This window comes from Streptomyces sp. NPDC050504 (assembly GCF_044458065.1).
Classification (GTDB): Bacteria; Actinomycetota; Actinomycetes; order Streptomycetales; family Streptomycetaceae; genus Streptomyces.
The window spans coordinates 802,342-860,012 of record NZ_JBITHO010000003.1 but is presented as its reverse complement, the minus strand read 5'-3'; the positions used below and the strand labels follow the sequence as shown (position 1 = coordinate 860,012).

The window sequence follows — 57,671 nt, the reverse complement described above, 5'->3', positions numbered from 1 at the left end:
CCAGCGAGTACGCGTTGATCATCCACTGGATGTCGGAGCCCGACGCGTCCAGTTCCTCGGTGAGGGAGGGGATCGCGACGTTCAGGACGGTGTTGTCGAGCAGCACGGTGAGCTGGGCGAGGCAGATGACACCGAGGATCAGCCAGCGCTGCGGGTGACCTTGCGGGGTGAGGTCGTTCTTCTCGGCGGTCGTCGCCGTCATGCTGCGGTCTCCAGATCTCTTCTACGGTGTACGGGAACGTGCGTCGTACACCGTAGAAGAGACTCTCGTACGCTGTAAAGGACTTTTCCGCTACGCCTTCGGGGCCGTCAGGTCGTAGAACGTGGCGCCGTCCACGGTGAGTGCGGTGAAGTGCTCGGCGACCCAGCTGGAGATGGCCCCGGAGGTGCCGCCACCGGGGCCTCCGGGCCCGCCTTGGGGACCGGTCTCGCGGCCGCCGCCGCCCGAGCCGATGAAGTAGTGGATGCGGCCCTCGGCGACGTACTCCTTGAACCGCGCGAGCGTCGGGGACGGGTCGCTCCCGTTGAAGCCGCCGATCGCCATCACCGGCTCCCCGGTCGCGAGCTGGTAGCTCGCGGCGTTCTGCGCGCCGACGGTCGCCGCCGCCCAGGTGTACGCGTCCGCGTCCGCCGCGATCCTGGCGCGGGCCCCGTCGCCCACGGCCGCGCCGCCGAGGAGGCCGCCCAGGCCGCCGATGCCCGTGGTGTACGTGCTCGGGCCGCGCGCTCCGGAAGGCGCGCCGACGCCTCCGGGACGACCGCCCTGCCCGCCGGGACCGCCGCCCGGGAAGCCCTGCCCGCCGGGACCGCCCTGCGGCGGCCGCTGCCCCCGGCCTGCGCCTCCGCCGCCGCCCGGCCCGCCGTCACCACCGTCACCGCCGTCCCCGGTGAACCGCACCACGCGCATCCCCCCGGGTCCCCCGCCCGCCGCACGCGGCCCCGCCGTCACGATCGACCCCGCGTGCCCCTCGTCCACCGTGTACGCCACGTACGCGACCGGTCCCGCCAGCGACGCCGCCAGTCCGAGCCCCGCGGCGCCCAGCGCCAGCCGCCGGTCGACGCGCCCCGCGAACAGCAGCCCGAGCGCCGCCGCACCGCCCGCGACCAGCACGGCCCACCGCAGCCACGGCACGAAGTCCGGGGTGCGGCCCAGCAGTTCGTACGCCCACACCGCGCTCACCGCGACCGCGCCCGCCAGAGCGGCCGAGGCCGCCCACGTCCTGCGCTCCTCCCAGAGGACTGTGGCGCCCGTGCCGACCAGCGCCGCGATCGGCGGGGCCAGCGCGACCGTGTAGTACTCGTGGAAGATCCCGGCCATGAAGCTGAAGACCGCGAGGGTCGTCAGCAGCACGCCGCCCCACACCAGGAACGCGGCGCGCGCGGTGTCCGTGCGCGCCGCGCGGCGGGTCACCACCAGCCCCGCGACCAGCAGGAGCAGCGCGGCGGGCAGCAGCCAGGAGATCTGGCCGCCGACGCTGTCGTCGAACATCCGCCCGACGCCGGTCTCGCCCCAGCCGCCACCGCGACCGCCACCGCCACCGCCCTGGAAGACCTGGCCCTCGGCCCCGGCGGGCGGCTCGGGCATCCCGGCGCCGCCGCGCCCGCCGCCGCCCACGCTGCCCGTCTCGTCGCCGTTGAGCCGCCCCAGGCCGTTGTAGCCGAAGGTCAGCTCAAGGAAGGAGTTGTGCTGCGAGCCGCCGACGTACGGGCGCGAGGACTTCGGCCACAGCTCGACGGCCGCCACCCACCAGCCGCCCGCCACGACCATCGCGCCCGTGCCCGCCGCGAGCCGGCCGAGCCTCCCGCGCAGCGTGGTCGGCCCGCACACCGCGTACACCAGCGCCAGCGGCGGCAGCACCACGAACGCCTGGAGCGTCTTGGCCAGGAACGCGAGGCCCAGCACGGCCCCCGCCCCCACCAGCCACTTCGTCCGCGCGTCGGCGAGCGCCCGCAGCACGAAGTACACGGCCGCGGTCAGCAGCAGCGTGAGCAGCGCGTCCGGGTTGTTGAAGCGGAACATCAGCGCGGCGACCGGCGTCAGCGCGAGCACCGCGCCCGCGAGCAGCCCGGCGGCGGCCGAGAAGCGGAGCCGTACCGCCGCGTACAGCACCGCGACCGTGGCCGTGCCCATCAGCGCCTGCGGCACCAGGATCTGCCAGGAGCCGAGCCCGAAGAGCCGTACGGACAGGGCCATCGGCCACAGCGCGGCGGGCGGCTTGTCGACGGTGATGGCGTTGGCCGGGTCGAGCGAGCCGAAGAAGAATGCCTTCCAGCTCTGGCCGCCCGCCTGCGCGGCGGCGGAGTAGAAGGAGTTGGCGTAGCCGGACGCGCCCAGGTCGTAGAGGTAGAGCAGCCCGGTCGCGGCGAGGAGCGCGAGCAGCGCGGGCCTGACCCAGGGGGCGTCGTCGGGCCTGCCGCGCCAGAGGGCGGCGGCGCGGCGGGCGACGCGGCGGGCGACGCGGTGGCGGGCGGCCCGGCCGGGGCCCGGGGCCGCGGCGGTGGTGGTGAGCGTGATCATCGGGCGTCGGTCCCGTCGTGGGTGGCGGAGGGCGCGGCGGGGGCTGTGGGCGCGGCGGGCGCGGGCGGCTCCGCGGGGGCGGAGGAGCGGGCCGCGGGGGCGGAGGAGCGGGCCGCGGGGGCTGAGAGGCGCGCCGCGGGGGCGCTCGCGCGGCGGTCGGGAAAGACCCAGGCCCGCAGCAGCAGGAAGCGCAGCACCGTCGCCGCGAGGTTCGCCGCGATCAGCACCGCGAGCTCCACGGAGTGCGCGGGCTCGGCGGACGCCCGTTCCAGCGCGGCGAGCGAGCCGCTGGTGAGCGCGAGGCCGATCGCGAAGACCAGCAGCCCCTGCGCCTGGTGGCGCAGCGCGCGCTCCCTGCCCCGCACCCCGAAGGTGAGGCGCCGGTTGGCCGCCGTGTTCGCGAGGGCCGACACCAGCAGGGCGGCGGCGTTGGCGGCCTGGGCGCCCGTACCCGTACGGAAGAGCGAGTACAGCAGCAGGTAGAACAGCGTCGAGAACGCGCCGACCGCGCAGAAGCCCAGCAGTTGGCGGGCCAGTCCGCGCGGCACTCCGGTCAGGACCCGGTCGCGCGGGTCGTCGCCGAAGGGGCGCGCGAGGCGGTCGAGCGGCAGCGCGCCCACCGCGAGCGCCCGGCCCACCCGCCACACGCCCCTGAGGTCCTCCAGCGCGGTGCGCACGATGCGGACGTGGCTGTTCGGGTCGTCGATCCAGTCGACGGGCACCTCGTGGATGCGCAGGCCCGCCCGCTCGGCGAGGACCAGCAGCTCGGTGTCGAAGAACCAGCCGGTGTCCTCGACCAGCGGCAGCAGCCGCTCGGCCACGTCCCGCCTGATCGCCTTGAACCCGCACTGCGCGTCGCTGAACCCGGCGGCCAGCGAGGAGCGCAGGATCAGTGCGTAGGCCCGGGAGACGAACTCGCGCTTGGGCCCGCGCACCACGCGCGACGTGCGCTTGAGCCGGGAGCCGATCGCCAGGTCGGAGTGGCCGGAGAGCAGCGGGGCGACCAGCGGGAGCAGGGCGTTGAGGTCGGTCGAGAGGTCGACGTCCATGTAGGCGAGGACGGGCGCGTCGGACGCGGACCAGGCGGCGCGCAGGGCCCGGCCGCGCCCCTTCTCCGCCAGCCGGACCGACCGCACGCCGTCGAGCGTCGCGGCGAGGCGGGCGGCGATCTCCGGGGTGCCGTCGGTGGACGCGTTGTCGGCGACGGTGATGCGGAAGGGGTACGGGAAGGTGCGCGTGAGGTGGTCGTGGAGCCGCAGCACGCCGGGCTCCAGGTCCTTCTCCTCGTTGTAGACGGGGAGGACGACGTCCAGGACGGGGGCCGGGGCCGCGGTCACGGGGACGGGGGCCCGGCTGGGAAGGGTGGGCGACGCGGTACCCGTACCGGCCTCGCCGTCGGTCTCGGTTGGCATGGGGCCGACACTCGTCAACCGGCCTGTCACGGCCGTGTGGTGAGCCTGTCCGTCGGCTGTGAAACGGGATGCGCGGGCAGTCGTACGGTGAACACCGCGCCGCCGCGCGGCTCGGAGCGCGCCTCGGCCCGCCCGCCGTGGGCGGTGGCCAGCGCCTGCACGATGGCGAGCCCGAGACCCGTGGAATGGGCGGTGCCCCACGAGTCCGCCCTGCGCGCCGCGTCCGCCCTGCGCGTGCGCGAGGCGTCGCCGCGCGCGAACCGCTCGAAGACGTGCGGCAGCAGCTCGGCCGGGATGCCGGGGCCGTCGTCGGCGACCTCCAGGACGATCAGGCCGCCCTCGCGCCGCACGCGCGTGGTGACGGTCGTACCGGGCGGGGTGTGCGTACGGGCGTTGGCCAGCAGGTTCACCAGGATCTGCTGGAGGCGGCGCGGGTGGCCGCGTACGGTCGCCGGCTCGTCCGGCAGGTCGAGGCGCCAGTGGCGGCCCTCGCCCCGCCCGCGTTCCGCCGCGCGGGCGTCGCTCACGGAGTCGACGACGAGGGGCGAGAGATCGGTGCTCTCGTACGAGAGCGGGGGCCGCGCGGCCCCCGCCACCCCACCGGCCCACGCCACCCCACCGGCCCCCGGCACCCCATCTGCGCCTCCGCCCCCACCCCCGCCTGCTGCCCCCGCGTCGAGCCGGGCGAGCAGCAGCAGGTCCTCGACGAGCCCGGTCATCCTGATCGCCTCGGACTCGATCCGCCCGACGGCGTGCCGGGTGTCGGGGCCCACGGGCTCGTCGCCGCGCCGGGTCAGTTCGGCGTAGCCGCGGATCGAGGCGAGCGGCGTGCGCAGTTCGTGGCTGGCGTCCGCGACGAAGCGGCGCACCCGGGTCTCGCTCTCCTGCCGGGCCGCGAGCGCCGAACCGACGTGGTCCAGCATGCGGTTGAGCGCGGCGCCGACCTGCCCGACCTCGGTCCTGCCGTCCGCCTCGGTGTCGGGGACGCGCTCCAGCGGGGCCACCTCGCCGCTGTGCAGCGGGAGTTCGGCGACCCTGGTGGCCGTCGCGGCGACCCGGCGCAGCGGCCGCAGCGCCACCCCGATGATCGCCCAGCCCGCGAGCCCGGCGGCCACCAGCCCGGCGGCGGTGACGCACACCTCGACGACGACCAGCGTGGAGAGCGCGCCGCGCGCCTCGGCCGCCGGCATGCCCACGACGGCGGTGCCTCCCTCGAACAGCTCGACGGAGGTCACCCGGTAGGCGCCGAGCCCCGGCAGGTCCATGCCGCGCACCGACGTGTCGCCGACCGCCGTCACGGCCACCCGCAGCTGCTCGTCGGTCAGCGGGAGCGCGGTGCGCACGACGCGCGAGGTACCGTCGCCCGTCTCGTCCACGATCTTGGAGGTGACGGCCCGCCCGTCGCGCACCAGCACGCCGAAGGTGGCGAGCGGCTGCCCGCCGCCGCCGACGAACCGCAGCGGATCGAGGGGCTCGGGCAGCCCAGGCGGCACGGACCCCGGCGGCACGGGCCCCGGCGGGCGCCGGCCCCGCTCGGCCACGGCCCGCAGCTGGTCGTCCAGCTTCCCGTACAGATAGCTCCGGTACGCGATGGCGGTGACCGAGCCGATCACCCCGGCGACGATGCCGATCAGCAGCACGGCGGAGAGCACCAGCCGGGCGCGCAGCGACCACCGCCGCCGCCCGCCTGCGCCCGTGCCGGTCCCGCGCACCCGGGCGCCCGTACGGGCCCTACTCACCGGGTTTGATCAGGTACCCGGCCCCGCGCCGGGTGTGGATCATGGGGCTGCGGCCCGCGTCGATCTTCTTGCGCAGGTACGACACGTACAGCTCGACGACGTTGGCCTGGCCGCCGAAGTCGTACGACCAGACCCGGTCGAGGATCTGCGCCTTGCTCAGCACCCGGCGCGGATTGCGCATCAGGAACCGCAGCAGCTCGAACTCGGTCGCGGTGAGGTGGATGTGTCGGCCGTCCCTGCTGACCTCGTGGCTGTCCTCGTCGAGCACCAGGTCGCCGACGGCCAGCCGCGACCCGCTCGCGCGCGGGCCCGCGCCGCCCGAGCGCCTGATGAGCCCGCGCAGCCGTGCGACGACCTCCTCCAGGCTGAACGGCTTGGTGACGTAGTCGTCGCCGCCCGCGGTGAGCCCGGCGATGCGGTCCTCGACCGCGTCCTTCGCGGTGAGGAACAGCACCGGCACCCCGGCGTCGTCCGCGCGCAGCCTGCCCAGGACGGAGAGCCCGTCCATGTCGGGCAGCATCACGTCCAGGACGACCGCGTCGGGCCTGAAGTCCCGCGCGGCCCTGACGGCCCCCGCGCCGTCGCGCGCGCTGCGGACCTGCCAGCCCTCGTAACGCAGGGCCATGGACAGCAGCTCGGAGAGCGGCGCCTCGTCGTCCACGACGAGGACCCGGACGGGGCTGCCGTCGGGCCTGTGCAGTTCGGTACGCGTCGTAGGCATGGGGAAACGGTCCCGGGGGCACCTGAAACGCCTCTTACGGCTCCCTGTGAATTCCCTGAGAAAACGGTCCCCCGCCGCCCGGTCCGACCTCCCGACCCTCCGGTCCGACCTCCCGACCCTCCAGTCCGGCCTCCCGGTCGTCCAGTCCGAACTCCCGCACCGCGTTCCCGTGGCAGACCCCGCGCAACCACTCATCGCCCAGCTCCAGCCGTTCGAGACAGTGGAGTTGGTGCGCGTACGGGTAGGGGATGTTCGGGAAGTCGGTGCCGAGCAGCACCCGCTCCCCCAGGTCCTTCAGCCGCCCGAGCTCGCGCCGGTCGAAGGGCGCCGTCTCCTCGCTGAAGTCCGTGAACGCCATGGTCGTGTCGAGCAGCACGCCCTCGTACCGCTCCGCGAGCGTCAGGAACTCCGCGTACTCCGGCATCCCCATGTGCGCCACGACCACCCGCAGCCGCGGGTGGCGGGCGAGCAGCCGCGCCATGGGCGCGGGCCCGGTGAACCGGCCCGGCACGGGGCCCGAGCCGCAGTGCACCACCACCGGCACCCCCGCGTCGGCCAGCACGCCCCAGGCCTCGTCGAGCAGCGGGTCGCCCGGGTCGTAGTCGCCGACCTGGGGGTGCGCCTTGAAGATCCGCGCGCCGGACGCGACGGCCGCCTTCACGTACGCGGCGGCGCCGTCCTCCGGGTAGAGCGTGGCGGTGCGCAGGCACTCGGGCACCCGGGCCGCGAACCGGGCCGCCCACGCGTTGAGCCAGTCGGCCATGCCGGGCTTGTGCGGGTAGATCATGGAAGTGAAGGCGATGACCCCGAACTCCCTGAGGATCCGTACCCGTTCGTCCTCGTCGTGCCGGTAGGCGATGGGCCAGGAGCGCCCGACGAGCGGCCCCTCGGAGTCGAAGTAGGCCCACACCTTGCGCAGCACGCGCTCGGGCATGAAGTGCGTGTGGACGTCGACGATCCCGGGCAGCCCGAGGGCGGCCCAGAACCCCCGTGCGTCCGCGGCCCCGCTCACGTCACGCCCCGTGCTCGAAGCTGTGGCTCCGCTCCACCTTGGCGACGTGCAGCGAGTAGCTCCCGTACCACTGCTTGATGCCCCGCCGCTGCGCCGCCTGGTGCTCGACGTCGCGGCGCCACGCCTCGATGGACGCCTCGTCCTTGAAGTAACCCACGGTGATCCCGAGGCCGTTGGCGCCGCGCGCGGACTCGTAGCCGAGGAAGCCGGGGATCTCCTTCACCAGCTCGGCCATCCGCTCGGCGGTCGGCCCGTACTCCTCGAATTCCTCGGCGTCCTCCCGCATGACGGAGGTGAAGACCACGGTGTAGTAGGGCGGTTCGAAGGCGGGAACAGGTCGAATGCTCATGACGGACAGCCTCCGCCGAAGATCGACTGGCTGTCCACCCTCATGGGTGTAAGGGATCCAAGCCTTGACCTTCCGGTCAGAAAAGCCCCTCCTGGGCCCCGGGCGCCTCCCGCTCGCCCCTGGGCTCCCGTACGGGCACGGTCGTCCCGCCCTCCCCGCCGTCCGCGACCAGCTGCCACCCGACGAGCAGCCGCGTGTCGACGACGAGCGACCCCAGGTGCAGATCGGGCCCCGCGGCGGCGACGACCCGCCCCGCCACGACCCCGCCGTCCACCAGCTGCTCCACGACGCCCCGCACCCCGGCCTCCCGCACCCGCTCCAGGCCGAACGGCTCCGAGTGGTCGACGGCCGCGAACTCCAGCGGCTCCAGCGTCTCCGCCCAGCCGTCCAGCGCCACGGCCCGCCCGTGCAGCGCGGCGAGCTCGGCGGCGCGCTCGGGCCAGGGCGGCAGGGCGCCGCGCGCGACGCGCTTCTTCTCGTACGGGACGCGGTCCGGCACTCCGAGCGCGGCGCGCAGCAGTTCCTCCGTGCGCCGCGCGGCCATCAACGGCCCGCGCCCCAGCCAGCCGTACGCCACGGCCCCCTGCTCAAGCAGCCGGACGGCGCCGCGCTCCTCGGCGGTGATCCCGACCTTGACCAGGCCGGGCCCGAACCAGGCGAGGTACACCCGGTACGTACGGGGGTCGTCGGGCACTCCGTCGGCCGCGACGGAGAACGCCCGATCGAGCCGCGCGCACTCCGGGCACCGAGCCTGCGAAGCCCGCCCCGCCACAACGGCCCCGCGCGGCCCGCCGTCCCCCGGCGCCCCGCCGTGCGGACAGGGATTCCCCCGCGCCCCGACGCACCGCCGCTCCCCGACGACCCGAAAGGCGAGCGGCTTCCCGTAGGCGAGGGAACTCACCCGCCCCCCGCGCCACCGCAGCACGGCCCGCCCGTCGATCCACCCGCCCCCCGCACACCACCACTCCACGCCCACACCTTCCCCGCGGACCACCCCGGCCCCCGACACCATCCACCTTGAGCCCACGAACCCGCACACCGCCCCCGGAGAGCCGGGAGGGCCGGGAGAACCGAGAGAACCGGGAGAGCCGGGAAGACCACGGAGAACGCGTAGACACACGAAAACGCCAGAGGCCCCGGATTTCTCCGGGGCCTCTTGGCTGCTGTGCACTCGGCAGGATTCGAACCTGCAACCTTCTGATCCGTAGTCAGATGCTCTATCCGTTAAGCTACGAGTGCTTGTGCTTCCGGGGTTTTTTCTGCCCCGTCGGCGTTGCGAGAACAACATTACATGACCTGCGCCGTGACGCGAAATCCATTAGCCGGAACGGCTCTGACCTGCGGAAACGCCATCTCTGCCGCCGTCCGGGCCTGGTTCCGCCGTTCACTCGCGGGGCGGAGAAGGTCCAGGTCGGGGGCCTGCGGGCCGTCCCGCGTGGACTCGCTCGCCCCAAACGCATCGGAGCCCCGGTCCGTGTGGACCGGGGCTCCGATGTCGTAAGCGGAGGCGGAGGGATTTGAACCCTCGATGGGCTTTAAGACCCAAACCGCATTAGCAGTGCGGCGCCATAGACCGGACTAGGCGACGCCTCCAACTCGTACACCCCCCACGCGCGAACGCGAGTGGTGCGTGCAGATGATGACACAGCCATGTGCGCTGTCACCAATCGCCTCCCACGGTACTAGGCAGGCGGCCGCGAGGGCAAAGCATTCTCCGGGCGGGGCGGCGGGGGTGCCGGGAGTGCGGCCGCCCGGACGCGGGCGGGTCCGCACACCGGTGCGGCGGCGGCAGCGCGCAACGCCTCGGGCTCTGCGGCGTTAGAGATCCCGGGGCGTCACCCTGCCCCCCGGTCGATCACCCTCCAGGAGTACCCACCATGCTGCGCCGTCTCCTCCTCGCCACCACCGCGACCGCCGCCGCCATCGGCGCGGCCGCCGTGCCCGCCGCCGCCCTGCCCGGCGCGGGTCTGCCGGGGAACGCCCCCGCACGGGCCGCGTCCGTGCTCCCGGGCCCCGACCTGACCGGGCCCACCCTGTCCGACGCCGATCTGTCCCGCACGGGGCTGTCCCGCACGGGCCTGTCCGACACGGGGCTGTCCGGTACCGACCTGGTCAGGCCCAATCCGTCCCGGCCCGACCTTCCCGGGCCCGTCCTGACCCGCCCCGCCCCGATCGGCACCCTGCCCGTCGGCACCGTCCCGGCCGACCTGCTGCCGGCCGACGTGCCCCCGATCGACACCCCTCCGGTCGACGAGACCCCCGTCGACCCCTACCCGCCGTCCTTCCCGCCCCCCGGCGACCACCTCACCGTCACCGTCGCCCATGCCGCCGACCCCGGGCTCAACGGGACGTACGAGCTCCTGTGCCACCCCGCGGGCGGCGACCACCCCAGCCCGCAGGCCGCCTGCGACGGGCTGGACGAGGTGACCGTCTGGGGCACCGACCCCTTCGCGCCCGTCCCGCCGAACACGATGTGCACCATGCAGTACGGCGGTCCCGCCACCGCCCACGTCGAGGGCGTCTGGGCCGGGCGGCCCGTCGACGCGGACTTCCGCCGGGTCGACGGATGCGAGATCGCGCGCTGGAAGAAGCTCACCCCGCTGCTCCCGGCCGACGGAATCTGATCCTCCACGGCGCCCCGGCCCCGGCCCGACGGACGACCCGCGTGGGACCGGGGCGTACGCCCTGGTCACAGAGGATCGATGAGAGCTCCCCCTCATCCGCCGTCGCGCGCGCAACTCCTGCCTTTAGACTCCTTGGGTGACAGTGTCCGGCCCGTACGGCCCGAGGGGCGGTTCATCGGGGCCGGGACGGACTGTCGGCAAGGTGCGGTAACCAGGGAGGAAGCGTCGTCGTGAGCAGGCAGCCATCCCGAGGCGCTGCTCGCCTCGCGGCCATACTTGACGCCCTCCCTGACGGGCTGCTGCTCGTCAACTGCAACGGCACGGTCGTCAACGCCAACACCATCGCCCTGGAGATGTTCGAGTCCCCGGGCACCGGCCTCGTCGGGCGCGGGCTGCTCGACCTGCTGCCGGAATTCGACTCCCGGCTGATCCCCGGATCGATGCGGCGGCCCGAGAACGCCGACGAGCGGGGCCGCACCAAGCCGACCCGGATGATCGCCCGGCGCACCGACCGCAGCGAGTACCCGGTCGAGGTTACCAGCGCCAACCTCGCGGACGGCCGAGACGCCTACGCCTCCCAGGGCGGCGGCCACTTCACCGGCGACGAGCTGTTGATGCTGGTCGTGCGCGACCTCTCGGGGACCGTCGACACCGAGGCCGAGCTGGCCCGCTCGCAGCGGCAGACCGAGATGATCCTGCGGGCCGCCGCCGAGGGCGTCGTCGGCACCGACACGGACGGCCGCGTCGTCCTCGTGAACCCGGCCGCCGCCCAGATCCTCGGCTACCGCGCCAGCGACCTCGGCGGCCAGGAGCTGCACCCGCTGGTGCTGCACTCGCGCGGCGACGGCGAGCCCTTCTCGTACGACGAGTCGCCGCTCGCCGACACGCTGCGCTCCGGCCGCAAGCACCGGGTGCGCGGGCAGGTGCTGTGGTCCAAGAGCGGCAAGCCGGTGCCGGTCGACCTGACGACGGCTCCGGTCCGGGACGGGGACCAACTGGTCGGCGCGGTGATGACGTTCACCGACCGCCGCCCGTACGAGGAACTGGTCGCGCGGCAGAAGACCGAGGCGGCCGAGCGGGACGAGCGGCACGCGGCCGAGCTCGCCGAGCGGGACGAGCGGCACGCCGCCGAACTGGCCGACCGCAGCGAGCGCTACAGCGCCGAGATCGAGGAGCGGGACGAGCGGCTCGCCCGGCTCACCGCCCAGCACACCCAGCTGACGGCCGTGCTCGGCGACGCGCTGCGCGGACCCATGGTCGAGCTCTACGGCGAGCTGCGGAAGCTCGCGGACGACCCGGCGGGGCAGCTGTGGCCCGAGGCCAACCAGATGCTGCACCACCTGGCCGCCGGATACGCGCGGATGAGCACGCTGGTGGACAGCGTCCTCGGCTACCAGCGGCTCGACAGCGGGCACGAGGCGCTCGCCAAGGAGAAGGTGCTGGTCGACGCGGTCGTCGCGGCGGGCATCGACGCCGCGGTCGAGCTGATCGGCCCCGGCCGGGTGCAGTTCGCGGTGCACACGCCGCCCATAGAGGCCGAGATCGACTCGGTGCGGTTCGCGACCGCGCTCGCCCACCTCATCGCGGACGTGGCCGGGGTCGACTCGACCGGCCGGGCCCGTCTGGTGCCCGGCGGCGGCTACGTCGACTCGACCGTGGTGGTGGCGTCGGCGCAGCGCGGCGATGTCGTACGGATCGAGGTGCGCGGGCCGTTCGCCGGGGGCGACCCGGTGCACGAGCCGATCGTGCGGGGCATCGTGCGGGCGCACGGCGGTGTGCTCCAGACGCACGAGGTGCCCGGCATGAGCGGCAGCGCGTACGTGGTGGAGCTGCCGCTCGGCGCGGGAGCGGGCGCGGTGACCGCGGACCCGGTGGGAATGGAAGCCGGCCCGGGAGCCGGTACGGACTCCGGTGCGGGTGCGGCCGGTCCTGACGACACGCTGGGCGGGGCGTCCTCCGGCCCGGGTGTCGCCTCGCTGCCCGCGCAGCAGGACGGCACGTCGGGCGGCGGACGGCGGCGTGCCAGGCGTGCCGCTTCGCCCAACTCCACGGACTCCTTCCTGGACCCCGTGGGCGCGGCCGAGGCCGTACGGGACACCGAGCGGCCGCCGACCGGGCGCCGCCGGGGCAGGCCGAGCCCGGCGGAGCAGGGTCCGGAGCGCGAGGCCCTGGCGCTGCCCGCGCCGAGCAGGCCCGCCGAGGGGTCCGTGGTGACCGCGGCCGAGCACGGGTCCGGGCGCCCCGCGCTCGGTGAGACGGTGCCGCCGCAGGGCGTGCCCGCCGACTCCCCGGTGCCCGCCGCCGGTACCGCCGCGCTGCCCGGCGGTGCGCTGCCCGCGCAGGCCACGGGGACGGGGCGCAGGGCCCGGCGGGCGCTGGCGTCCGCTCCGACCGAAGCGGCGCAGGGCACGGGTGACGGCGGTGCGCGGAGCGCGTTCGCGCTGCCGCCCGCCGACGCCGACCGCGCCCCGTCCGACGCGGTGCAGGGGCGCCACGACGCGGTGCGGACCGACCCGACCGCCGACCACACCCCGCCGCTGCCGCATCCGCTGCCCACGGGCCGCAGGCGCGCCCAGGCGGCACCCGCGCCGAACGCGCCGGACGCACCGAACGCCGGGCAGAGCCCGCAGGGCGGTCAGGGACCGGACGGTGCGCAGGGCGTGCAGAGTTCGGCCGAGCGCGCGGCGACGGCTCGGGCTTCCGCGCAGGCCCAGTCCGCGCTCGCCAACATCACGAACAGCAACGCGGGCCCCGCGGGGGCCGCCGACGCACAGCCCGCGCCCGGTGCCACGCTCGCGCCGCCCGCGCCCACGGAGGCGCCGGAGCCCGTACGGAGCGGTGACACCGGTTCCGTACCGCTGCCGCCCGCTGCCGCGCAGGCTCCCCTGCCCACGGCCCCGCCCGTGGATCCCGCCACGGCGACGGCCGGCCGTCAGCCGCTGCCGCCCGCCGAGCCGATGCCCGCGGACTCCACTCAGGGGCGGGCCTTCAGCGTGCGCACGCTGGGCCAGGGCGTGCCCTTCGCCCAGCACCTCGCGCCGCAGCAGAACCAGCCGCCCGGCGCCGCCGCCCCCGGCGGTCGTCGTCGCAAGCTCTCGACGCCCCAGGAGAGCGAGCGCCCCGAGCCCGGCGCCCCCGCCGTACCGCCGAACTCCGCGCAGCCCGTACCGCCGCAGCCCGCGCCGCCCGCCGCGGCGACCCAGCAGCACTCCGGGCTGCTCTCGCCCCCGGCGGGACGGCTTCCCGAAGGGCGTGCGTACTCGATAGACGCACCCGACGAGAACGCCGCCGAGGGCCCCGAGCCGCTCGACGGCCCCGGTGGCGCGGTCGAGGTGGCCAACCAGCCGCAGCCGCGGCCCGTCGACGACGAACTGCCCCCCGAGCCGCTGGACAACCCGCGCAGGCTGCTGGTGTGGCCCGCGCCCGACGTCTCCACCCAGCAGGCGCTGAGCGACCGCGGCTACCGCCCGGTGATCGTGAACTCCCGCGAGGAGGTCGACGCGCAGATCGCCGCGTTCCCCGCCGCGCTCTTCGTCGATCCGCTGACCGGGCCGATCACCAAGACCGCCCTCCAGTCGCTGCGCCAGGCGGCGGTGGCCGCCGACGTGCCGGTGCTGGTGACGGCGGGCCTCGGGCAGGCGACGCGGGAGGCGGCGTACGGCGCCGACCCCGCCGTGCTCCTCAAGGCGCTCGCGCCGCGCGACAGCGAGCAGCACCCCGCCCGGGTCCTGCTGATCGAGGAGCACGAGGAGATCGCCTTCGCGCTGACCGCGACGCTGGAGCGGCGCGGCATGCAGGTGGAGCGGGCGGCCAGCGACAGCGAAGCGGTGACGATCGCCGCGCAGCTGCGGCCGAACCTCGTGGTGATGGACCTGCTCCAGGTGCGCCGCCGCCGGGCCGGGATCATCGACTGGCTGCGCGCGAACGGGCAGTTGAACCACACGCCGCTGGTCGTCTACACCTCCGCGGGCATCAACCAGGCGGAGCTGCCGAAGCTCACCTCGGGCGAGACGGTGCTGTTCCTGGCCGAACGCTCGACCAGCAGCGAGGTGCAGTCGCGGATCGTCGATCTGCTCGCCAAGATCGGCACCAACTGACGGCCCGCCAACTGTCGTACGCGGGACGATGTTTCACGTGAAACACGAGGGCGGCCGTTTCACGTGAAACATCGTGGAACGGCCGCCCCCGTACGGCTCGTCAGAGCTGGGTGACGTCCAGCTCCCCGTCCGCGTACTGCCTGCGGATCACCTTCTTGTCGAACTTGCCGACGCTCGTCTTCGGCACCGCGGGAACCAGCGCCCAGCGCTCGGGCAGCTGCCACTTGGCGATCGTCCCGGCGAGGAAGTCCCTGAGCGCCGTGTAGTCGGCCGTGGCGCCCTCCTTGAGGACCACGGTCGCCAGCGGGCGCTCACCCCACTTCTCGTCGGGGACGGCGACGACCGCGGCCTCCGCGACCTCGGGGTGCGCCATCAGCGCGTTCTCCAGCTCGACCGAGGAGATCCACTCGCCGCCGGACTTGATGACGTCCTTGGCGCGGTCGGTGAGGGTCAGGAAGCCCTCCACGTTGATCACGCCGACGTCGCCGGTCTTCAGCCAGCCGTCCGCGCTGAACTTGTCCTCGGGCCGCAGCGGCTCGCTGTCCGAGCCGCCGTAGTAGGCGGCCGCGATCCACGGGCCGCGCACCTCCAGCTCACCGGCAGACGCGCCGTCCCAGGGGAGGTGCTCGCCGGACGGGCCGACGAGACGGGCCTCCACGCCCGCGGGGAACCGGCCCTGGGAGATCCGGTAGGGCCACTCCTCCTCGGCACTCAGCCCGGCGGGCGGGTGCGCCATGGTGCCGAGCGGGGAGGTCTCGGTCATGCCCCAGGCGTGGCAGAGCCGGACGCCGAGCCGGTCGTACGCCTCCATGAGCGCGGGCGGACAGGCGGCGCCGCCGATGGTGACGCGGGCCATCGAGGAGATGTCCCGGGGGCGGGCGGTGACCTCGGCGAGGAGACCCTGCCAGATGGTGGGGACGGCCGCCGCGTGGGTGGGCTTCTCGCGCTCGACCATCTCGGCGAGCGGCGCGGGCTGGAGGAAGCGGTCCGGCATCAGCATGTTGACGCCCGACATGAACGCGGCGTGCGGCAGGCCCCAGGCGTTCACGTGGAACTGCGGGACGACCACGAGGCTGGTGTCCCGGTCGGTGAGGCCCATCGACTGCGCCATGTTGATCTGCATGGAGTGCAGATAGATCGAACGGTGCGAGTAGACGACGCCCTTGGGGTCGCCGGTGGTGCCGGAGGTGTAGCACATGGCGGCGGCCCGGCGTTCGTCCAGCTCGGGCCAGTCGAAGGTGGTGGGCCGGTCCGCGAGCAGCGCCTCGTACTCGTGCACCTGGACCTCGGCCCCGGCCTCGTCGAGCAGGGAGCGGTCGCCGGGGCCCGCCACGACGACGTGCTCGATCGTCGGGAGGTGGGGCAGGATCGGCGCGAGGAGCGGGAGCAGCGAGCCGTTGGCGATGATCACGCGGTCGGCCGCGTGGTTGACGACCCAGATCAGCTGCTCGGCCGGGAGGCGGAGGTTGAGCGTGTGCAGGACCGCGCCCATGGCGGGGACCGCGAGGTAGGCCTCGACGTGGGCGCTGTTGTTCCACATGAGGGTGCCGACCCGTTCGTCGGCCTCGACGCCCAGCTCGTCGCGGAGTGCGTTCGCGAGCTGCGTGGCGCGGGCGCCGATCTCGGCGTAGGAGCGCCGCTCCGGCTCGGCCTCACCGGTCCACGTCGTGACGTGCGACGTCCCGTGGACGGTCATCCCGTGGCGCAGGATGCGGGTCACTGTCAGTGGTACGTCCTGCATGGTGCTGAGCACGGCGTCCTCCCGGTGGGCGCTACGCGGCAGTAAGGTGCTCGATTCTGCGCACGTACCAGGAGGCATGTCACTACCCGGGAGTAGAAATCAGCGTACGGGCGACAGCTCCGGGTCCTCCCGCAGTTTGCCGAGCGCCCGGGACACCGCGCTCTTGACCGTGCCTATCGACACTCCGAGCACTTCGGCGGTCTGGGCCTCGCTGAGGTCCTCGTAGTACCGCAGGACGACCATGGCCCGCTGGCGGTCCGGGAGCTTCATCACCGCGCGCCACATCGCGTCGTGCAGCACCTGCCGCTCCGCCGGGTCGGGCTCGGGCACGACGTCCGGCTCCGGCAGTTCCTCGCAGGAGAACTCGTCGACCTTGCGCTTGCGCCACTGCGAGGTGCGGGTGTTGAGCAGGGCCCGGCGGACGTAGCCGTCCAGCGCCCGGTGGTCCTCGATGCGGTCCCAGGCGACGTACGTCTTGGTCAGCGCCGTCTGCAGCAGGTCTTCCGCGTCGCTCGGGTTGGCCGTGAGCGAGCGCGCGGTGCGCAGCAGGACCGGGCCCCGAGCGCGCACGTAGCTGGAGAACGACGGGTACGCGTGCGGTGCTCGCTGGGCGCGGGTCGCGTACGCGGCCGGCGTGGCGGCGCTCGTGCAGACAGGCGTGGTCATGGGTCCACGCTAGGAGCGGGTCGTACCATCGCGGATCGGCCCCAGGTCCCGAAGCGGGATCCGCCTCAGGTTGTAGGGGTGGGGCTGGCCTCACCTCCTACAGGTGGAGACCATGTCAGGGTCACCCTCATCCGCTTCCCCATCTTTCGTCGTTCAGCGCCCCACGCGGGCCACGATGGCGTCCACCCTGTTCCGGTCGATGACGAGCCTGCGCCCGCCGTGCCTCTCCGCGACGTTGCCCGCGTACTGGTGGATGCGGCGGCGCGGCTGCCAGGCCGTCGGGTGCAGGGCGGGCTCGCGGTGCACCGAGGGGCCGATGTGCCAGCGCGCGAACCACATCACCGTCGGCAGGTCGGCGATCCGCGCCTTGCGGGCCCGCTCCATGTGCCGCACGCCCGACTCGGCGCTGCTGTAGTAGCCGGGCTCGAAGCCGAGGGCGCGCAGCTCGCGGTTCCAGCCCCGGACGTAGCGCAGGGTCTCGGTGGCGCAGCGGGCGTTGCGGTGCTCGTACGCCTCGATGTCCAGGTAGAGCGCGCTGCCCCGGCCGAGGCCGAGCGCACGGGCCTCGCGCACGGCGTGCCGCGCCTCCCGCTCGCCCTGGCTCCAGGGGCGGGGGCCGACGCGGGCGCCGCGCTTGTGCCGGGCGTAGACGCAGGGCGACTGCGACCCGACGTAGACCGGGATGATCCGCCACCCCATCCGGTGCACGGCCTTCACCCAGCGCCGGTCGAGGTGCCGCTGCACGGGGCAGCCCCGGCCGCGGCCCGCGTAGTAGACGCCGACGGCCCGGTACTTGGACGCGCGCCAGGCCCGCATGGTCGCGAGTGGCGGGGTCTCGCAGGTGTCGAAGGCCCAGCCCCTGAAGTGCACGCGCGGCGGCCCGGCCCCCAGGGAGGCCCCTGCCGAAGGACCCGGCGCGGCGGCACCGGCACGGGAAGCACCAGTACGGGCGGCGTCCGTACGGGCTGCGTCGGTACGGGTGGGAGCGGCGTCCGTACGGGTCGGGGCCGCGCCGGGGGCCGTGCCGAGCAGCGCCCCCGCCAGGACGGCGACGAAAGCGACGCGGAAGGCACGTGTGGTGCGGGCGACCCGGACAGCGCGGGCAGGACGTTCCATACGGTGAGTGAAAGGGCCCGCCCCCGGCCCGTCCGCGCACCATGCCGACGCCTCAGCCGTCCGCGCCCAGGATCAACCCTGACGTAGGAACGCCCGTGCCCGCCGTGACCAGCGCCCGCGCCGCCCCCGGCACCTGGTTCACCGAGGTCCCCCGCACCTGCCGCACCGCCTCGGCTATCCCGTTCATCCCGTGCAGGTACGCCTCGCCGAGCTGCCCTCCGTGGGTGTTCAGCGGCAGCGCGTCCTCCGCCACGAACCCGGCCGCCTCGCCCCTCCCGCAGAAGCCGAACTCCTCCAGCTGCATCAGGACGAACGGCGTGAAGTGGTCGTACAGGATCCCCACGTCGATGTCCGCGGGCGCCAGCCCCGACGTCCGCCACAGCTGTCGCGCGACCACCCCCGTCTCGGGCAGCCCGGTCAGGTCGTCGCGGTAGAAGCTGGTCATCGCCTCCTGGTCGCGCCCCGCGCCCTGCGCCGCCGCGACGATCACCGCGGGCGGTTTCGCCAGGTCCCTGGCGCGCTCGGCGCTGGTCACCACCACCGCCTGGCCCCCGTCGGTCTCCTGGCAGCAGTCGAGCAGCCGCAGCGGCTCCACGATCCAGCGGGACGCGGCGTGGTCGGCGAGGGTGATCGGCCTGCCGTAGAAGTACGCGGCGGGGTTGCGGGCCGCGTGGCGGCGGTCGGTGACGGCCACGTGCCCGAACGCGTCGGGCGTCAGGCCGTACGCGTGGAGGTACCGCTGGGCCGCCATCGCCACCCACGAGGCGGGCGTGAGCAGTCCGAACGGCAGCGCCCAGCCCAGTGCGACCCCCTCGGCCGACGGCTCCCTGCGCTGCACCCCCGAGCCGAACCTGCGCCCTGACCGCTCGTTGAACGCCCGGTAGCAGACGACGACTTCGGCGACTCCCGCGGCGACGGCGAGCGCCGCCTGCTGCACGGTCGCGCACGCCGCGCCGCCCCCGTAGTGGATCCGCGAGAAGAAGGAGAGCTCGCCGATCCCGGCCGCCTGGGCGACGGTGATCTCCGGGCTCGTGTCCATGCTGAAGGTGACCATGCCGTCCACGTCGGCCGGGGCGAGCCCGGCGTCGTCGAGCGCGGCCCCGACCGCCTCGACGGCCAGCTTCAGCTCGCTGCGCCCCGAGTCCTTGGAGAACTCCGTCGCGCCGATCCCCACGACGGCCGCCCGGCCGCCGAGCGCGTCCCGCCTCCGTACGCTCACGCCTCCGCCCCCCTTCCCGTTCCCGCAGACTCTCCCGTCGGCCCTCCCGCGGGCCCTCCCGCCGGCCCTCCCGCCCGCTCGACGACGACCGTCCCCGTGACGTGCCTGCCGATCCCGTTGGCGCCGACCACCCGCACCTCCGCCGCGTCGCCCTCCACCGCGACCACCTCGCCGGTCAACACCATCGTGTCCCCCGGATAGTTGGGTGCCCCGAGCCGTATCGCCACCTTCCGCAGCGCCCAGCCGGGACCGAAGTGGTCGGTGACGTACCTGCCGACCAGGCCGTTGGTCGTCAGGATGTTCATGAAGACGTCGGGGGAGCCCTTCTCCCGCGCCAGCTCCGCGTCGTGGTGCACGTCCTGGTAGTCGCGCGACGCGATGGCGCCCGCCACGATCAGCGTCCTGGTCACCGGGACCTCCAGCGCGGGAAGCGCCTCGCCGACCCTCATACCGCCTCCTCCTCGGCCAGCAACCCGCCCAGTTCCTCCAGCACTTCGCTCCCGCACCCCAGGTAGGCGTCCAGCTGCCGCCCCCACAGGAAGTGCCGGTGCACCGGATGCCCGACGTCCGCGCCCGCACCTCCGTGCAGGTGCTGTCCCGCGTGCACCACGCGCTTGCCCGCCTCCGACGCCCACCAGGCGGCCGTCAGCGCGTGCGTGGCGTACGGCAGCCCCTGGTCGCGGCGCCACGCCGCCTCGTAGCCCGTCACCCGTATCGCCTCGACGTCCATGTGCGCCTCGGCCGCCCGCAGCAGCACCGCCTGCTTGGCGGAGAGCGGCCGCCCGAACTGCTCCCGTACGGTGGTGTGTTCCACGGCCCTGTCCAGCGAGCCCGCGCACACCCCTGCCTGCACCCCGGCGAACGCGATCCGCGCGGCCGCCAGCACCGCCCCGTACGCCCCCGGGCCTCCGAGACGCTCCCCGGGCGCCCCGTCGAGCACCAGCCGCCCCGCCGACCAGGGAGCGGTCAGCTCGACCGGCTCGACGGACACCCCGGGTACGTCCGTCCGTACGAGCCACAGCGCCCGGTCCTCGTCCGGCACCAGCACGTGGGTCGCGTCCCGCAGCCAGGGCACCCAGGCCACCACCCCGCTCAACCCACCCCTGCCCGAGCCGTCCCTGACCGCACCGCCCTCGCCCCGTACGCCCCAGCCCCGTACGCCCCCGCTCCGCCCCGGGAACGCCCCCGTGGCGACGGACGTCCCGTCCCGCAGCCCCGGCAGCAGCCGCTCCCGCTGCTCGTCCGTGCCGTGCTCGGCGACCGCCAGCACCCCGTACACACAGCTCGCCGCGAACGGCACCTGCGCCGTCCTCCGTCCCTGCTCCTCCAGCAGCAGGACCAGGCCCAGCAGCCCCAGCTCCTCGACCGCCGCCGCCAGCCCCGAGCCGCCCAGCGCCTTCCACAGCTCGCCGTCCGTCTCCCGGCCCGCCGCCGCCAGCCGCTCCGGCGTCGACAGGTCGCCGAAGATCCGCGCGGCGAGGTCCCGCGCCGCCGTCTGCTCGTCCGTGGGCGTGAAGTCCATGGCTCAGCCCTCGCTCCCCCGGAAGACCGGTATCTCCAGCTCCCCGTCCACCCGCAGGAACTCCAGCCGCACCGCCATCCCGATCCGCACCTTCTCGGGCTCGACCCCCACGACGTTGCTGACGATCCGCACGCCCTCCGCCAGCTCGATCAGCCCCACCGCGTAGGGCGGATCGAAGGCGGGGAAGGGCGGGTGGTGCATCACCACGTACGAGAAGACCGTGCCCTCGCCACTCGCCTCGACGGCCTCCCACGCGTCGGAACCGCACGCGTTGCACCCCGGCAGCCAGGGGAAGCGCGGCGTCCCGCACCCGCCGCACCTCTGGATCAGCAGCCGGTGCTCCGCGACGCCCTCCCAGAAACCGGCGTTGTCCCGGTTGACCACCGGCCGGGGCCGCACCGCACGGGCCGCGCCCTTCTCCGCGTCCGCGCTCTTCCCCGCGTCCGCGTCCCTCTCCGCGCCCCCGCCCCTCCGCGCCCCTACCGGCGCGTACTTGAGGATCCTGAAGCGGTGCGTGCCCGCCGGCTCCCCGTTCGCGCGCACGTCCATCCGCGTCGTGACGAAGTGCCCCGTCCCCAGCTTCGTCGTCTTGCGCTCCGATATCCCCTCGATCACCGCGTCGAAGGTGATCCGGTCCCCGGGGCGCAGCGGGCGCAGGTACTCCTGCTCGCAGTCGGTCGCGACCACCGAGGTGTACCCCGCGCCGTCGAGCAGCGCGAACAGCTCCTCGTACGCGCCGGACCTGTCCGTGTGCCCGGAGAGCCCGCCCATCGTCCACGCCTGGAGCATCGTCGGCGGGGCGATCGCGTCCGGCCCGGCGTACGCCGGGTTGGCGTCCCCCATCGCCTCGCACCAGTGCCTGATCATCGCCTCGTTGACCAGGTCCTTCCCGACGCCCGCCGAGGCGGCGGCCCGCCCCTCGAACGTCTTCAGCCGCTCCTGGAACCCCACCGGGTCCCCGGCCCCGCTCACGGCCGCCCCCCGTGCCGCGACGTGCGCGGCATGCCCAGTCGCATCGTCGCGACGATCTCCTTCTGCACTTCGCTCACCCCTCCCCCGAAGGTGTTGATCTGTGCCGCGCGGTTCATCCGCTCCAGCTCGCCGAACCGCCCCTCGCGCATCAGCCCCGCGTCCCCGACGACCTGCTGGCACATTCGATACACCTCGACCGCCGATTCGGTTCCCATGAACTTCACGCCGCTCGCGTCGCCCGGCGCCAGCGAGCCCGCCCCCACGGCCCCCACCAAACGCCAGTTGAGCAGGCGCGTTGCCGCCAGCAGCGCATGCGCCTCGGCCAGCCTGGAGCGCACCCAAGCCGAGTCAATCGGACGCCGCCCCGTCACCGGATCGGGTGTACGGGCGTGGTCGAGGGCCGCCGCGTAGAAGTCCTCGGCCTGCATGCCGATCGCGGCCAGCGCCACCCGCTCGTGGTTCAGCTGGTTGGTGATCAGGCCCCAGCCGCCGTCCTCCTCGCCGACGAGGTTGCCCGCGGGCACCGTGACGTCGTCGAAGTACGTCGCGGTCGTGATCTGCCCGCCGACGGTCTCGATCGGGGTCCAGGAGAAGCCGGGCGCGTCCGTCGGCACGAGCAGGATCGAGATGCCGCGGTGCTTCGGCGCCCCGGGGTCCGTACGGCAGGCGAGCCAGATCCAGTCGGCGTGCTGGGCGTTGCTGGTGAAGACCTTCTGGCCGTTGACCACCCAGCGGCCCGCCGCGTCGCGCACCGCGCGGGTGCGCAGCGACGCCAGGTCGGTCCCCGCGTCGGGCTCGCTGTAGCCGATGGCGAAGACGGCGTCCCCGCTGAGGATCTTCGGCAGGAAAGCGCGCTTCTGCTCGTCGGTGCCGTACTTCATCAGCGTCGGCCCGACCGTGTTGAGCGTGACCATCGAGACGGGCGCGCCCGCGCGGTACGCCTCGTCGAAGAACACGAACTGTTCGTCGGCCCCGCGCCCCTGGCCGCCGTACTCCACGGGCCAGCCGAGCCCGAGCATGCCGTCCGCGCCGATGCGGCGCAGCAGCCGACGCTGGGCGGCGGGGTCCTCGCGATCGCTTGGCGACCCGCCCTCCGGGGCCATCACCTCACGGAAGTAAGAGCGGAGTTCGGCGCGCAGCTCACGCTGCCGTTCGGTGGGGGCGAGGTGCACAGCGGACGGCCTTCCGTGCGTACGGGACCACCTGACAGGGGTTTCTGACTGTCCGTCAGATACCTGGACCTGTCAAGAACACCGGCAACGCACAACGGGCGACGAGCGCCCGCGCATACGCGAACTGCCTGCGCGTCGGCGTCGAAACACCGTCGCGCAGGCAGCCGGTCACCCCATGAACCGGACCCCCGTCGGGCCGCGTCCTACCAGAGCTGGGAGAAGTTCACCGTGGTATTGACGTTGGCCTGATCGATCACCGTGAAGGCAGAGCCGTTCACCTGCGCGGTGTTGCTCTGGTTCGAGGCGCCGGAGCCGACGGCCTGCTGCTGCGTCGTGGCCGAGTTGCCGAAGTTGTCCCCGCCGACGCCGCTGCCGCTGATCGTCGCCACCCCGGCGTTCGATCCGTTGCCCGCGAAGGCGCCGTTGTCGGCCGCGGCAACTCCCGTGAACAGGGCGGCGGCCAGCGGGAGCGCGGAGACGGCGGCGATGACGCGGGCGGTACGGATGCTTGCCATGTCTATTCCTCCAGGAACCAGAAGTACGGCTTGTTCCAAGGCAGTTGGCCGACCGCCCCGGTCGTTTTGTCGACGTCGCGACTCCAGATTTGCCCACCGAATCCCCGGCGAACCACCCCGGAGTCCCTTATTCCCCCGCAAGTATGAGTAACCCAGGCCAAACCCCGAACGGCCCCCGAACATCCCCGGGAAGCCCCCAGTTCACGGCCGTTTCCGCCCGCCAACCCCCACCCCACAAGAGGAAAAGCGTTACGGCACATTTTCCGCCAATCCTTCCCGCACCTCCGCCCCTCCCCGTCCCCTCCCGCTTCCCTTTCTCGAACATTCGTACGAACATGGAGGCATGGCCACCTCCGACCGGCACACCGCCACCCTGGCCCTCGCCCATGCGCTCTCCGCCGCCGAGCGCGGGCTCCCCGTGATTCCGCTGTCCCCCACCAAGCTCCCCGCGCTGCGCTCCCCGCACCACGACAGCCGTGAACCGGCCCTGTGCCGGGGCGAGTGCGGGCTGCCCGGACACGGCGTGCACGACGCCACGACCGATCCCGCGGCGGTACGCGCCCTGTTCGCCGCGGCGCCCTGGGCCACCGGCTACGGCATCGCCTGCGGCCGTCCGCCGCACCACCTGATCGGCATCGACCTCGACACCAAGCCCGGTACGGACGCCTCGGCCGCCCTCCAGCACCTGGCGTTCCAGCACCTGTTCACGATCCCGGAGACGGTCACGGTGCTGACCCCGAGCGGCGGCCGCCACCTCTGGCTGGCCGGCCCTTCCACCGTCGTGGTCCCCAACTCCGCGAGCCGCATCGCCCCCGGCATCGACGTCAGGGGCGCGGGCGGCTATCTGGTCGGGCCCGGCTCGGTCACCGGCCACGGCGCGTACCGCCTGGCGCCCGGTACGGCCGAGCTGGCCCCGGCGCCCTGCCCTCGCGCGCTCCTGCGCCTCATCGCACCACCCCCGCGCGCCCCGCATCCGGGCCACGGCACGGCCCGGCACGCCTCCGGGAACCCTTCAGGGCACCCGTCCGAGCACCCCGACAAGGGTCAGGGCCTGGTCCACTTCGTCCTCGCCGCGCACGAGGGGCAGCGCAACACGCGCCTGTTCTGGGCGGCCTGCCGCGCGTACGAGAACGGCATCGGCGAGGCCCTGGCGGACGCCCTCACCGAGGCGGCGCGCCACACGGGCCTGACGGAGCACGAGGCCCGCACGACGATCGCCTCGGCGGCCCGCCTCACTGGCGGCCGCCGCTGACGGGGGTCACGGCGTCGGGGTTACGGAGCCTGGGTTACGGAACCTGGGTCACGGCGTCGGGGTTACGGGGGCGCCGTGCCCCGCACCGCCCTCCCGGTACTCCCGCTCGCCCTCCCGGTACTCCCGCTCGCCCTCCCGGTACTCCCGCTCGCCCTCCCGGTACTCCCGCTCGCGCTGCCGGTACTGCTCGGGCCGTTCGGCGGGCACCGGCACCCCCGACCCGACCCCGAGGTCCTTGCGCATGGCCGCCTGCATGGTCGTGATCACGTCCCAGATGCGCATCACCCGGTCGTACAGCTCCTCCCACGCCTCCTCACTCCCACCACTCCCACCACTCCCACCACTCGCACCCGCACCCACCCCCGCACCGCCTGCCCCGCCCTCCCCGAGGAGATCGAGCCGCTTGCGCGCGTCGGCCAGCGCGATGCGCACGCGCGTGGCCGCGTCGAGGACGTCGTCCGGAACGAGCATCTGGGCCTGCGCGAAGTCGCCGTGAAATGCGCTGCGCGCCTCCTCCGTCGCCTGCGCGTGGCCGCTGCCCCCGGCCCGCAGGGCCCGTACGTCCTCCATCAGCAGGATCCGCCACAGCCTGGCGCTGCTGTTCAGCGCGAGGTACGCCTGCCGTCTGCGCTCCAGATCGGCGGCCAGGGCCTCCTCCTGCCGCCGCGCCGCCTCGACCCGCTGCTGAAGCTCGAACTCCTGAAGCCGACTTCGCGCGCCGACCCACGCGGTGGTGAGCGGCGCGAGCAGGGTCCCCGCCACCCCCACCGCGGCCACCAACAACGCAACCATCCCCGTGCTCAAGGCCCCTCCCCAGGCAACCCGGACGCCACCCCGACACCCAGAGCCTGGACCAACCCCGCGCCCCTGCACAGCCCTGCCGCACAGCCCAGCCAATCCATCTCGACCGACCAGGCCGGATCACTCGACCGACCAGGCCGGATCAGTCGTCGATCGCCTGGTAGAGGGTGGTCCAGAAGTCCTGCATGGCCCGTGCCGAGTCCGGAGTCGACATTCCGGTCTGGGTGAGCAGGATGCCGACGAGCCGGTTCTCCGGGTCGGCGTAGGCCGTGGTGCCGGCTCCGCCGTCCCAGCCGAACTGGCCGATGGGCGCGTAGTCGCCCCGGTAGGTGCGCACCATCATCCCGAAACCCCAGCCGCCGGTCTGCCCCTGACCGTGCGACAGGTGCACGACGCTGCGCGCCCAGGCCTGCAGGGCGGCCGTCTGATCGGGCGTGAGTCGGTTGGTGGTCATCAGCTCGACGGCCCGCCTGGACAGAATCCGTTCGCCGCCGTGCTTCCCGTGGTCGAGCAGCATCCGGAAGTACGCGTGGTAGTCGTCGACGGTGGAGTCGAGTCCGCCGCCGCCCGACTGGAACGCCGGAGGCTTGCTGTGCTGCCCTCCTTCGGCGGGGTCCGCCACGGCGAACTCCCCGGTCTGCGGATCGGGGGCGTACAGCGGCGGCAGCCGGTCCGCCTTGTGGGCGGGCACGTGGAATCCGGTGTCCTTCATCCCCAGCGGGTCGAAGATGCGCTCGCGCAGGAACGCCTCGAAGGACCGGCCGGTGACCCTGGCCACCAGCACCCCGAGCACGTCGTCGCTGACGTTGTACAGCCACCGCTCGCCGGGCTGGTGCATCAGCGGAAGCGTGCCCAGGCGGCGCATCCATTCGTCCGGCTCCACCGCCGGCAGCATCCAGCCGTTCTCGCCGTAGACCTTCTGTTCGAAGTACGCGCTCATCATCGGGGAGCCGATCGCGGAACTCGCGTACGGCCGGTGCGGTGGCGTGCGGTTCGAGATAGCCGCTGAACTTCTTCAGGCGTACGTGCGCCCGGCCCGAGCGGACCTTGCTCTCCAGCAGCGCCAGGCCGACGTTCGCGGCGTCCAGGGCGCCGTCAAGGTCACGTGCCGCCTGAACCACGCCCGCCGCACAGAGGCGTGGGTCGACGGCGGACGGGATGGGAGCTGAGCTAGGTGGCGGGCCGGGGCGAGTGGTGATGGCTTAGCGTGCCGGCATGGATGAACCAAAGATCAAGGTGTACGGCTCCGGCGCCGAGATCACCGTCGCAGCGAATGCCGCCGGTCTGCGAGACCTGGCCGAGCGGCTCGTAAGCCTCTCCGATCCCGAGCTCCGGGACGGCTACCACGAGCACCTTGAGGGCGGCATCAACCTCGAAGACGGCTCGATCAGTCTGATCCTGGAACGCGACGACAACCTGTAAAGCCCCTCAGCGCCAGCGCGCGAACGGGCGCAAGCCGAACCCGAGCCCCGTCGGAGCCGCGCCCTGTCCGTGCCCGTTGAACGGGGCACGCACGGGGAACCACGGCCACGGACGGGCACCGCGCACACCGAAGGCCCCCGACCGATGTTGCTGGTCAGGGGCCTTCAACCACCTCGGTGGGTGTGGGATTTGAACCCACGGTGACTCGCGCCACGACGGTTTTCAAGAGGGTGCTGCGGAAAGCATCCCTACCGTGGCTGACCTGCGCGTCCCCCGCTCCCCGGCCCTCTCGCGATGCCCTCCGGTCCACATCTGGTCCACTGACGGCGACTTGCGGCGTCAGGCGGCGTCAGGCGGCAACAGGGAGAGCCCGGAGCCGGTCGCGGAACTCGTGTACGGCCGGTGCGGTGGCGTGCGGTTCGAGGTGGCCGCTGAACTTCTTCAGGCGTACGTGCGCCCGGTCCGACCGCACCTTGCTCTCCAGCAGCGCCAGGCCGACGTTCGCGGCGTCCAGGGCGCCGTCGAGGTCACGTGCTGCCAGACGCGCGGTCGCAAGGCGTCCGGACCGTACGGCACGGTCGCGGGGAACAGCCTGCTCGACTGCCACGGCCAGAGCGCTAGTCGCTTTCTCCGGGTAGCCGGAGCGCAGCATGATCTTTCCCTCGGTGGACTTGAGCTGCGCTTCGCCGTACCAGCCGAGCCAGTCGGGGCAGTCTCCCTCGCGGTGCGTGCTCCAGAGGTCGTAGGCCTGGTTCAACGCCTTGCCCGCCGCCTCGTGCTGACCGTCTCGCGACAGCGCTTCGGCCTGATGCAGGTAGAGGTACGAAGACGCACCCGGCGGCATGGCGGCCGGCGCGTTGTCGATCGCCGTGCCGATGAGCTTCACGCGTGTCGCGGTGTCGCCGATGTCGGAGACGTGGACGCCCATCTCGGCCAGCACGAAGGCGCCGAAGCCGTCGTCCTTCCCGGTGCGCGCGCTGCGCAAGGCGCCCACGTAGTAGCGCTGTCCCAGGGAACGAAGCCCCTTGTCGTAGGCCATCCAGCCAGCGAGGTACGAGACCCTCGCCGCCGTTCCGTAGAGCCGTCGCTCGACGGCCCCGGTGTAGCTGGCGTTGCCGAGCAGACTGGTGACGAGTGCGAGATCGCTGGTCGCCTGGTCCAGGAGGCGCGCCCCGCCCATCTGGTCATCGAGCGTACGGAGCGTTTCGACGCGGCGCTCGATGGTGGAAACCATCTCGTCCGTCACGCGGTCTCCTTCGAGCGCCGAGGCGAACGCCTCTGGTGCCTCGACCCAGTTGGCGGCAACGCCGGTCAACGCGGCACCGGTGATGGACAGGAAACCTCGACGATCCATGTGCCCACTCCTGACGAGATCAGCGAATACTTTCACGGTACCCGCCGGGGTCCATGGCGCGATAAGAGCAGTCGACTCCCAAGCGGGGAGCCACCGCGGCCACGACTCCGTGCGCACGTAGTCGTAGGGAACTCCGAGCAGATCCGCGAGCACTGTTCGAGCATCGGCGTCGGGCTCTTGGCCCTGCTCCCACTTCCACACGGTGGTGCGATTGGTCGCCAGCGGTATGCCCAGCTCAGCGCCACGTTCACGCATGAGCCTGGCTAACTCGTTCTTCCCCCACCCTCTGACCTGCCGCACGTACGTCAGCGGGTGCAGGGCTAACGGGTCAGACATTCCACCCTCCCCTCAAATCGTAGCCAGCAGGTTACTCCCGGTAGGAGAAACGGGGGGTTTCTACGCCCGGGGGAACCCCCTGGAAACGTTCTCCTGCTGATGCGGCCGACCTTGAATGGTCAACGCACCGCGTGGTGTTGGTGGCCCCGGCAGGTGTTCCCCTCGCAGCGGATCGCAGGCCGAGCCCCCGCACTACTGCGGCCCGCTGCCCCCTCCCCCTCTGTGTCAGGAGGTCGTCATGCCCAAGGCCCAGTCCTCGCCGCGCGACGGAATGCGGCCGTTGAACACAGCGCTGATCCGTGCCCCTTCGCAGACTGTTCTGGCTGCTCTTCGTCGGTGGCGCACTGAGGTCGGCAGGCCCGGCACATACCCGGTCGACCACTCGGGGTACGAACAACACCCCTTGATCAACCGGAAGGTTCGCGACGGGCAAGCAGGGATGAAGGCATCCTCCAGGCCGTCACTCACGAACTGCACAGTGACGGAGTGATCCGCGTCGCGCACATCCGTCCGAAGTGCGGCATCGAATGGACCACCAGGGCCGAGCACATCGAGGCCACGCCGTGAGGGTTCTCTTACGCGGCTGGAGACAGCGTCTCGCCGGCCTGCTCTACCTCGTGGCGGTCACCTTCGTCGTGGTCGCCCTGGCACTCGCCGGTGAACCCATCGACTGACCACCATCCTCAGCTCCTCGGCGGCTCCGGAAGGCACGGAGTCGGGCGAGGTACGCCCTCACAGGGCTGGGCCGACAGCCGTTGGCCCTGGTCGACCAGGAATGGGAGATACCCGGATGACAGCGCAGAAGGAAGACCTCCTGATCGGAGTCGAGAGTCTGATCGAGGTCCAGAACCGCTTCACCGCCGAAGCGGCGGAGTCCGACCCCACCGGAACCTCGGCGGGGGACGACGGCGACAACCGCGACGGCTTGAACCTCCCCCAGGAGTAGCGCCACCAGCACGCAGAAGCACCACCGGGGCCCGTCGTCCGCGGCGGGCCCCGCCTTCTCTCCACACCTCAGACCGGAGGAACAGATGCACCACCGCTTCGTCAGCGCGCTCGAAAAGGCACTGGGCTGGAACGGGCCCGGCCTGCTCGGCACAGCCTTCGTCCGGGGAACGATCGAAGATCCCGAACTGCTCGACCGCCTAATGAACCCCGCCAAGCTGCTGGACCTCGTGATGCGCCGCAGCCTCTCCACGCCGCAGTTCCGCATCTTCCAGGACGGTTCCGAACTGCACCCCGGCCGCTACATCACCCCGTCCGTCACCCGGCGGGGGCAGGCCATCCCCATGGCGGACATGCGCCGTGTCGGTGCGTTGATGCGTGAGGGATGCACGATGGTCCTGGACGAGGTGGACTTCTTCGACCCGACGATGGAAGCCGCGTGCCGTGCGCTCCAGTGGTGGGCCCACGAGCTGGTCCAGGTGAACACGTACCTCACCACGCAGGACGCCGGCGGCTTCAAGCTCCACTGGGACGACCACGACGTCGTCATCGTCCAGCTCGCCGGCCACAAGAGCTGGGAGGTCCGCGGCGCCTCGCGCAAGGTGCCGATGTACCGGGACGCGGCTCCCAACTCCGAGCCCAGCGAAGAGATCGTGTGGCAGGGAGTCATGCGGCCCGGCGACGTCATGCACATCCCGCGCGGGTTCTGGCACCAAGCAACCCGGGCCGACCAGGGCGACGGCTACAGCCTCCACGCCACCTTCGGCATCGTGAAGCGCGTCGGCGTGAACTGGCTGGACTGGCTCGCCGATCGTTCCCGCACGAAGGAGCTGTTCCGGTACGACCTGGACCGCTGGAACTCCCCCAGCCAGTGGGAGGGGCAACAGCGGCTCCTGGCGGACGCCGTCGCCGGGATGGCTGCCGAACTGTCGCCGCAGGACTTCCTCGACGCCCGCGAACGGGAACGCCGCGCCGCGCGGCACGTGCCCGCCACCGGACTGTTCGGCAAGCCCTCGTCGGTCGTCTGCATCACCGACTTCGAGCCCGTGATCGAGCAGCATCGCGACACGGTCGACGTCCTCGCGGCGGGCAAGAAGCTCTCCTTCGCCAATAAGGCGTACCCCGCGCTCGCCCTGCTGCTGAGCGGCCACCCCGTCGAGATCGCAACCGCCGCCGAAACGACCGGCGTCGACGTGGAACGGCTCGCCGAGATTCTGGTGGAGGAGGAACTGTGCACGGAACTGACGCCCGCCTTGTCCTCGGCCTACACCGGTCTCGTCACCAACGGAACATCCTGACGGCCGCGCTCGATCTCGGCGTCACAGCGCTGGACACCGCTGCCCCCTATCTCGGCTTCCGCTCGCACAGCGTGCTGGCCGAATCCGCAGCCGACCTGCTGACGAAGTTCGACGTGTCCACGAAGGTGGGATTCTTCCAAGGCGCCCAAGGCAGTGAGCACTCCCTCGATCCGGCTCGCCTGCGCCTGGCTGTCGAGAAGGCGAACAGGGAACTTGGAGTCGAGCCCGACACCGTGCTCCTTCACAACCCTGAGCGGAGCCTCGTGGGCCTGTCTCCCGCTGAGGGTCACGACCTGCTCGGGGCAGCGTGCGCGACGCTCAACGGCATGGCCCAAGAGGGGCGTTGCCGGGCCTGGGGGATGTCTTCCTGGGACCCTCGGCCACTCGCCGCGCTCCGACTGAATGGCTTTCCGTCCCCGGACGTCCTCATGGTCCGGGCCGGGTTCCTCGTCGGGATCGACATCCTCGACGCTGCGGACCACCTCCGTACCAACTGGCGGGCCACCGAGACGTGGGGAATGAGCCCCTTCGGCGGGGGCGGCGAGCAGGTGTGGGAAGGCTTCGACCCACGGCCCTTCCTACGACCGCCGCACGTCGGCCTCTCCCGCGTACAGGCTGCGTTCCGTGCCGCGTTCCACCTGCCCGAAACCGCCGCCGTGGCGGTCGGCACCGACGACCCCGGTCACCTCGCGCAGCTCGTCCAAGCCCTGGGTGCAGAGATCGACGCCTCCGCTGTCAGCCAGTACCTGGACGTGCTCCGCGACCGTCGTCAGGACTGAAGCTCGACCACCAGGCGCTCGGCCTCCTTGCGGGCGGGCGTCAGCAGCGGGTCTTCCTCGTACGCATGCGGGCCGACGATCTTCGCCAGGAAGAACAACGCCATCAACCGGCCGTCCCTGCTCTCCAAGTCCGCGCGCCTCTCCCGGTGAACGCGGTCCGCGAGCGCGGGGACGGCGAGCGCGTTGCCCCACAACGTGGCGGCGTCCAGGCCGCGCGGCGCCATGCCCCAGTCCTCCCAGTCGATGATCGAGAACTCGGGCCCCATCACGTTGGCCCACGTGAGATCGGCGTGCGCGGGAGCCCATCGCTCGATCCGCGTATCGGCCACCCCCGGGAAGACCTCCCCGAGCGTCCGCGTCACCAGCTCCTGCGTGATCGTCACCGTGTCCGGGGTCGCGATCCTCGGTGTCTGCTGTACGGCGAGCGCGTCCAGGGAAGCGTTCAGCTCTGCCCACCACGCTTCTGGCAGGTCCGGGTCTTCGAGCACCAGGGCGCCCTTCCCCACGGACGGCGACGCGATCAGTTCCAGCTCATCGGCACGCCACATCACCGGCTCGCCCAGCTCGCGCCACGCCAAACCCCGGTACCACTCAGGCATGGACACGCCTTGCAACACAGCGGCGGCCTCGGTCCCGTTCCACCCCTGCGGCCCGATCCGCTCGAACCCCCGGCGCTCGATGCGCACCCACGTCCCTTGCTCCGTACGACCGCCCAGGGAACGGCGCTTGCGCACCAGGGCGTCCCGGTCCAACCGGATGTGCAGGGCTTGTTCCACCAACTCCAGCACGTGATCGACGGACTGACGGCGAAGATCCACGCGAGCAGCGACGGGCAGGGGTTCAGTCATCACGACCTCCTCGGCGAGCGGGAAACCGTAGCAGTCCCAGGGCAGAGCAACTTCCCGTTTCGCGGGTGTCTCGTCCATCACGAGAGGCCAGAGATCTCGCAGAGGGTGCTGGAAGCTGGCTGGGCGGGGCAACAGACGTCTATTGGGAGCGGCAAACAGCTCGGGGCGACCCCCCGCACGCGGGGACCATAGCTAGCAGGCCTCGATGATCGCGCCCTAGCCTGGACCATCTCCGCCTGCGCGGAGCGGACTCCATCTCGTCCCAGCCGGCGCGGCGCAAGAACGGACCACCCCCGTACGGACGGGGACGAGGCTTGTTGAGCATGGGTTTTGGCGGGTGAGGGAGCTGTCTTCGAACGACCGACGATCAGTTGACCTTCCACGCCTGGGGCGGGTCGGCGCACGCCAACCGCCTCATCCAGGAGGGTCTGGAAGCCGAGGACGAGTGACGATCCTGGCCCACGTATGGCCCACACACCCTGGTCAAAGGCGGTACAGGGCCGGTCCTGGGTGAGACGGGGCGAACAGGAAGGGCGCGGACCCGGATCGGGTTCGCGCCCTCTGACCTGCTACTTCTCTGACCTGCTGCGGTGAGTGTGGGATTTGAACCCACGGTGACATCGCTGCCACGACGGTTTTCAAGACCATCCGGTTGCCCGTAGCAAAAGGGCTTCCGACCTGCGGGGCAGGCCAATCGGTCCGCCTCACAGGCGTCTTGTTGGCCAGAGGATGGCCACGTGCCCCTTCAAACGCTCTCCCTCCTGCCCCTACGGGAGTCGTGCCAGCGGCAGCATGAGGTCGTGAAGGGCCAGGCCCCTGGGATCGCGTGTTTCGAATGGCGCCAGATGGACGCGGCAGCGATGACCACCCCTCGGTTTTTTCGCCAATTCACACAAAACGGTTGCAGCGGCACTCCAGGAGCGTGATCCTTGACGGTACCCCTTAGTCGTAAATCAGAAAGACAAACATGAAGAACTCTTTCAGTGAGTATTACACGCCGAACGATAGAGACTATGAAGAATTCATCAGGGAAGGATTGATTGTCCTCGACGCAAACGTCCTACTGGCGCCATATCGACTAGACGCCGAGACCAGAGGCCAAGTTTTTTCCGTATTGGGCGACCTGCAAGAGCGGATCTGGGTCCCCTACCAAGCAGGGTGGGAGTTTTTCCAGAATCGACCAAATGTGATCAGTGGAGAGGATAAAGTTTACAACAACATACAAAAGCCTCTCAATGACGCGAAGGAGAAGATTGAAGAACACCTCAAGACGCTCTCCGCTCATCCCGTTGTGACCGATGCAGAGAAATCAAAAATCATACGTCACATCAGTGACGCCATTGACCTAGTAAAGAATCTGAGTGAGGGTCGCGACGAAAAGCTCGAAGATGCCCTGCGTGCGGATTCCATCCTTGAAAAGTGGGAGTCCCTTCTAGACGGGCGCATGGGGGAACCACCATCGGAAGAAGTTAAATCAAAGTACGAAGAGGAGGCCGCGAGGCGTTACGAACAAGAGATACCGCCGGGCTATCTCGACAAGAAGAAAGAGGAAAATAAGCACGGGGACGCAATCCTTTGGTTCGAACTTATAGATTACCTAAAGTCACTGCCGGGCAACAAAAAGGTCCTACTAATCACAAATGACGTGAAGGAGGATTGGTACAGGAAGCAGAGCGGTAGAACGATTGGCCCTCGCGTAGAACTGGTCCGGGAAATGCAGAAAGCTGGATTCACGTACTATCAGCAGCGACTTCCCGCGTTCCTCAGTCGCAGCTCAAGGGTTCTTCATAAGCCGGTTTCCCAGGAAGCGATTCGACAAGTCACCCGCGCCTCCTCGTTCGATCCGCAAATATACCTTGATTACGAACACGCGGTATTCTCGATACTGAAGGAAGTTTTTCTAGGGCTGCAAGCGACCAACCAACACGCCGAGATCGCACCCGATTTCCTGCTCAAAGAGCGCACACACGGAAGGATCGGTGTCGAAGTCAAGCATGCGTCACGCCTACTGACTTTTAACTTCGCAGCCCAGGCACAGGCAATCGCGACGGCCGCAGACTTGTCTGGACTTCTTATTGTCTCTCCAGCAGGCTTTACCGCTAAAGCCAAACACTTCCTTAAGGTCGCCCCCGACAGTACGGTTATCCACCATGTCACGTGGGAGCTTGGCGACTCCCCCGATAAGCTGATCTCCGCCTTCCTTCGAGTCATGAGAGAAGTCGGCGTTCGCAGCTCCAGCGATGATGATCTATGACATTCTCGGCGGTTGGCTCGACTCGATGCAGCCCCAGAAATCCCTTCAATGGATTTTATGGGTACCACAGTTGTCCGGCAGGCCGCTGAGTCATCCATCCGGACAGTCGATCGACGTCGACTGCCAACTGAGTCGGAACAGCACGAAGGGCCCGTCAGGGCATGATCTAAGGTCGTTCGTGGCCGTTCATACCCATAAGCGTAGCGGGCAGGCAGGGCCGCCATACTCAACTTCGCTACAGCGGCCTGGCAGTGGGGGCCTCTGATCGGCCTGGGTTGGCCAAGCAAGAGGAGGAGCCCACGGGCCGTGAATCCTGGCCGCAGGTTGGCCGCACGCGCTGGTCAACAGTGGGACACAGCCGGAACAGGGTGGGACACGGTCATGCAGAAGGGGTGCCCCTCTGGAGAGGGGCACCCCTTCTGACCTGCAAGCCTCTGACCTGCTACGCGGTGGGTGTGGGATTTGAACCCACGGTGACTCGCGCCACGACGGTTTTCAAGACCGTTCCCTTAGGCCGCTCGGGCAACCCACCCCGCGCCACCTGCCGCGTGCGGCTCGTGGTGGCGCGGGGACAGACTATCGGGTCCGGGTCAGTCGTCGCCCTCACGCTGGCCCAGGGTCAGCTCCACGGTCTGCTGCTTGCCGTCGCGCTCGAAGGTGACCTTGACCTTGTCGCCCGGCTTGTACGTCCAGATCTCGCCGATCAGCGTGGGGCCGCTGTCGATCACCGTGTCGTTCAGCCTGGTGATGACGTCGCCCGCCTTCAGGCCTGCCTTCGCCGCCGGGCCGTTCGGGGTGACCGCGGGGCCGCCGCCCTGGCCCTGGGTCGGGATCGTGGCGCCGTCCAGGTTCTTGCGCGAGACGTCGACCGTCGCGCCGATCACCGGGTAGACCGGCTTGCCCGTCTTGATCAGCTGCTCCGCGACGTTCTTCGCCTGGTTGATCGGGATCGCGAAGCCGAGGCCCACCGAGCCCGCCTGCGACTGGCCGAAACCGCCGCCGCCCGGCGACTGGATCGCGGAGTTGATGCCGATCACCGCGCCGCGCGCGTCGAGCAGCGGGCCGCCCGAGTTGCCCGGGTTGATCGAGGCGTCCGTCTGGAGCGCGCTCATGTACGAGTTCTTGTTGCTCTGGCCGTCGCCCGACGCCACCGGCCTGTCCTTGGCGCTGACGATGCCCGTCGTGACCGTGTTGGAGAGGCCGAAGGGCGCGCCGATCGCGATGGTCGAGTCGCCGACCGCGACCTTGTCGGAGTTGCCGAGCGGCAGCGGGGTCAGGCCCGCCGGGGGGTTCTTGAGCTTCAGGACGGCCACGTCGTAGCCCTGGGCGCGGCCGACCACCTCGGCCGCGTACTTCTTGCCGTTCGAGAACGTCGCGGAGACCTCGCCGCCGTTCGCCGCCGACGCCACCACGTGGTTGTTGGTGAGGATGTGGCCCTGCTGGTCGTAGACGAAGCCGGTGCCCGTGCCGCCCTCGCCGTCGCCCGCCGACGCCTGGATGGTGACGACGCTGGGCAGCGCCTTGGCCGCGACGCCCGCGACCGTGCCGGGCTCGCGCTTCAGGTCCGCCGGGCTGTCGCCCGCCGAGACCGTGGTCGAACCGCTCGACTCGACGCGGTCGTTGCGGTCAGCGGCCCAGTACCCGATGCCGCCGCCGATGCCGCCCGCGACCAGGGCCGCGGCGAGGACCGTCGCGACCAGGCCGCCCGCGCGCTTGCGCGGTGCGTCCGACGGGGCGGGCGCGGAGGCGCCCCACACGGGACCGCCGCCACCACCGGACGCGCCACCGCCGCCGTACGCGCCGCCACCGCCGCCGTACGGGTCACCGCCGGTGCCGCCCGCGCCGTACGCGGGCTGCGCCGGGGGCGGGGGAGGCCACGCCGCGTCCGCCGGGGGAGGGGTCGGCGGAGCGGCGGGGTTCACGGGGGCGGCGGCCACGGGCGGAGCCGCCGGGGCCGGGGGAGCGGCCGGGGGCGCGGCGGGGGCCTGGGTCTGCGGCGCGGCCGGGGGCGCGGCCGGGGCGTGGGTCTGCGGCGCCGTCGGGGGCTGCGGCGCCGCAGAGGACTGGGGGTGCGGCCGCGCGGGCTGCTCGCTCACCGGCTCGGCCGCGGCAAAGGCGCCTGCGGGCTCACCGGCGGGCGCGGCCGCGGGCGCCGGGGGCGCTGACGGGACGCTGGGGGCGACCGGGGGCGTCGGACCCGCGTTCGTACCCGCGTTGGTGCCCTCGTTCTCGGTGCTCACAGCTCTCTCTCCTCGGTTCCACGGCTGATCTCGGGCTGATCTCGGCTGGTCTCGGCATGAGGTCGGTACGAGTTCCCGCTGTGCACGTGTCTGTCATAAAGCTTTTCCCACGGGGCGTCAGACCACGGTAAGCGGGACCTGTGTATCCGCCTGCCATCCTTTATCTCCGACAAAACGGGCGCATCCCCAGTGCGTCCGACCGCTCCGCCCTGCCACCATGACGCGGTGACCCATGCACGGCAGCAAGACACGCACTCCGCGATCCAGGTGGTCGCCCACCGCGGCGCGTCGGAGGACGCGCCCGAGCACACCCTGGCCGCCTACAAGAAGGCCATCGAGGACGGGGCGGACGCCCTTGAGTGCGACGTGCGCCTCACGGCGGACGGCCACCTCGTCTGCGTCCACGACCGCCGGGTGAACCGCACGTCCAACGGCCGCGGCGCCGTCTCCGCCCTGGAGCTCGCCGACCTCGCCGCGCTCGACTTCGGCTCCTGGAAGGACCCGGACGAGAGCCCCGACTGGGACCGCGACTTCACCTCCGTACTCACCCTGGAGCGCCTGCTCGAACTCGTCGCGGACGCGGGCCGCCGCATCGAACTGGCCATCGAGACCAAACATCCGACGCGCTGGGCCGGACAGGTCGAGGAGCGGCTGATGCAGACCCTGAAGAGGTTCGGTCTCGACGCACCGGATCCGGACGACTCCCCGGTACGGATCATGAGCTTCTCGGCGCGTTCGCTGCACCGCGTCGCGGCCGCGGCGCCCACCATCCCCACCGTCTACCTGATGCAGTTCGTGACGCCCAGGCTGCGCGACGGGCGGCTGCCCGCCGGGGCCCGCATCGCGGGGCCCGGCATCCGGATCGTCCGCAACCACCCCGGCTACATCGCCCGGCTGCACCGCGCGGGCCACCGCGTCCACGTCTGGACCGTCAACGAGCCCGAGGACGTCGAGCTCTGCGCCCGCCTCGGCGTCGAGGCGATCATCACCAACCGCCCCAGGCAGGTGCTGACGCAGCTGGGGCGCGCATAGCGGCCCCTGTCCGGACATTGCCCGTCTGTTCACCCCGTAGTACCCGGCCGTACCTGGCAGAGGCGGTTCTCCGCCACGTATCCAGAAGGAGCTGTCGAAAACAGGCCCAGCAGAGAGATCCCCCGTGCACCACCACAAGAACACCGGGGCCGAGAAGGCCCCTTCCCCCGCCTCGTCGCCCTCCCCCGGACCGCGGCGCGCCCTCGACGCCGTGCTCGGCCTCCAGGCCACGGCCGGGAACGCCGCGGTCCTCCAGATGCTCCGCCGGGGCGGGCACCCCGGGGCGCAGCCCGAGCAGCACCAGCACACAGGCGGCTGCGGACACCAGACGGAACAGGCGGGACAGACGGAACAGGCCGACCGGGCGAACCAGGCCGCCGTGCAGCGCTCCGCCGTCCACGACGTCCTGCGCACCGGCGGCCGCCCCCTGGACGAGGGGACCCGCAGCGACATGGAGGCGCGCCTGGGCGCCGACTTCTCCGACGTACGGGTCCACACGGACAGCGCCGCGAAGGCGTCCGCCGCGGCGGTCGGTGCCCGTGCGTACACCTCCGGTTCCCATGTGGTCATCGGCGAGGGCGGCGGCGACAAGCACACCCTGGCCCACGAGCTGACCCACGTCATCCAGCAGCGGCAGGGCCCGGTCGCGGGCACGGACGACGGGAACGGCCTGAAGGTCTCCGACCCGTCCGACCGCTTCGAACGCGAGGCCGAGGCCAACGCCACCCGCGTCATGAGCGGCGCCGCCCCCGTGCAGCGCGCCGGGTCCGCCGCAGGACCGGCCGGGACCCCCGCGACCGGTTCCGTACAGCGCGCGGTCCACCAGGAGCCCAGCTACGTGGCGGAGGTCGCCAACAAGAAGTCCCTCACCAACCGGGGCGACATCGAGACCGAGGAGAGCGGCGGGGAGACCTGCGTCCGGGTCTACCAGACCGTCTTCCAGCCGGTCCCCGTGTCGGACGCCAAGAAGGGCTTCAAGGACGTCCACCAGCACGAGGACGGCGCCATCGACCTCGTGAACCAGAAGGACGGCGCCTGGCTGAACATGGGCCGTCCGTGGCGCTCCATGCACTACATGCGCACGTACCAGGACCAGAAGAACCGCGGCAAGACGAAGGGCGCCATCGACTCGAAGACCACGTCGATGGTCCGCTCGTTCCTGGTCCCGCTCTACGTCTACCAGCAGGTGACCAACAACGCGGTCAGCGAGGCGCAGACCAAGGACGTCACCGACACGCGCAAGCTGAACCAGAACGTCGACAAGTCGAAGGACTCCGACCAGTACGAGGTCAGGGGCGACTGGCTCCAGCAGGTGTCCGCCTTCGCGGTCGGCGGGAGCCTCGTCACCTACGTCCCCGACCACCTCGTGGGCGGCGTCGACCCGGGCGGCCGCAACGGCCGGATCGAGCCGATCAGCACGCTGCTCAAGCGGCTCAGCATGCCGGACTTCCAGGACTTCCCCGAGTACCGGGCCGAGGGCGACCGCAACGACGGCCTCGTGCTGTCCATGGAGGAGGAGAAGGCGGGCAAGACGCAGGAGCAGCAGATCAAGGTGCTCACCGAGCTCCGGAACAACGCCTTCCTGAAGGACGACGCCGTCGCGGGGAACAAGGGCGCCGCCGCCGCGCGGAGGAAGGCCAGGGCCGAGCTCCAGAAGCTCGCCCGCGTCACGCTGGCCGACGACGACACCGAGGGCTGGGCCGAGCTGCGCGGCAGGGTGGACCGCGCGTTGAACTACGCGGGCATCCCCTCGGTCCTGGAAGCCAACTACAAGCAGGCGAACGAGGCCGCGCTGCAGGAGGACAGCGAGTTCAAGGTCAGGAACTTCAAGAAGTAGGGCACCGGTGCCGACGGCCCCGGCAGGACCGGGGTCCGTCGCGGCGGGCGACCGGACCGGGCGTCCGGTCGCCCGCACCGCCCCGGTGCTCGCGCCCCGTACCTCTCGTACCGCCCGCACCTGCCGTCACAGGGAGTGCCCCGGCGCATTCGGTCCGTGTTCGATCGTCCCGAGTGCGTCACCGACCAGGGGTTGGCCGGTTTCCGGTCCAGTCCATTGGGGCATTGACTCGTTGGCGTGGGGCGAAGGAGGTCTCGGGGGTGGCGTTGGTGGTGGCACAGAAGGTGCCCACGTCGTCGAGCATGGCCGTTCCCCATGGCCCTGCGGGCGTGGGAGAGGCGAGGCACCGGTTGCGCGAGGACCTGCGCAGCACGGGGATGGCCGAATCGGTCGTCGACGATGCCGTACTGATCCTTTCCGAACTGCTCAGCAATTCCTGCCGGCACGGCAGGCCGCTGGGGCGCGGCGAGGTCGGCGACGGCGATGTCAGGGCCGCGTGGCACGTGGACGGAGCGGGCGGGCTGACCGTAGAGGTGACGGACGGGGGCGGTCCGACCCGACCGGTTCCGGCCACACCGTCGGTGACAGCGCACGGCGGCAGGGGGCTCACCATCATCGGCGCCCTCGCCCAGGAGTGGGGCGTACGGGACAACGCCGCGGGCGAGGTCACCGTCTGGGTGCTCGTCACGGAGGGGCACCGGCGCGAGGACTTCGCTACGCGCGTCACGGGCCCGTCCGCCGCGGCAGCGACCGCGGCCGCTGCCGGTGGCGGTGGTGGCGGCGGCTACGACGGGCGGGGCGGGTACGACCTCCTGGACGCGTACGAGGACCTGGACTGACGCCGACGAGGCCGCACGGGGCCGCGCGGCCCGGACTCCCAGAGGACGTACGGGGCCGCACGGCTGGAACCCGCGAGGACGTGCGGAGCCGCGCGGCCCGGACTCCCGAGGACGTGCGGGGCCGCGCGGTCTGAACCCGCGTGGACGTGCGGGGCCGCGTCCGGCCCGAGCTGATGAGGCCCGGCGCGCCCCGTTCCGGCTAGGCTCGCGCCCGACACTGCACCGCCGTACGCACTCGGGAGAAAGCCTCACATGGCCAAGAAGCGTCCCCAGACCAAGGCCGCCGGGAAGCCGCAGCTCAAGGATGGCGAGATCCCGGTCGTCGGGGCCCGCGAACCGTGCCCGTGCGGCTCCGGCCGCCGCTACAAGGCGTGTCACGGCCGTGCCGCCGCGCACGCCGTGACCGAGCTGGTCCAGCGCCCCTTCGACGGGCTGCCGGGCGAGGCCGACTGGGTGGCCCTGCGCGAGCTGGTGCCCGCGGCGACGGTGGAGCTCACGCTCAAGGACGGGCTGCCCGACGGCGTGCCGTCCGTACAGCTGGCGACCGTCCTCCCGATGGCCTGGCCCGCACTGCGCCGCGACGACGGCACCGTCCTGCTCGCGCTCCAGAACGACACCTCGTCCGGCGACCTGAGCCGCGACCTGGCCGACACCCTGGGGCGCGCGCTGACCGCCGAGCCGGGCAGCCCGGTCGCCGCCGGGCGCGCCGACGCGGACGGTCCGCGCCTCCAGGACCTCCTCGACGCGGACGCCGCTTTCGAGCCGGTCGTGCACACGGGCTTCGAATTCTGGATTCCGGACGCGGAGAACGCCACGCCCGAGGTGTCCGCCTCACTGGAACGCGCCAATGAGGCGGCGATCCCGACCGTGAAGCTCGCCGGGGTGGACGCCGCCTACTGGTGCGAGACGCCCGAGAAGAACCACCTGCGCTGGGTGATGCTGCACCCCGAGGAGAAGCTGCTCGACGCGCTGGCCCGGCTGCACGCGGCCGGTCTGTCCTCGCTCGGCGAGGGAACGCGCCTGGTCGGGTCGTTCCGCGCGCACGGTCTCGTGGTCCCCGTCTGGGACCTGCCGACCGGCATGGGCGCCGACGAGTGCGAGAAGCCGGCGGCCGCGTTCGCCGAGCGCCTGGCGGGTGCGCTGGCCGAGCCGACCCCGCTGACGGCGGACGAGCGGCGGGCGCGCGGCGGGCTCACCAACCGCCAGGTGACCCTCAGCTGACGGTGACGAAGCGGGACAGATGCCGGTGACTCCGGTCACAACTCCCCGTAATGGCAGGTAAATGCCTGTCCGAATAGCCGAGATCGAATTTGCGAACCGCAGATCTCTTGTTACCGTTCTAGAAGCCCGGTCGCTGGTGCATCCCCCGTCGCCAGCGATCGGGCCCTTTACGTTTCCGGGCGGAGCCCGCCCCGCCCACGGCCGGACCCCGCGTCAACGCTCAGACGGTGCGGCCGAGTTGCTCCCCGACCTCAGCAGCAGCGGCCCCTCGCCCGTCGCGTCGGCGAACTCCGCCACCGCCGTGTACGCCCCCGCCCCGCCGGCCGTCGCCTCACGCGGCGTCTCGCACGCGCCCGGCTCGTCGGCCGCCGTCACCTCGCAGTGGACCCGCACGGTCCGCCCCGCGGGAGCCATCAGCGTGAGTACGGAGTCGAGTTCCGCGCCGGTCGTGTTCCGGTAGTACGTGCGCGCCCAGGTGTCGCGCCCCTCGGACAGCACGCAGGTCTGCGCCTCGATCCCGTCCGGAGAGGTCAGTTCGGGACCGCACCGGGACGTGGGGCCGAACGGGGGACGCGAGGGGGCGCGGGGCGCGGCGGACGCGGCGGTGGACCCGGCGGGCTCCGCGGGCCTCCCGGGCTCCGCGTCGGACGTCCCGGACCCGAGCAGGGGGTCCAGGACGGGGTCGAGCCCGGACCCGGTTTCCGAACCGGATCCGGCCTGTCCTGCGGAGGCGGCCAGCGGCAGCAGCGCGGTGCACACCACCACCGTCGCGAGCCCGATCATGCGGAGATTCATGGTCTGCCGAAGATATCGGCGCGAACGCGGCAGCCGGGCTGCCGCGCGCCCAATTCCCGCAGATCCGGTGCCCGCTCACACCCGTACGAGTGAGGGCTGCCCTTCCCGCAGTCCTCCCCGCGCACGCGGGTGCGTCGGCGCGCCGGTCAGTACGCGAGCCTGCTTCCGCCGTCCGGCGTGCTGACGCTCGCCTCGACGAGCGCCTCCACAACGGCCTCCACGTCGGGCAGCCACGGCGTCGCGGAGCCCTCCAGCGGGGCCCGCTCCCAGCGCACCTGGCCCGCGCCGGTCTCGGACGGCGGCAGCATCAGATAGCCGCCCTCGCCGTGGAACCGCAGCGAGCCCGGCACCCAGTCCTGGGTGTGCAGCAGCTCGCCCAGCTGCTCCAGGGAGTACGGGGCGACCAGCAGCGACCACCGGGTGGGCGTCGCCACGACCGGGCCGAGCCGCACGTCCATCGCGTCGAGCGCGGCCAGCGCCCGCGCGCCCGCCATCGCGGGCAGGCTCACCGCGCACGGGGCGTGCCCGCCGGTGGCGAGCACGACGGGGGCGGTCGGGCGGTTGGTCCACCACCAGCGGACCATGCGCTCGTCGGTCGAGGCCGCGAGCAGCCCCGGGTCGAAGGGGTGCGCCCCGGGCACGGCGCACTCGGGGTCGGGGCAGGCGCAGCCGCGCCCGCGGTCGCCGCGGCCGCCCGCAGACTTCAGCCCCACGCCGGGGAGCACCGGCCACTGCCATGCGACGGCGCAGGTCAGCGCCGCTTCGAGCTGGGCAGGACTCCCCTTGCGCCAGAACCGGAGCCTGCGTCGCCTTCCGAGGATCTCGCGCATGAGCGCTCGTTCCTTTCCGTTGAACGCCGAGGTCCACATCACATCACGCGCGTCACGCCGCGTGCACAACACTTCACGGTGCGTACATGCCTTGCCAGGCTGTGCTGTACGGATTCCAGTGCCTCGTGCATGGCGAGGGGTCCGGTGTGCCAGTGCGCTCGCACATGCCGTCCCCGGAGTGCGAAACCCCGCCACTCGGGGGTGTGGGCGCGGCCGTCAGGGGTTAAGACGCCCAGGCCCGGTGCCAGGTTCCTCAGCAGCCGCAACTGCTCTTGCCCTCACCGTTTAGGTACCCAACACGTCGCGAACGACGCCGTGTTGAACGCCCTCAGTCGACCGTGCACCAGCGCTGTCGGGTGCTTTTTCCAGCCAACTTAGCAGTCCCGCAGACACCACAAGTCCCCTATTGACAATGCTGGACATCCCCTTACATGTGCGTGTACATGTGGATCCACTCGTGGCGGCGCAGAATGACATGGGGGTTTGCGATGCTATTTCGGGAAACGCTCCAGCTGGAAAGCCGGCCGGCATGACTACCCCACATCTGCCGAAAGTGGCCGGATTCGATCCGACAGTTCCCGCCCCCGCGCACACTGCCGCGGCGAAGGCCAGGGCGGGCAGCCCCGCGGGACCCGGCGTCCTCATCCAGGACCGGCTGGCCGGCTGGGTCTCGGACCTCACCACGCTCCATGAACTCACCGAGCGCCTGACCAGGACCGGGACCCTCCAGGACGCGCTGCGCGAGCTGCTCGGGGCCGGGTCGGCGCTCGTCGGCGCGCGCCGCGGCCTCGTCGTCCTCGAACCGGCCGACGGACAGGGGCCCGTGACCACCGTCGGCCTCGGGCTCGCCCACGCGGACCTCGGCCACATCGAGACCGTCCCCCGCCACTCCTCCGCGCTCGGCCGGGTGCTCGACGACCTGGACGACCTCGCGAACACCGGCACCGGCACCGGCACCGGCACCGACGGAGCGACGCTGCCCGAGCCGGTCGCCGTGCCCGACCTGCTGGGCGACGAGGCCCTCGACCCGCGCCACCGCGAGGTCGCGGCGCGCCTCGGCTACAGCGCGAGCTACGCCGTGCCGCTCGCCACCGGGACGGCCGGCAAGCTCGGCGCCGCCGTCTGGCTGTACGACGAACCGGCCGAACCCACCGGGCGCCAGCGCCACCTCGTCGGGCTGTACGCCCGCTACGCGTCCGAGCACCTGGCCCGGCTCGTGGAGCTGGAGCGGGCGCGCGCCCGGGTCGCGGACGTCGCCGAGGAACTGCTGCCGAGCAGGCTGCCGCGGGTCTCCGGGGTGCAGCTCGCAGCGCGGCACCGCACGGGACCGCGCGGCGGCGGCGACTGGTACGACGCGCTGCCGCTGCCGGAGGGGGCGCTGGGCCTGACCGTCGGCTCGGTGACCGGTTCGGGGCCGAGCGCGCTGGCCGCGATGGGACGGCTGCGGGCCTCGCTGCGGGCGTACGCGGTGATGGAGGGCGAGGACCCCGTCGCCGTACTGTCCGACCTGGAGCTGCTGCTGCGGCTGACCGAGCCCGCGCGTTCGGCGACCGCGCTGTTCGCCTACTGCGAGCCGGCCCGCCGCAAGATCGTGCTGGCCGGGGCGGGGCACGCGCCGCCGCTGCTGGTCGGCGAGCGGCGCACGGAGTACGTGGAGACCTCGCTGTCGGCGCCGCTGGGGATGCTCTCCTGCTGGGAGGCGCCCAGCGTGGAGCTCTCCCCCGAGCCCGGAGAAACGGTGCTGCTCTACACGGACGGGCTGCTGCGCAGGACCGGGGACCCCATGGACCGGGCCTTCGCGCGGCTGCACGCGGCGGCGGCGAGCGTGCCGAAGGCCGTCAGGGACGACCCCGGGGCCATCGCGGACCACGTGCTGCGGGCCGTGCTGCCCGAGGAGCGGGACGCGGTGGACGACGGGGTGGACGCGGTGCTGCTGGCGGCCCGCTTCGAGTGAGCGGCGCCGGGGGGGGGCGCACCGGCCCGCGCACCGTGCCGCGCGAGCTCCCGGAACGCGGTGTCCAGGGTCTTCTGCCTCTGGTCCCCTTCCCGTACGCCCGTACGATGGACGGGGACCCGGCAGGGCCCCAGCGTCGTACCTAGGAGAAAACGTCGTGGCTGACGAGCTCAACCCGGAGACCCCGGAGACCGAAGAAGAGCCGATCAAGCAGCGGAAGAACGGCCTGTACCCGGGCGTGTCCGACGAGCTTGCCGAGTCCATGAAGTCCGGCTGGGCCGACACCGAGCTGACCGGCCTCGCGCCGATCGCGCAGGCCGAGCACACCGCGGCCCGCCGCGCCGCGCTCTCCGCGCGCTTCCCCGGCGAGCGCCTCGTCATCCCCTCGGGCAACCTGAAGACCCGCTCGAACGACACCGAGTACGCCTTCCGCGCCTCGACCGAGTACGCCTACCTGACCGGCGACCAGACGCACGACGGCGTGCTGGTGCTGGAGCCGAAGAGCCCCGCGGGTGCGGACGGCCACGAGGCCACGATCTACCTGCTGCCGCGCTCCAACCGCGAGAACGGCGAGTTCTGGCTCGACGGCCAGGGCGAGCTGTGGGTCGGCCGCCGCAACTCCCTCGCCGAGGCCGAGCAGCTGCTCGGGCTCCCCGCGAAGGACGTCCGCGAGCTGGCCGAGGCGCTGAAGGAGGCCACGGGCCCGGTGCGCGCCGTGCGCGGGCACGACGCGGGCATCGAGGCCGCGCTGACCGACAAGGTCACCGCCGAGCGCGACGAGGAGCTGCGGGTCTACCTCTCCGAGGCGCGCCTGGTGAAGGACGCCTTCGAGATCGCCGAGCTCCAGAAGGCCTGCGACGCCACCGCGCGCGGCTTCGAGGACGTCGTGAAGGTCCTCGACAAGGCCGAGGCGACCAGCGAGCGCTACATCGAGGGCACGTTCTTCCTGCGCGCCCGCGTCGAGGGCAACGACATCGGCTACGGCTCCATCTGCGCCGCGGGCCCGCACGCCACCACCCTGCACTGGGTGCGCAACGACGGCCCGGTCCGCTCCGGCGACCTGCTGCTGCTCGACGCCGGCGTGGAGACCACCGAGCTCTACACCGCCGACGTGACCCGCACGCTGCCGATCAACGGCACCTTCACGCCGCTCCAGCGCAAGATCTACGACGCGGTGTACGAGGCCCAGGAGGCGGGCATCGCCGCCGTCAAGCCGGGCGGGGAGTTCCGCGACTTCCACGACGCCGCGCAGCGCGTGCTCGCCACCAAGCTGGTCGAGTGGGGCCTGCTGGGCGACCTGGACGTGGAGAAGGTCCTGGAGCTGGGCCTCCAGCGCCGCTGGACGCTGCACGGCACGGGCCACATGCTCGGCATGGACGTCCACGACTGCGCCGCCGCGCGCACCGAGTCGTACGTCAACGGCATCCTGGAGCCCGGCGTCTGCCTGACCGTCGAGCCGGGCCTGTACTTCCAGGCCGACGACCTGAGCGTGCCGGAGGAGTACCGCGGCATCGGCGTCCGGATCGAGGACGACATCCTGGTCACCGAGGACGGCAACGTGAACCTCTCCGCCGCGCTGCCGCGCCGCTCGGACGAGGTCGAGGCGTGGATGGCCGCGCTCAAGGGCTGATCCGCCGGACCGCGCCGGGAGGGCGCGCCGCTCGGGACGTCACACGACGCCGAGCAGCGCGCCCTCCCGCCATTTGAGGATCTTGTCGAAGCTGACCACGGCGCCCTGCCCCGGCCTGCTCCTGAAGTGGACGTGGTCGGCGAGCTGTTCGATCAGACAGAGCCCGCGGCCGCTCTCCTCGCTCTCGTGGGCCGGGGCCCGGCCCCGGCGCGGGGCGAAGCCCGGCCCCGAGTCGGCCACCTCGATGCGGCACTTCTCGCCGTCGAGGTACGCCGTCACCCGGTACGCCTCCGAGTAGCCGCCCTCCGCGCCGTCCCCGCCGTGCTCGACCGCGTTGGCGCACGCCTCGCTGAGCGCGACCGACAGGTCGAAGGAGACTTCCGGGTCCACCCCGGCCGTCTCCATGGCACCGAGCAGGAGACGGCGGGCGAGCGGCACGCTCGCCGCCTCGCGCCGCAAGTGGAGGGACCACCAGATGCTCATGCTTCGGCCTCCTGGCTGCGGCTCGACATATCGATACGTATTGCCGCTGTACGCCCTCCGTAAGCCCCCGGTCGGCGTGAGAGCGCTCATACGGCGGATGTGCGCGCGCCGTGCGCTGGTGTAGGGCGGCGGGGGACAGAGCCGACGTTCCGGACCTGCCGCGTGAACGGGTGGGGCGCAGTGCGATGATGGCCCCGCCATGTCGACCCCCCTCGTCCACCCCGCCGCGCGCGCCGGTGCCGGACTGCGACTGCTGAGGGCCACGGTGTTCACCGCGGTCTGCGTCGTGCTGTCCGCGACCGGACACGTGCTGGCCGCCTGCGCGGCCGTGCCGTGGTGGACGCTGCTCGTGGGATTCGTCGGGATGTTCGCGGTGGTGACGCTGCTGGCCGGGCGGGAACGCTCCCTGGGCCAGATCGTGGCGGCCATGGTCGCAGGTCAGCTCGCGCTGCACGCGCTCTTCGGCGTCGGGCAGCGGCACGCGGGCCTCGACGCCGCGGCCGCCGGCGCGGGCGGTTCGGGCGGCGACTCGTTCGTCCGGCTCGCCGCCAAGCTCGTCTGCGGCGCCGGGCCCGCGCAGATCGACCCGATCGAGGCGCGGCGCATCGTCACGGACGCCGGGCTCTCCCCCGCGCAGGGCGCGGGACACACCGCCCACCAGGCGTCAGCGGCCGCGGGACAGGCCGCGCACCAGGCGTCCGCCGCGGTCGCCGGGGGCGTGCTGCCCAGCCTCTCCATGGTGCTGGGCCACCTGCTGGCCGCGCTGGTGACGGGCTGGCTGCTGCGGCGCGGCGAGGTCGCGCTGTTCCGCGTCGCCCGGCTGTCGGCCGCTTCGGCCGGTGCCCTCGCACAGGGGGCCAGGCTGCGGGCGCTGCGCACCGCGCTCGCGCTGGTGCGGGTGCTGCGCGCCGGACTGGCCGGTGCCCCGCGGGGCCCGCGGGCGCCGCGCACCGCGCTCGACGCGCCCCTGCCGTCGCCGGGGAACCCGCTCCAGCACGCGGTGACCAGGCGCGGTCCGCCCGCTCGCGCGTACCGCCTCGCAGCCTGACGCGACGCCCAGCACTCCGTACGGGATTGGATTCCGTACGACAGGGGGAGCGGTGTCGCGATGCCGTCGCGCACCCGCGCGCCGGACCACCCACCCTCCCTTCTTCCGCGGAGTGTTTCTGCCATGAACGTTTCCCGTATCGCGGTGGCGGGCTCGGTCGCCGCGTCGACCGTCCTGCTCCTCGCCGGCCCCGCCGTCGCGCACGTCAGCGTGCAGCCGCAGGGCGAGGCCGCCAAGGGCGGCTACGCCACCATCAACTTCAAGGTGCCCAACGAGCGCGACAAGGCGTCGACCAACAAGCTCGAAGTGTCCTTCCCCGTCACCGAGCACCCGCTGGCCTCCGTGATGCCGCAGCCGGTCCCCGGCTGGACCGTCAAGGTCGAGAAGGCCAAGCTCGCCAAGCCGCTGGAGATCCACGGCAAGAAGATCACCGAGGCCGTCTCCAAGGTCACCTGGACCGGCGGCAAGATCGGCCCCGGCGAGTTCCAGCAGTTCCCGCTCTCCGTCGGCCAGCTCCCCGAGGACGCCGACGAGCTGGTCTTCAAGGCGCTCCAGACGTACGACAACAACGAGGTCGTGCGCTGGATCGAGGTGCCGCAGGGCGACAAGGAGCCGGCCCTGCCCGCCCCCGTGCTCAAACTGAGCGCCGCGTCCGACGACCACCACGGCGGCGGTGCCAAGGGTGCCGAGGCCAAGGACGAGAAGAGCGAGAAGGGCGAGAAGGACGCGCACGCCGAGGAGTCGGCCTCGTCCGACGACGGCGACAGCAGCGACACCACCGCCCGCGCCCTCGGCATCGCCGGCATCGTCGTCGGCGTCGCGGGGCTCGCCTTCGGTTTCGTTGCCTCCCGTCGGCGCGCCCGAGCCTGACGTTCCCCTCCTCGACTGGGATACCTCTTTCATGCACAAGAAGTCTCTGGCGGCCGCCGCTTTCGCGGTGGCGGCCGCTCTCACCCTGTCCGCCTGCGGGTCGGACGACGGCGACAAGAAGTCGAAGTCACCGGTGGCCGACGTCGTCACGACGCAGTCGAACAAGGCCGCGACCGTCCTCGACCGGCCGTTCACCAAGCCCGACTTCGTCCTGACGGACACCTCGGGCAAGAAGTTCGACTTCCGCGAGCGGACCAAGGGCAAGCCGACGCTGATCTACTTCGGCTACACCAACTGCCCCGACGTCTGCCCGATGACGATGGGCAACATCGCCGTCGCCAGGAAGGCACTGCCCGCGGCCGACCAGAAGAACCTCCAGGTCGTCATGGTCACCACCGACCCGATCAGGGACACCCCGGCGTCCCTGGGCAAGTGGCTCAAGGGCATGGGCACCACCGATTTCATCGGCCTCACCGGCGACTTCCCGACCATCCAGGCCGGGGCCAGGCAGCTCGGCATCGGCATCGACCCGCCGAAGAAGGAGAAGGACGGCTCGATCACCTCGATGCACGGCGCCCAGGTCATCGCGTTCTCCCCGAAGACCGACCAGGGGTACGTCCTGTACGGCGAGGACACCACGCCCGAGGACTACACCAAGGACCTGCCGAAGATCGTCAAGGGGGAGAACCCGTGAACCGCCGCACCACCCTCGTCACCGCCGCGATAGCCACCCTCACCACAGGGCTGGCGCTGACGGGTTGCTCCACCTCTGATTCGGACGCGAAGAGCAAGCCCGAGCTGAAGGTCAGCGACGCCTTCATGCCGCAGCCCGTCGGCGACATGGCAGGCGGCTTCCTCACCGTCAAGAACAGCGGGGGCACCGCCGACAAGCTCACTTCCGTCACCAGCCCGCTCTCCGACGACGTCCAGATCCACGAGACCAAGGACCAGAAGATGCGGCGGGTGGAGTCCTTCGACATCCCCGCGAACGGCGAGCTCAAGCTGGAGCGCGGCGGCAGCCACATCATGTTCATGAAGATCAAGGAGCAGCCGAAGAAGGGCCAGAAGGTCACCGTCGAGCTGCACTTCGAGAAGTCCGACCCGGTCAAGCTCGAACTGCCGGTGATGGAGCAGACGCACACCTCCAAGCAGCACCAGCACTGACAGGGAGGACCATCCCCCGATGATCACGACGGCCACCGCCCCGCGCTTCGGACATCCGGCGCTCCTCGCGGCCGCGCTGCTCGGCGCGCTGCTCGCACTGTTCGCCGGTGCGGGCCCCGCGTCCGCGCACGCCGCCCTCACCGGGAGCGACCCGAAGGACGGGGCGGTGGTCGCCACCGCTCCCAAGGCGGTCACGCTCACCTTCTCCGAGCAGATCGCCATGGACGGCGAGTCGATCCGGGTCCTGGACCCGACCGGCAAGCGCGCCGACACCGGCGAGCTGCGCGACATGTGCAGCGGCTCGGTCATCAAGTACGGCGTGAACCTGCGCGCCGGGCTCGCCGACGGCACGTACACCGTGGCCTGGCAGGCGGTCTCGGCCGACAGCCACCCGGTGTCCGGGGCCTTCACCTTCTCCATCGGCGCCCCTTCGAGCACCGCCGTCGACCTCCCCGACCAGGTGGCGGGCGGCGGCCTCGTCGGCCGGCTCTACGACGCCGCGCGCTACGCCTCGTACGCCGGGTTCGTGCTGCTCGTCGGCGGCGCGGCCTTCGTGCTGGCCTGCTGGCGGCGCGGGGCGGGGGAGCGGCCCGTGCAGCGGCTCGTCGTCCGGGGCTGGGTGACGATCACCGCGGCCACGCTGGCGATGCTGCTGCTGCGCCACCCCTACACCTCGTCCGGGCAGCTGGGCGACGCCTTCGACCTCGACGGGCTCAAGGCGGTCCTGGAGACCAAGACCGGTGCCGCGCTCGTCTCGCGGCTGCTGCTGCTCGGCGCCGCCGCGCTGTTCGTGGCCGTGCTCTTCGGGGCGTACGCCCGGCGGGAGGACCCGAAGGAGAAGCAGGACCTCACCTTCGGTCTGGCGATCGGCGGCGGTGTCGTCGCCGCCGGGATCGCCGGGACCTGGGCGCTCTCCGAGCACGCGTCGACCGGCATCCAGCCGGGCGTCGCCATGCCGGTGGACGTGCTCCATCTGCTGGCCGTCGCCGTCTGGCTGGGCGGGCTCGCCGCGCTGCTGGTGGCGCTGTACAAGGTGCCCTCGATCGAGGGTTCGGCGGTACGGAACTTCTCGCGCGTCGCGTTCGGCAGCGTCGTCGCGCTCACCGCGACCGGGCTCTACCAGTCGTGGCGGCAGGTCGGCTCGTGGTCGGCGCTGACCGGCACGGAGTACGGGCAGCTGCTGCTGGTCAAGGTCGCCCTGGTCGCCCTGATGGTCGGCGTCGCGTGGTTCTCGCGGCGCTGGACGGGCCGGCTCGGCGAGCAGACGGTGACGGAGTCGGAGTCGGAGTCGGAGTCGGAGTCGGAGTCGGAGTCGGAAGAGCAGGAGGACGCGGCGACGGGCGAGGAGGCCCGGGAGCGCGAGCCGGTCTCCGTGCCCGCGTCCGCCGATGCCTCCGCCGGGACCGCCGCTTCCGACACCACTCCCGACGCCGACCCCGAGCGCGCCGCGCAGCTCGCCCGGCAGCGCGCCGCCCTCGACGCCGTACGCAGCAAGAAGATCCGCGACGCGGACCCGGTCCGTTCCGGGCTGCGCCGCTCGGTCCTCATGGAGGCGTCCGTCGCGGTGGTGCTGCTCGCGGTGACCACCGTGCTGACGTCCACCGAGCCGGGCCGCACCGAGGAGGAGGCCGCGGCCGCCACCTCGGCCGGTCGGTCCCAGCCCGCCGTGCCCGACCGCCCGGTCAACATCTCGCTGCCGTTCGACACCGGGGGCGCGGACGGCAAGGGCACCGTACGGCTCAGCCTCGACCCGGGCCGCACCGGCCTCAACCAGCTCCACGTCTGGGTCGACCGCGCCAACGGCAAGCCGTTCGACGTCCCCGAGGTGCAGGTCGCCCTCACCCTGGAGGACAAGGAGATCGGCCCGCTGCCGGTCGCCCCCGACCGGATCGCGACCGGGCACTGGACCGCCAAGGGCGTCCAGCTCCCGATGCCGGGCGACTGGAAGATCGCCGTGACGGTCCGGACGTCGGACATCGACCAGACCACCATCGACAAGAACGTGAAGATCGGCTGACCTGCATCGTGACCGCGAACGAGACTGCGAACGAGACCAAGAACGACCCCGTGAGCAACGGCGGGAAGGGCCCCGCGGCCGGTACCGCGAACGACGGCGGCCTCTCCCGGCGCGGGCTGCTGGCCCGCACCGGCGCCGCGGGCGCGGCCGGAGCGGTGCTCGGCGCGGCCGGCAGCTCGTACGTCTACAGCGCGCTGGACGGCTCGGGGCGCAAGGAGAAGGACGACGGCCGGGCGGGCACCGCGCTCTCCACGGTGGGCTCGACGCGGGCGATGTTTCACGGGAAACATCAGTCCGGCATCCTCGACCCGTCCCAGGCGCACGGCCATCTGACCGCGTTCGACCTGGTGCCGGGCGCGGGCCGCAAGGAGGCGGTGGCCCTGCTGCGCCGCTGGTCGGCGGTGGCCGAGCAGCTGATGGCCGGAGAGCGGACCGCGCAGGACACCGGGGTCGCGCTGGACGCGGGCCCCTCCTCGCTGACCGTCACCTTCGGCTTCGGCCACTCCTTCTTCGACCGTACGGGCCTGGCGGCGCACCGCCCGCGCCAGCTCGACCCGCTGCCCGACTTCTCCGCCGACCGGCTGGACGCCAAGCGCTCGGGCGGCGACCTCTGGGTGCAGATCGGGGCGAACGACGCCCTGGTCGCCTTCCACGCGCTGCGCGCGCTCCAGAAGGAGGCGGGGCAGGCGGCGAAGGTGCGCTGGCAGATGAAGGGGTTCAACCGCTCGCCCGGTGCGACGGCCTCCCCCATGACCTCGCGCAACCTGATGGGCCAGGTCGACGGCACCAACAACCCCAAGCCGGACGAGCCCGACTTCCAGCGGCGGGTCTTCGTCCCCGACGGCGGCGCCCCCGCCTGGATGGCGGGCGGCTCCTACGCGGTGGTGCGCCGGATCCGGATGCTCCTCGACGACTGGGAGCGGCTGCCGCTGGACGAGCAGGAGAAGGTGATCGGCCGCCGCAAGAAGGACGGCGCCCCGCTGACCGGCGGCACCGAGCGCACCCCGCTCGCGCTGGACGAGGCGGGCCCCGACGGCAAGCCGGTGATCCCGGCGGACGCCCACGCCAGGATCTCCGCGCCCGAGCAGAACGCGGGCGCCGCGATGCTGCGCAGGCCGTTCTCCTTCCACGACGGGCTCTCCCCCGACGGGACGCCGGACGCGGGGCTGCTCTTCGTCTGCTGGCAGGCTGACCCGCTGCGCGGCTTCGTGCCCGTGCAGCGCAAGCTCGACCGGGGCGACGCGCTGTCGCGGTTCGTCCGGCACGAGTCGAGCGGGCTGTTCGCGGTGCCGGGCGGGGCCGTGGAGGGGGAGTACGTGGGGCAGCGGCTGCTGGAGTCGTAGGGCCGCCGCAAGATCAATACGCGGTACGGCGCAGTGATCTTGCGGGGCCCATTAGGGTGACCGCATGTCAGCCACCCGCTACACCTATCTCGGCCCCGAGGGCACGTTCACCGAGGCCGCGCTGCGACAGCTGCCGGAGGCCGCCGCCCGCGAGCTCGTCCCCGCGGTCTCCGTCCCGGCGGCCCTGGACGCCGTGCGCAGCGGGGAGGCGGCAGCCGCCCTCGTACCGATCGAGAACTCGGTGGAGGGCGGCATCACCGCCACCATCGACCAGCTGGCGTCGGGCGAGCCGCTGATGATCTACCGCGAGGTGCTGCTCTCCATCACCTTCGCGCTGCTGGTGCGGCCCGGCACCGAGCTCTCGGACGTCAAGACGGTCACCGCGCACCCGGCGGCCCAGCCGCAGGTGCGCAAGTGGCTGGAGGCCAACCTCCCCGACGCGGTGTGGGAGTCGGCCGCGTCCAACGCGGACGGCGCCCGGCTGGTGCGGGAGGGGCGGTACGACGCGGCGTTCGCGGGCGAGTTCGCGGCGGCGACGTACGGGCTGGAGCCGCTGTTCACCGAGATCCACGACGCGCAGAACGCGCAGACGCGGTTCGTGCTGGTCGGCAGGCCCGCCCGGCCCGCGGCCCCGACCGGCGCCGACAAGACGTCCGTGGTCATCTGGCAGCGCGACGACCACCCGGGCGCCCTGCTCGAACTGCTCCAGGAGTTCGCGGTGCGCGGGGTGAACCTGATGCTGCTCCAGTCCCGTCCGACGGGCGAGGGCATCGGCAACTACTGCTTCGCGGTGGACGCCGAGGGGCACGTCTCGGAGCGGCGCGTCGGCGAGGCGCTGATGGGGCTGAAGCGGATCTGCCCCGAGGTGCGCTTCCTCGGCTCGTACCCGAGGGCCGGGGTCTCGCCCGACGAGGTGCGGGAGTTGCGGACGGGCACGTCGGACGAGGAGTTCCTGGCGGCATCGGACTGGCTGAAGCGCTGCGAAGACGGCCGAATCTGATCGGTCCTGACGGTTTAGGCCAGGCCTACCTGCTTATTTACGTTACCCACAGAAGTTATCCACAGGGCTGAGACTCGACCTGGGGACAAGTCGACAAGACGGGCCGACACAGTCGACAAATCGGCTCAGTGACCCCAGCTCCGTCCACAGGGTGACAGATCGGGCCACGTCACCCCTGCTCCACGGGTCAACTCTTCAGGGCGAGGAATTCCCACCCGAATGAGTGCGTGAGGGGGGTTTGAACAAGGGGATCGCGGCCTGGTCAACGGCTTTCGGAGCGATCAATTCCGAAGTCCACAGGTTTCTCGCACACCCTGTGGATAACATCCCGGCCCTGTGCATTCCTGTGGACAACCGGCGCCAACTGCCGCCTCCCGCACGGGAAGTACGTCAACCCGCCTGGCGCGTTCCGCACCCTCCCGGGGAATGACCGGGGGCGAATTGACGGTACCCGCGGGTATCCACAGGGGATTTCCCCTCACCATTCCGCATTATGGCGATATTGCAGCAATTCGGACATAGCGACACGCAAGGCAATATCGGTTCGAGCGCCGGAAGCGCCCACCGGTAGCCTGGTGGGGTGATTGACCTTCGCCTGCTCCGTGAGGACCCCGACCGTGTTCGCGCCTCCCAGCGCGCCCGTGGAGAGGACGTCGAGCTCGTCGACGCCCTGCTCTCCGCCGATGAGCGGCGCAGGTCGTCCGGCGTCCGCTTCGACGAACTCCGTTCCGAGCAGAAGTCGCTCGGCAAGCTGATCCCCAAGGCCGCGCCCGACGAGAAGGCCGGCCTCCTCAAGAAGGCCGGTGAACTCGCCGCCGCGGTCAAGGCCGCCGACGCCGAGCAGCACGAGGCCGACGAGGAGACCAAGGGCCTCCTGCTGCGCCTCGGCAACCTCGTCCACCCGGACGTGCCGGTCGGCGGCGAGGAGGACTTCACCGTCCTGGAGACGCACGGCACGATCCGCGACTTCGCGGCCGAGGGCTTCGAGCCCAAGGACCACCTGGAGCTCGGCGAGGCGCTGGGCGCCATCGACGTCGAGCGCGGCGCCAAGGTGTCGGGCTCGCGCTTCTACTACCTGACGGGCGTCGGCGCGCTCCTGGAGCTGGCCCTGGTCAACGCGGCCATCGCGCAGGCCACCGAGGCCGGTTTCACCCCGATGCTCACCCCCGCGCTGGTCCGCCCGCGCGCCATGGAGGGCACCGGCTTCCTCGGCCAGGCCGCCGAGAACGTGTACCACCTGGAGAAGGACGACTACTACCTCGTCGGCACGTCCGAGGTGCCCCTCGCGGCGTACCACATGGACGAGATCATCGACGCGGACAAGCTCCCGCTGCGCTACGCGGGCTTCTCGCCGTGCTTCCGCCGCGAGGCCGGCACGTACGGCAAGGACACCCGGGGCATCTTCCGCGTCCACCAGTTCGACAAGGTCGAGATGTTCTCGTACGTCGACCCGGCCGACGCGGCGAACGAGCACAAGCGCCTCCTGGACTGGGAGAAGCAGTGGCTGACCGGCCTCGAACTGCCCTTCCAGGTCATCGACGTGGCCACCGGCGACCTCGGCGCCTCCGCGTCCCGCAAGTTCGACTGCGAGGCGTGGATCCCGACCCAGGGCAAGTACCGCGAGCTGACCTCCGCGTCGAACTGCGACAGCTTCCAGGCGCGCCGCCTCTCCGTCCGGATGCGCGAGAGCGCGGACGGCAAGAGCAAGGTGCAGCCGCTGGCCACGCTCAACGGCACGCTCTGCGCCGTCCCGCGCACGATCGTGGCGATCCTGGAGAACCACCAGCTCGCCGACGGCTCGGTGCGCGTGCCTGAGGTCCTCCGCCCCTACCTGGGCGGCCGTGAGGTCCTGGAGCCGATCGCCAAGTGAGCACCACCGCTCCCTTTCCGTACAAACTGATCGCGACCGATCTGGACGGGACGCTGCTGCGCTCCGACGGGACGGTCTCGCGGCGCACCCGCGACGCGCTCGTCGCCGCCACGGCGACGGGCGCCGCGCACATCGTCGTGACCGGCCGGTCGGTGGCCTGGACCCGGCACATCCTCGACGACCTCGGGTACGAGGGCCTCGCGGTGTGCGGACAGGGCGCGCAGGTCTACCACGCGGGCGAGCACCGGCTTTTGACCTCGGTGACGCTGGACCGGCAGCTCGCCGGTCTCGCGCTCTCCAAGGTCGAGGCGGAGGTCGGGCCGCTCGCGCTGGCCGCCAGCCGCGACGGGCTCGACGGCGAGGTGCTGGTCGGCCCCGGCTACCGGGTGCAGGAGGGGCCGCTGCCCGTCGTGCCCTTCGAGGACCCGGCCGAGCTGTGGGCCGCCCCGCTGAACAAGGTGTACGTCCAGCACCCCGGGCTCTCCGACGACGCGCTCGCGCGGATCACGCGCGAGGCCGTGGGCAACCTGGTGGACGTGGTCATGGCGGGCGAGGGGATCGTGGAGATCCTGCCGCTCGGGCTGAGCAAGGCGACGGGGCTCTCGCTGGCCGCGCGGCGGCTCGGCGTGAAGGCCGCGGACACGATCGCGTTCGGCGACATGCCCAACGACATCCCGATGTTCGGCTGGGCGCAGCACGGCGTGGCGATGGCCAACGCGCACGACGACCTGAAGGCCGTCGCGCACGAGATCACCGCGTCGAACGAGCACGACGGGATCGCGGTGGTCCTGGAGCAGCTGCTCGGCGGCTGACG

At 72.0% G+C, this 57,671-nt stretch carries 47 protein-coding genes, 4 tRNA genes and 1 pseudogene (1 of these 52 running past the window's edge); 23 read left to right on the top strand and 29 right to left on the bottom strand.

Annotated features, from left to right (window positions below):
* The 10 genes from ACIBNE_RS14745 to ACIBNE_RS14700 all read right to left on the bottom strand — a co-directional run.
* Positions 1-202 carry the beginning of an MFS transporter gene (locus ACIBNE_RS14745; RefSeq protein WP_399271396.1) on the bottom strand. 1,307 nt of this gene lie to the left of the window's left edge, so only the first 202 of its 1,509 coding nucleotides appear in the window; its start codon is at positions 200-202; its stop codon lies off the left edge, out of view.
* Positions 203-292: 90 nt separating this feature from the next.
* On the bottom strand, positions 293-2,518 hold the full coding sequence (locus ACIBNE_RS14740) for a glycosyltransferase family 39 protein (protein ID WP_399271397.1): 2,226 nt from the start codon (positions 2,516-2,518) through the stop codon (positions 293-295).
* Complete coding sequence (locus ACIBNE_RS14735) at positions 2,515-3,930, bottom strand: glycosyltransferase (RefSeq protein ID WP_399271398.1); 1,416 nt, start codon at positions 3,928-3,930, stop codon at positions 2,515-2,517. The genes ACIBNE_RS14740 and ACIBNE_RS14735 overlap by 4 nt, the downstream gene beginning before the upstream one ends.
* Before the next feature lie 26 nt (positions 3,931-3,956).
* Positions 3,957-5,669, bottom strand: coding sequence for an ATP-binding protein (locus ACIBNE_RS14730; RefSeq protein ID WP_399271399.1), 1,713 nt, complete (start codon positions 5,667-5,669; stop codon positions 3,957-3,959).
* Positions 5,662-6,390 carry a response regulator transcription factor gene (locus tag ACIBNE_RS14725; RefSeq protein WP_399271400.1) on the bottom strand — a complete coding sequence of 243 codons (729 nt, stop codon included), beginning with the start codon at positions 6,388-6,390 and terminating at the stop codon, positions 5,662-5,664. Before ACIBNE_RS14725 ends, ACIBNE_RS14730 begins: the two co-directional genes overlap by 8 nt.
* Positions 6,391-6,424: 34 nt before the next feature.
* Positions 6,425-7,402 carry an amidohydrolase family protein gene (locus ACIBNE_RS14720; protein WP_399271401.1) on the bottom strand — a complete coding sequence of 326 codons (978 nt, stop codon included), beginning with the start codon at positions 7,400-7,402 and terminating at the stop codon, positions 6,425-6,427.
* Between the two features lies 1 nt (position 7,403).
* Positions 7,404-7,751, bottom strand: coding sequence for an antibiotic biosynthesis monooxygenase family protein (locus ACIBNE_RS14715; RefSeq protein WP_399271402.1), 348 nt, complete (start codon positions 7,749-7,751; stop codon positions 7,404-7,406).
* Positions 7,752-7,827: 76 nt separating this feature from the next.
* Positions 7,828-8,763: a DUF2797 domain-containing protein gene (locus ACIBNE_RS14710; RefSeq protein ID WP_399271403.1), complete on the bottom strand. Its 936-nt coding sequence runs from the start codon at positions 8,761-8,763 to the stop codon at positions 7,828-7,830.
* A gap of 154 nt (positions 8,764-8,917) precedes the next feature.
* A tRNA-Arg gene (locus ACIBNE_RS14705) sits at positions 8,918-8,990 on the bottom strand.
* Positions 8,991-9,253: 263 nt separating this feature from the next.
* Positions 9,254-9,344: transfer RNA gene (locus ACIBNE_RS14700), tRNA-Ser, on the bottom strand.
* 284 nt (positions 9,345-9,628) lie between these two features.
* On the opposite strand from ACIBNE_RS14700, the gene ACIBNE_RS14695 reads away from it, so the two are divergent.
* Together ACIBNE_RS14695 and ACIBNE_RS14690 are read left to right on the top strand one after the other, a co-directional pair.
* Positions 9,629-10,375 carry an SSI family serine proteinase inhibitor gene (locus ACIBNE_RS14695; protein ID WP_399271404.1) on the top strand — a complete coding sequence of 249 codons (747 nt, stop codon included), beginning with the start codon at positions 9,629-9,631 and terminating at the stop codon, positions 10,373-10,375.
* A gap of 230 nt (positions 10,376-10,605) precedes the next feature.
* Positions 10,606-14,472, top strand: coding sequence for a PAS domain-containing protein (locus ACIBNE_RS14690; protein WP_399271405.1), 3,867 nt, complete (start codon positions 10,606-10,608; stop codon positions 14,470-14,472).
* 100 nt (positions 14,473-14,572) lie between these two features.
* On the opposite strand, the gene ACIBNE_RS14685 is transcribed toward ACIBNE_RS14690, so the two are convergent.
* From ACIBNE_RS14685 to ACIBNE_RS14645, 9 genes are all read right to left on the bottom strand, one after another.
* A complete protein-coding gene (locus tag ACIBNE_RS14685) occupies positions 14,573-16,225 on the bottom strand; it encodes a long-chain fatty acid--CoA ligase (RefSeq protein WP_399271406.1) in 1,653 nt (550 codons plus the stop codon).
* Between the two features lie 87 nt (positions 16,226-16,312).
* Positions 16,313-16,879, bottom strand: a complete 567-nt coding sequence (locus ACIBNE_RS14680; RefSeq protein ID WP_399271407.1) for a SigE family RNA polymerase sigma factor — start codon at positions 16,877-16,879, stop codon at positions 16,313-16,315.
* Between the two features lie 153 nt (positions 16,880-17,032).
* Complete coding sequence (locus tag ACIBNE_RS14675; protein ID WP_399271408.1) at positions 17,033-17,995, bottom strand: glycoside hydrolase domain-containing protein; 963 nt, start codon at positions 17,993-17,995, stop codon at positions 17,033-17,035.
* 52 nt (positions 17,996-18,047) lie between these two features.
* Positions 18,048-19,214: a lipid-transfer protein gene (locus ACIBNE_RS14670; RefSeq protein ID WP_399271409.1), complete on the bottom strand. Its 1,167-nt coding sequence runs from the start codon at positions 19,212-19,214 to the stop codon at positions 18,048-18,050.
* Complete coding sequence (locus tag ACIBNE_RS14665) at positions 19,211-19,663, bottom strand: MaoC family dehydratase (RefSeq protein ID WP_399271410.1); 453 nt, start codon at positions 19,661-19,663, stop codon at positions 19,211-19,213. The genes ACIBNE_RS14670 and ACIBNE_RS14665 overlap by 4 nt, the downstream gene beginning before the upstream one ends.
* Positions 19,660-20,736: an acyl-CoA dehydrogenase family protein gene (locus tag ACIBNE_RS14660; protein WP_399271411.1), complete on the bottom strand. Its 1,077-nt coding sequence runs from the start codon at positions 20,734-20,736 to the stop codon at positions 19,660-19,662. Before ACIBNE_RS14660 ends, ACIBNE_RS14665 begins: the two co-directional genes overlap by 4 nt.
* 3 nt (positions 20,737-20,739) lie before the next feature.
* Entirely contained in the window at positions 20,740-21,708 is a 969-nt protein-coding gene (locus ACIBNE_RS14655; RefSeq protein ID WP_399271412.1) for a bifunctional MaoC family dehydratase N-terminal/OB-fold nucleic acid binding domain-containing protein, read from the bottom strand.
* The gene (locus ACIBNE_RS14650) at positions 21,705-22,880 is read right to left on the bottom strand and encodes an acyl-CoA dehydrogenase family protein (protein WP_399271413.1); all 1,176 of its coding nucleotides are present in this window, start codon (positions 22,878-22,880) and stop codon (positions 21,705-21,707) included. Before ACIBNE_RS14650 ends, ACIBNE_RS14655 begins: the two co-directional genes overlap by 4 nt.
* A 203-nt stretch (positions 22,881-23,083) precedes the next feature.
* Positions 23,084-23,395, bottom strand: a complete 312-nt coding sequence (locus ACIBNE_RS14645; protein WP_399271414.1) for a hypothetical protein — start codon at positions 23,393-23,395, stop codon at positions 23,084-23,086.
* A gap of 343 nt (positions 23,396-23,738) precedes the next feature.
* Here ACIBNE_RS14645 and ACIBNE_RS14640 point away from each other — a divergent pair, with 343 nt between their 5' ends.
* Positions 23,739-24,647, top strand: a complete 909-nt coding sequence (locus tag ACIBNE_RS14640; protein WP_399271415.1) for a bifunctional DNA primase/polymerase — start codon at positions 23,739-23,741, stop codon at positions 24,645-24,647.
* Positions 24,648-24,695: 48 nt separating this feature from the next.
* Here ACIBNE_RS14640 and ACIBNE_RS14635 read toward each other — a convergent pair whose 3' ends face one another.
* Positions 24,696-25,451, bottom strand: coding sequence for a hypothetical protein (locus ACIBNE_RS14635; protein ID WP_399271416.1), 756 nt, complete (start codon positions 25,449-25,451; stop codon positions 24,696-24,698).
* 139 nt (positions 25,452-25,590) lie between these two features.
* Positions 25,591-26,409, bottom strand: a pseudogene (locus ACIBNE_RS14630) (serine hydrolase domain-containing protein); the annotation flags it as partial.
* Positions 26,410-26,663: 254 nt separating this feature from the next.
* On the opposite strand from ACIBNE_RS14630, the gene ACIBNE_RS14625 reads away from it, so the two are divergent.
* Positions 26,664-26,870 (top strand): hypothetical protein, encoded by a 207-nt coding sequence (locus tag ACIBNE_RS14625; protein WP_399271417.1) that lies wholly within the window; start codon positions 26,664-26,666, stop codon positions 26,868-26,870.
* A 349-nt stretch (positions 26,871-27,219) separates the two neighbouring features.
* On the opposite strand, the gene ACIBNE_RS14620 is transcribed toward ACIBNE_RS14625, so the two are convergent.
* On the bottom strand, positions 27,220-28,560 hold the full coding sequence (locus ACIBNE_RS14620; protein ID WP_399271418.1) for a transcriptional regulator: 1,341 nt from the start codon (positions 28,558-28,560) through the stop codon (positions 27,220-27,222).
* Between the two features lie 790 nt (positions 28,561-29,350).
* On the opposite strand from ACIBNE_RS14620, the gene ACIBNE_RS14615 reads away from it, so the two are divergent.
* The 3 genes from ACIBNE_RS14615 to ACIBNE_RS14605 all read left to right on the top strand — a co-directional run bounded on the left by ACIBNE_RS14615 (position 29,351) and on the right by ACIBNE_RS14605 (position 31,582).
* A complete protein-coding gene (locus ACIBNE_RS14615; protein WP_399271419.1) occupies positions 29,351-29,506 on the top strand; it encodes a hypothetical protein in 156 nt (51 codons plus the stop codon).
* A gap of 85 nt (positions 29,507-29,591) precedes the next feature.
* Positions 29,592-30,803, top strand: coding sequence for a JmjC domain-containing protein (locus ACIBNE_RS14610; protein WP_399271420.1), 1,212 nt, complete (start codon positions 29,592-29,594; stop codon positions 30,801-30,803).
* Positions 30,737-31,582, top strand: a complete 846-nt coding sequence (locus ACIBNE_RS14605; protein ID WP_399271421.1) for an aldo/keto reductase — start codon at positions 30,737-30,739, stop codon at positions 31,580-31,582. The genes ACIBNE_RS14610 and ACIBNE_RS14605 overlap by 67 nt, the downstream gene beginning before the upstream one ends.
* On the opposite strand, the gene ACIBNE_RS14600 is transcribed toward ACIBNE_RS14605, so the two are convergent.
* Together ACIBNE_RS14600 and ACIBNE_RS14595 are read right to left on the bottom strand one after the other, a co-directional pair.
* Positions 31,573-32,430, bottom strand: coding sequence for a hypothetical protein (locus tag ACIBNE_RS14600; protein WP_399271658.1), 858 nt, complete (start codon positions 32,428-32,430; stop codon positions 31,573-31,575). The genes ACIBNE_RS14605 and ACIBNE_RS14600 overlap by 10 nt on opposite strands.
* Before the next feature lie 588 nt (positions 32,431-33,018).
* Positions 33,019-33,109 (bottom strand) — tRNA-Ser (locus tag ACIBNE_RS14595).
* Between the two features lie 288 nt (positions 33,110-33,397).
* Here ACIBNE_RS14595 and ACIBNE_RS14590 point away from each other — a divergent pair.
* Positions 33,398-34,684: a PIN-like domain-containing protein gene (locus ACIBNE_RS14590; RefSeq protein ID WP_399271423.1), complete on the top strand. Its 1,287-nt coding sequence runs from the start codon at positions 33,398-33,400 to the stop codon at positions 34,682-34,684.
* A gap of 447 nt (positions 34,685-35,131) precedes the next feature.
* Here the strand turns inward: ACIBNE_RS14590 and ACIBNE_RS14585 are convergent.
* Positions 35,132-35,216: transfer RNA gene (locus tag ACIBNE_RS14585), tRNA-Ser, on the bottom strand.
* A gap of 58 nt (positions 35,217-35,274) precedes the next feature.
* Positions 35,275-36,924 (bottom strand): S1C family serine protease, encoded by a 1,650-nt coding sequence (locus ACIBNE_RS14580; RefSeq protein WP_399271424.1) that lies wholly within the window; start codon positions 36,922-36,924, stop codon positions 35,275-35,277.
* Positions 36,925-37,149: 225 nt separating this feature from the next.
* Here ACIBNE_RS14580 and ACIBNE_RS14575 point away from each other — a divergent pair, with 225 nt between their 5' ends.
* The 4 genes from ACIBNE_RS14575 (at position 37,150) to ACIBNE_RS14560 (ending at position 41,853) form a co-directional block, all read left to right on the top strand.
* Positions 37,150-37,956 carry a glycerophosphodiester phosphodiesterase gene (locus ACIBNE_RS14575; RefSeq protein ID WP_399271425.1) on the top strand — a complete coding sequence of 269 codons (807 nt, stop codon included), beginning with the start codon at positions 37,150-37,152 and terminating at the stop codon, positions 37,954-37,956.
* Between the two features lie 124 nt (positions 37,957-38,080).
* The gene (locus tag ACIBNE_RS14570; RefSeq protein ID WP_399271426.1) at positions 38,081-39,793 is read left to right on the top strand and encodes a DUF4157 domain-containing protein; all 1,713 of its coding nucleotides are present in this window, start codon (positions 38,081-38,083) and stop codon (positions 39,791-39,793) included.
* A 173-nt stretch (positions 39,794-39,966) separates the two neighbouring features.
* Positions 39,967-40,632 carry an ATP-binding protein gene (locus tag ACIBNE_RS14565; RefSeq protein WP_399271427.1) on the top strand — a complete coding sequence of 222 codons (666 nt, stop codon included), beginning with the start codon at positions 39,967-39,969 and terminating at the stop codon, positions 40,630-40,632.
* A 252-nt stretch (positions 40,633-40,884) separates the two neighbouring features.
* A complete protein-coding gene (locus ACIBNE_RS14560; RefSeq protein ID WP_399271428.1) occupies positions 40,885-41,853 on the top strand; it encodes a DUF5926 family protein in 969 nt (322 codons plus the stop codon).
* A gap of 213 nt (positions 41,854-42,066) precedes the next feature.
* Here the strand turns inward: ACIBNE_RS14560 and ACIBNE_RS14555 are convergent, their stop codons facing one another.
* Complete coding sequence (locus tag ACIBNE_RS14555) at positions 42,067-42,648, bottom strand: hypothetical protein (RefSeq protein ID WP_399271429.1); 582 nt, start codon at positions 42,646-42,648, stop codon at positions 42,067-42,069.
* A 146-nt stretch (positions 42,649-42,794) separates the two neighbouring features.
* Positions 42,795-43,478 (bottom strand): bifunctional DNA primase/polymerase, encoded by a 684-nt coding sequence (locus ACIBNE_RS14550; protein ID WP_399271430.1) that lies wholly within the window; start codon positions 43,476-43,478, stop codon positions 42,795-42,797.
* Between the two features lie 412 nt (positions 43,479-43,890).
* Here ACIBNE_RS14550 and ACIBNE_RS14545 point away from each other — a divergent pair, with 412 nt between their 5' ends.
* On the top strand, positions 43,891-45,432 hold the full coding sequence (locus ACIBNE_RS14545; RefSeq protein WP_399271431.1) for a PP2C family protein-serine/threonine phosphatase: 1,542 nt from the start codon (positions 43,891-43,893) through the stop codon (positions 45,430-45,432).
* A gap of 157 nt (positions 45,433-45,589) precedes the next feature.
* The gene (locus ACIBNE_RS14540; protein WP_399271432.1) at positions 45,590-47,062 is read left to right on the top strand and encodes an aminopeptidase P family protein; all 1,473 of its coding nucleotides are present in this window, start codon (positions 45,590-45,592) and stop codon (positions 47,060-47,062) included.
* A gap of 39 nt (positions 47,063-47,101) precedes the next feature.
* Here the strand turns inward: ACIBNE_RS14540 and ACIBNE_RS14535 are convergent, their stop codons facing one another.
* A complete protein-coding gene (locus ACIBNE_RS14535) occupies positions 47,102-47,545 on the bottom strand; it encodes an ATP-binding protein (protein ID WP_399271433.1) in 444 nt (147 codons plus the stop codon).
* A 199-nt stretch (positions 47,546-47,744) separates the two neighbouring features.
* Between ACIBNE_RS14535 and ACIBNE_RS14530 the strand changes: the two genes are divergently transcribed.
* From ACIBNE_RS14530 to ACIBNE_RS14490, 9 genes are all read left to right on the top strand, one after another.
* Positions 47,745-48,593: a hypothetical protein gene (locus ACIBNE_RS14530; RefSeq protein WP_399271434.1), complete on the top strand. Its 849-nt coding sequence runs from the start codon at positions 47,745-47,747 to the stop codon at positions 48,591-48,593.
* Positions 48,594-48,716: 123 nt separating this feature from the next.
* Positions 48,717-49,463 (top strand): YcnI family protein, encoded by a 747-nt coding sequence (locus ACIBNE_RS14525; protein ID WP_399271435.1) that lies wholly within the window; start codon positions 48,717-48,719, stop codon positions 49,461-49,463.
* Positions 49,464-49,494: 31 nt separating this feature from the next.
* Positions 49,495-50,157, top strand: a complete 663-nt coding sequence (locus ACIBNE_RS14520) for an SCO family protein (RefSeq protein ID WP_399271436.1) — start codon at positions 49,495-49,497, stop codon at positions 50,155-50,157.
* A complete protein-coding gene (locus ACIBNE_RS14515) occupies positions 50,154-50,627 on the top strand; it encodes a copper chaperone PCu(A)C (RefSeq protein ID WP_399271437.1) in 474 nt (157 codons plus the stop codon). The genes ACIBNE_RS14520 and ACIBNE_RS14515 overlap by 4 nt, the downstream gene beginning before the upstream one ends.
* Before the next feature lie 19 nt (positions 50,628-50,646).
* The gene (locus ACIBNE_RS14510) at positions 50,647-52,644 is read left to right on the top strand and encodes a copper resistance CopC/CopD family protein (RefSeq protein ID WP_399271438.1); all 1,998 of its coding nucleotides are present in this window, start codon (positions 50,647-50,649) and stop codon (positions 52,642-52,644) included.
* Between the two features lie 50 nt (positions 52,645-52,694).
* Positions 52,695-53,987: an iron uptake transporter deferrochelatase/peroxidase subunit gene (gene efeB, locus ACIBNE_RS14505; protein ID WP_399271659.1), complete on the top strand. Its 1,293-nt coding sequence runs from the start codon at positions 52,695-52,697 to the stop codon at positions 53,985-53,987.
* A gap of 64 nt (positions 53,988-54,051) precedes the next feature.
* The gene (pheA, locus tag ACIBNE_RS14500) at positions 54,052-54,987 is read left to right on the top strand and encodes a prephenate dehydratase (RefSeq protein ID WP_399271439.1); all 936 of its coding nucleotides are present in this window, start codon (positions 54,052-54,054) and stop codon (positions 54,985-54,987) included.
* 580 nt (positions 54,988-55,567) lie between these two features.
* The gene (gene serS, locus ACIBNE_RS14495) at positions 55,568-56,857 is read left to right on the top strand and encodes a serine--tRNA ligase (RefSeq protein WP_399271440.1); all 1,290 of its coding nucleotides are present in this window, start codon (positions 55,568-55,570) and stop codon (positions 56,855-56,857) included.
* Positions 56,854-57,669 carry an HAD family hydrolase gene (locus ACIBNE_RS14490; RefSeq protein ID WP_399271441.1) on the top strand — a complete coding sequence of 272 codons (816 nt, stop codon included), beginning with the start codon at positions 56,854-56,856 and terminating at the stop codon, positions 57,667-57,669. Before serS ends, ACIBNE_RS14490 begins: the two co-directional genes overlap by 4 nt.
* Positions 57,670-57,671 lie beyond the last annotated feature (2 nt).

Coding starts and splice junctions, on each gene's coding strand:
- ACIBNE_RS14545 (WP_399271431.1), top strand. CDS start 43,891: ATGCTGGACATCCCCTTACATGTGCGTGTACATGTGGATCCACTCGTG.
- ACIBNE_RS14610 (WP_399271420.1), top strand. CDS start 29,592: ATGCACCACCGCTTCGTCAGCGCGCTCGAAAAGGCACTGGGCTGGAAC.
- ACIBNE_RS14620 (WP_399271418.1), bottom strand. CDS start 28,560: ATGTCTGACCCGTTAGCCCTGCACCCGCTGACGTACGTGCGGCAGGTC.
- ACIBNE_RS14510 (WP_399271438.1), top strand. CDS start 50,647: ATGATCACGACGGCCACCGCCCCGCGCTTCGGACATCCGGCGCTCCTC.
- ACIBNE_RS14740 (WP_399271397.1), bottom strand. CDS start 2,518: ATGATCACGCTCACCACCACCGCCGCGGCCCCGGGCCCCGGCCGGGCC.
- ACIBNE_RS14550 (WP_399271430.1), bottom strand. CDS start 43,478: ATGCGCGAGATCCTCGGAAGGCGACGCAGGCTCCGGTTCTGGCGCAAG.
- ACIBNE_RS14735 (WP_399271398.1), bottom strand. CDS start 3,930: ATGCCAACCGAGACCGACGGCGAGGCCGGTACGGGTACCGCGTCGCCC.
- ACIBNE_RS14530 (WP_399271434.1), top strand. CDS start 47,745: ATGTCGACCCCCCTCGTCCACCCCGCCGCGCGCGCCGGTGCCGGACTG.
- ACIBNE_RS14675 (WP_399271408.1), bottom strand. CDS start 17,995: ATGGAACGTCCTGCCCGCGCTGTCCGGGTCGCCCGCACCACACGTGCC.
- ACIBNE_RS14725 (WP_399271400.1), bottom strand. CDS start 6,390: ATGCCTACGACGCGTACCGAACTGCACAGGCCCGACGGCAGCCCCGTC.
- ACIBNE_RS14560 (WP_399271428.1), top strand. CDS start 40,885: ATGGCCAAGAAGCGTCCCCAGACCAAGGCCGCCGGGAAGCCGCAGCTC.
- ACIBNE_RS14520 (WP_399271436.1), top strand. CDS start 49,495: ATGCACAAGAAGTCTCTGGCGGCCGCCGCTTTCGCGGTGGCGGCCGCT.
- ACIBNE_RS14710 (WP_399271403.1), bottom strand. CDS start 8,763: ATGGTGTCGGGGGCCGGGGTGGTCCGCGGGGAAGGTGTGGGCGTGGAG.
- ACIBNE_RS14600 (WP_399271658.1), bottom strand. CDS start 32,430: ATGACTGAACCCCTGCCCGTCGCTGCTCGCGTGGATCTTCGCCGTCAG.
- ACIBNE_RS14590 (WP_399271423.1), top strand. CDS start 33,398: ATGAAGAACTCTTTCAGTGAGTATTACACGCCGAACGATAGAGACTAT.
- ACIBNE_RS14640 (WP_399271415.1), top strand. CDS start 23,739: ATGGCCACCTCCGACCGGCACACCGCCACCCTGGCCCTCGCCCATGCG.
- ACIBNE_RS14695 (WP_399271404.1), top strand. CDS start 9,629: ATGCTGCGCCGTCTCCTCCTCGCCACCACCGCGACCGCCGCCGCCATC.
- ACIBNE_RS14680 (WP_399271407.1), bottom strand. CDS start 16,879: ATGACCACGCCTGTCTGCACGAGCGCCGCCACGCCGGCCGCGTACGCG.
- ACIBNE_RS14555 (WP_399271429.1), bottom strand. CDS start 42,648: ATGAATCTCCGCATGATCGGGCTCGCGACGGTGGTGGTGTGCACCGCG.
- ACIBNE_RS14645 (WP_399271414.1), bottom strand. CDS start 23,395: ATGGCAAGCATCCGTACCGCCCGCGTCATCGCCGCCGTCTCCGCGCTC.
- ACIBNE_RS14615 (WP_399271419.1), top strand. CDS start 29,351: ATGACAGCGCAGAAGGAAGACCTCCTGATCGGAGTCGAGAGTCTGATC.
- ACIBNE_RS14535 (WP_399271433.1), bottom strand. CDS start 47,545: ATGAGCATCTGGTGGTCCCTCCACTTGCGGCGCGAGGCGGCGAGCGTG.
- pheA (WP_399271439.1), top strand. CDS start 54,052: ATGTCAGCCACCCGCTACACCTATCTCGGCCCCGAGGGCACGTTCACC.
- ACIBNE_RS14525 (WP_399271435.1), top strand. CDS start 48,717: ATGAACGTTTCCCGTATCGCGGTGGCGGGCTCGGTCGCCGCGTCGACC.
- ACIBNE_RS14660 (WP_399271411.1), bottom strand. CDS start 20,736: ATGGACTTCACGCCCACGGACGAGCAGACGGCGGCGCGGGACCTCGCC.
- ACIBNE_RS14715 (WP_399271402.1), bottom strand. CDS start 7,751: ATGAGCATTCGACCTGTTCCCGCCTTCGAACCGCCCTACTACACCGTG.
- ACIBNE_RS14625 (WP_399271417.1), top strand. CDS start 26,664: ATGGATGAACCAAAGATCAAGGTGTACGGCTCCGGCGCCGAGATCACC.
- ACIBNE_RS14665 (WP_399271410.1), bottom strand. CDS start 19,663: ATGAGGGTCGGCGAGGCGCTTCCCGCGCTGGAGGTCCCGGTGACCAGG.